This window comes from Bacillus mojavensis (genome assembly GCF_012648005.1).
GTDB classification, from domain to species: Bacteria; Bacillota; Bacilli; order Bacillales; family Bacillaceae; genus Bacillus; species Bacillus mojavensis.
Map to the genome: position 1 here is coordinate 2089899 of NZ_CP051464.1, position 55392 is coordinate 2145290.

Here is a 55392-nt window from a genome sequence, read left to right on the forward strand (position 1 = left end):
CTTTTGAAGATCTGTCATATGAGCTGTCATCGGGGGACATACGGTCTCACAATTGGTAAAAATAAAGTCTGCGAGCCAAACCTCTCCTTTTAAACTGTCTAAAGAAACATTTTTGCCATCTTGGTTTTTAAAAGTAAAAGGCTCCACCTGGTAATTAAGCGGATCCTTAATCTGATGTCCTCCGCAGGCACACAAAAGCAAAAAAATCAGTCCTGCCGCAAACCCTTTGATCATCTTCATGCCGTTCACCCTTTCCAGCTTAAAGCGCTTACTAAATGGCGTGCTCACCTTCCTACCCTTGTTTCATTCTATACCCGCAAAAAAATTCCTGCATGCCCCTTCGTACGCCTGCGCGCGGCATAGCAAAGGGGACACACAGGAATAAACGGCGTATCACGCGTTGTGTTTTAACACCTCTTGATGAAAAACAGCCTGATAATCAGTCCATTTCATCCGGCGCTTCATATATTGTCGGAAAGAATATACTTTTGCCCTGCTATTTGATGAAAACACCTCTTTTAAGTAAATCTGCAAATGCTGATTCAACATAAAAAAATAATGTTCATCTTCCTTTAACACAGGTATTTCTGTCACTTTCACCTGAATCCCGTCGCTTCGTTTGAACTCTAGGCTTTTGAGTAACAAGCTATCAATCCTCATTTTTTGATTGTTTTCTTCTATTATATACAATGCCGGCCGGGCTGTCTGTCATTTTGCGCGGTTGTGCCGAAAAAATCAAATCAGCAGATGGAATAAATCTTGATCCTTATTTACCTCTAAATAATGAAACGCTTTTTTATTCATCCGTTCAATCAGCGGTCCATAATCAGCTTTGTTTTGAAGCTCAATGCCGACAAGAGCCGGTCCGTTGCTCTTATTGTTTTTCTTCGTATACTCAAATCGTGTAATGTCATCATTCGGCCCAAGAACTTCGTCAAGAAATTCACGGAGTGCACCAGCTCTTTGCGGAAAATTGACGATAAAATAATGCTGAAGTCCTTCAAAAATCATAGACCGCTCCTTCATTTCCTGCATTCTTCCAATATCGTTATTGCCGCCGCTGACAACACATACTACGTTTTTCCCTTTAATTTCTTCCTTATATAAATCCAGTGCCGCAACAGAAAGAGCACCCGCCGGTTCAGCGACAATCGCACATTGATTATATAATTCAAGAATGGCTGTGCATACCTTCCCTTCAGGCACGAGAAGGATGTCATCAACTACGGTTTCTAGCGCTTGAAAGGTTTCATCGCCGATTTTTTTTACTGCCGCTCCGTCCACAAATTTATCAATTTTATCTAACGTAACGACATGTCCAGCTTTGTTAGATTCAAAATAAGACGCAGCGCCCGCCGGTTCAACCGCGATCACTTTTGTCTCAGGAGACACGTTTTTCATATACGTGCCGACCCCTGCAAGAAGCCCGCCTCCCCCGACACTTGCAAATAGAAAATGCGGTTCTGTATCAATGTCATTTAAAATTTCGACTGCCAGAGTTCCCTGGCCGGCCATTACATCCGGATCATCAAACGGATGAATAAAGGTTCGGTGTTCCTGCTCACAGCATTCAACTGCATTTTTATACGCATCATCAAAAGTATCACCTGTCAAAATAATATCGATAAATCCTTTTCCGAACAGTTCCACTTGTGACACTTTTTGTCTTGGTGTTGTGGAAGGCATGAAAATTTTCCCATGAATGCCCAGGTGTTTACACGAAAACGCTACACCTTGTGCGTGGTTTCCGGCACTTGCGCACACGACCCCGTTTTTAGTCTGCTCGTCAGAGAGCTGCTTCATTTTGTTATAAGCCCCTCTGAGTTTAAAAGATCTGACTACCTGCAAGTCTTCTCGCTTCAAATAAATATTGCATTCGTATCTCTCAGAAAGTCTGTCATTCCTTTGCAGCGGTGTGTGAGCCACAACGTCCTTCACGTTTTGATGAGCCTTTAAAATGTCTTTCACTTGGATGAGAGAGTTTTCTTTAAGCAACGGTTTCATGTACAGATTCCTTTCTTGTTTTAAATCCCTATTTAATATGCCATTATAACACGAATATTCAAATAATAAGACAATTATTTTTATTTAGTAAATAAAAAAATCAATCGCATTCTAAGTTCGCCGCATCCAGCAGGCATAAGAACAAAGTTCTAAAGGATAAAAGATGTTTTTAGATGAAAGGCATGTTATAATAGAACCAATTAGAACCAAAAGGAGCCAATAAATGATTACCGCACCTCAACCTTGCACTTTTCATAATCTAATTGGAGAGCATCAACTCTTTCTCGAAACAAAACGAGTCGCTATGCAGTTTGCCTTATCAGAGCTTCCTGTCCTGATCACAGGAAAAGTCGGAACAGGCAAGGATCATTTTGCACAAGCCATACACCAAGGCTCTTCAAGAAATGGCGAACCATTGATCAGTATCAATTGCAGCACCCATTCAGAAGAAAGCCTTGCATACGAGCTTTTTGGCTCTGACGGAATCTCCGGTGCGTTTCAAAAAGCCGCCCGAGGCACACTTCTTCTTAATGACATATGGAATATGCCGGTTTCTGTACAAGCTAAGCTTTTAGAAGCACTTGACTCTGATGGGGAAAAACCGAGAATCATCTGTGCTTCTGTCATCCCGATAACAGAGGTTGCCAAAAATACATTCAGGCAAGACTTATTTTACAGGCTGAATATTTTAACGCTCACATTGCCGGTGCTGACCGAGCGAAAAAGCGATATCCCCCTTTTGACCCAGTATTTCCTTTCAGAATCCGGGCAGCCTTTATTAATTGAGCCTTCAGTCTTTCCGCTGCTTAAACAGCATCCATTTGAAGGGAATGTAAGAGAATTAAAAAACGCAACAGATTATATGGCGGCAGTATCCAGCGGAGGAATCATTCATCCGTATGACGTTCCGCCCTATATAAGGGACGGACTAAATGAAAAAACGACGAAGAAAAAAGCGAAGCTTCTGACTTTAATGGAAAAAGCAGAATTTCTGTTTATTTTGGAAACCATAAAAGTGTTAAATGAAAAAGGCGAACCGGCAAGCAGACGGATCATTTCTGAACGCAGCAAAAACAGCCAAACCTCACTAACGCCGCAGCAGGTCAGAAGCCGTCTGGATTATTTGGAGAAAAAAGAGTATGTGACAAAAAGCCGCGGACGTGCGGGCACAAAAATTACGTTAGAAGGGCTGAATTTTTTAGAAACGCTGCAAAAACAAATGATGTAGCAGCGAAAGTGAGGAGAATGTACGTGTATACAATAAAAGAAGAGATTGCCAACGCCATCACCCACGGCATCGGTGTGTTCTTATCCATACCAGCCTTAGTGTTCCTGATCATATTTGCGGCTAATTACGGATCCGCATGGGATATCGTCAGCTTTACCATATTTGGTGTATCCATGCTGCTGCTTTATTTGAGCTCCACCCTGCTTCACAGCATTCAGCACAAAAAGACGAAAGATATTTTGGAGATTATTGACCATAGCGCTATTTACGTGTTGATTGCCGGAACCTACACCCCTTTTCTGCTTGGACCGTTAAAGGGCACACTCGGCTTCACCCTGCTGATCATCGTTTGGTCGCTTGCCCTTTGCGGAATCGTGTTTAAAATTTTCTTTGTAAAACGGTTTATCATTTTATCTACCTTGATGTATTTATTAATGGGATGGCTGATGATCATCGCGGTTAAACCTTTATATGCCTCACTGACAGGAGCTGGATTCAGCCTTCTTTTACTTGGCGGTCTGCTGTATTCTGCCGGAACGATCTTTTATATCTGGAGAAAGGTTCCCTTCCATCACGCCATTTGGCACAGCTTTGTTTTAGGCGGAAGCGCAGCGATGTTTTTCTGCGTGCTGTTCTATTGTGTGAAAGTGCCGTTTTTATCCTAATGAAAAAGCGCAGTCTCAGTGACTGCGCTTTTTTAGGCCCGTAATTGCTTCTCACTTGCCGGAATATAAGCTTTAGAAAATGACAATTCTATATCTGCTGGTTTTAAGCGTTTAAAAAGCGACCCCTTCAGCACTTCATCTGTTCCTGTCGTTTCCACTATTACAACCGGAAGGCTGCAGCGGGCGGCAAGTTCCAATGGATCGATGCACCCATCTAAAGAAAGAATCATGCTTTGGCCTTTTTCTAATTGGGTCAAAGTATCTTCATATACCTTTTCTGAACTGCTCTCTTGTATGACATTCATCCGTTCAAGCCATTGTCCGATAATCGGTAAGCGAAACACTTTGGGGTTTGCGATAAAACCGGCAGGCTTCTCAATATACCCAGCAATTAAAGCAAGTTCAGCTAATCGCAAACGAGAATGCACATACAAAACAGGACCGCTCGGTATCGGCTCTGGCTGATGGATGGTGATGACAGATCCTGAAATACCGATACAGCCTTCCAAAAACGCCTTTGGCTGCTCGTAAACGAGTTTCATCTGTTTTTTGTATGACAGACGCGGATCCAGCATTCTTTGATTAAACAATTGTTTTATATTTTTTAACAGCATATACACAATGTAAATCACTAGGCAGCTGTAGCGAATCAATTAAAATCCTCCCGCTTCAGATGATGCATTCTTTTTTTCATACACTAAAAATTCATAGTCATACGGATTTTTTTCGTCCTTCGTCCCTTGCTCAGAAGAAACAAGCTTCCATTTGCTCTCATCAAATTCAGGAAAGTAGCGGTCTCCATCAAACTGGTGATGAATTTTTGTCATATACAGCCTGTCCGCATAAGGAAACAGCGCCGTATAAAGCTGTGCGCCTCCGATCACGAAGCATTCCTCAGTATCTGAAGCAATCTGAAGTACGTCCTCTATTGAACTGACAACGGTACACCCTGGAAATTCTGCATCGTGTGCAGATGTCACAACAATATTTTTCCGATTTGGAAGCGGTCGTCCAATTGATTCATATGTTTTTCGCCCCATGATGATTGAATGTCCTGAGGTTACTTTTTTAAAGTATGCAAGGTCATTCGGCAAATGCCACGGCAAATCATTGTCCTTCCCTATAAGCCGATTGGCATCCATCGCGAAGATGAATGAAATCATACGCTGACCGCTCCTTTAATATGCGGATGCGGATTGTAATCTTCAATGATAAAGTCATCAAACGTAAAGCCGAAAATTGAATCAACCTCTCTGGCAAAACGAAGCTTCGGCAGCGGGCGGACATCTCTGGTCAGCTGCAAGTTAACCTGTTCAATGTGATTTTGATAAATATGAACATCTCCGAATGTATGAATAAACTCGCCCGGCTCAAGCCCTGTTACATGAGCGATCATCATTGTAAGCAGCGCATAAGAAGCTATATTAAACGGCACTCCGAGGAAAACATCGGCTGAGCGCTGATAAAGCTGGCAGGACAGCTTGCCGTCAGACACATAAAATTGGAACAGGCAGTGGCATGGTGGCAAGGCCATTTTATCGATTTCACCAACATTCCAGGCACTGACGATTAAACGTCTGGAGTTCGGATTTGTTTTAATATCTTCAACAAGACGTGAAATTTGATCAATGGTTTCTCCGTCAGCTCCCCGCCATGAGCGCCATTGTGAACCATATACAGGTCCGAGTTCGCCGTTTTCATCGGCCCACTCATTCCAAATACGCACTCCGTTTTCCTGCAGATAGCGTACATTGGTATCCCCCTTTAAAAACCAAAGCAGCTCATGCGCAATTGATTTAAAGTGAAGTTTTTTTGTGGTCAGCATCGGGAAGCCTTCCTGCAAATTAAATCTCATTTGATAGCCGAAGGTGCTGATTGTTCCGGTTCCTGTACGGTCTCCCTTTTTTTCACCATGATCTAAAACATGCCGGCATAATTCTTTATACTGTTTCATTTCATTCATCCTTTAAAAGTAGTCTTATAGTAGTGTAACACAATAAAAAATCATTTCTGAACCCAGAAATGATTTTTTTTATAGATTAGCTGACAACAGGCTTTTCGTCCTGTTCTTTTTCTTCATCTTGCAGATCCTGATGTGTGTGGGCAATTCTGCTCGCTGCTGCGGCTGCAAGTGCTGCGACAATATCATCCAAAAACGTATGGATGCCGTCAGGGCTTTCATCGAGCTCCTTAATAATTCCGATCTTCTCTTTATCCAAATAACCAAAGTTGGTCAAGCCGATCGAGCCGTACACATTAACGATTGAAAGAGGGATAATTTCATCTATACCGTAGAGCGGTTCATCTGTTTCAACAAGATGCTGCAGCGGTTCAGGAAGAAGCTTCTGCTCTGCAAGCTGATCAAGCGCCAGCCCTGTTAATACAGCATGGATAATTTCACGCTTGTTCAGTACTTTTTCTACATTCTCCATACATACACTAAGCGGGAGATTTGGATTGTATTTTTCCTGAAGTTTTTGAACGATACGCGCAATGTCTTCTATCATAACGCCCCGTTTGTTCAGCATATCCTTTGTTATATCGACCATTTCATTCATTGTGTACTTTTTCATATCTAATGGCATCTCCTTTAGGCACTCATCCAGTTGGGAGGTGTGTTGCGGTCCCAATAAATGCTCCCAAGCTCATGGTGTGATTGAAATCCATCTTCTGCTGTATGATAATGAAAATTAAACCAGTAGCCGTCATGCGGAGGGTGGTCTCTGCGCACATGGAACCTGAGAAGGTCTTCTCCGGTTGACCGATTGTAAACGTGAAAGATTTTCTCCGTTTTCCCCGCTGAAGGCTTGCTTGAAATCACAACATCTTGATACGCTTCATCGTCTTGCAATGTCGCTAAGAAATCACATATGACATTTTCGATTTTCGGCAGAATCTCTTTGCGATAGTCATCTTCAATGACCGGAGCAATTTTGCTGCCAAATTTCAAAAAAGACTGATTTTCAGCGCTGTCAAGGAGTTGTTCCTTGTACGATTGAAAAAGTAATTCGGGGTCTCCCCTGTCTTCCGTTTCATAATCATCGTACAAATCATGCTCATCATAAAAAGCGGTGTAATCATTCTGCTCAAGACTGCTCGGCTGTCCTGAAGGCTTGTCTGCCATGAGAGCAGCCGGAGGAGATACGAGCCCAAACGTTACGATGGTAAATAAAACCACAAGGGTCTTTCTCATCCACAAGTTCATGACTGCTTATTCCTCTCTCTTTTATTGTCATGTTTCTCTTATTTTATCATAGGTCGAACATCCAAGTCATGCACTATATGAAGCTCTAACTCAATTTAGGAGATTTGTTGCTTTGCTGCGTGTATAAAAACGCTTACAATATAATGTGAAAGGAGGCCTTCCGCATGATTGACGCTTTGTTTGCAACGGTTTCACTTTTAACACTATTATATTTTGTCGTCATGGAAGTCACCGATTAGAAACAAGCCCGTGAGGTTCTTCACGGGCTTGTTTCGCTTGCGATTTGAATAACACCGTAGTGAAAAAGCGCTGTTTTTCTTTTCAATACGTTAAAACCAAATTGGTCAAAGCGCGGGCTTTTCCAATGGTCTTTGAGCACCACGCTTTTTCTGGCTGCCCGCACCGCTTCTTTGATACAGCCATCCGCCAATGCAGAATCCTCAGCCAACTCTCGTAATGGCGCGATGCCATCAGATGACTCTACAGGCTCATGAAACATCGGATCAAAATAAATGACATCTACTGATTTGTCAGGCAGCTGCTTTAGATAGTCAAAGCAATCCGCATGAATCACTTGTATTCTTTTCATGGCAGATTGAAGCTGTTCTATACCGGTTTCCCACGAACGGAGCCCCGCATTCACCAGAACGGACACAAGCTTGTTTTTTTCCAGCCCGATCACCGAACCGGTTTCGCCAACCGCCATACTTGCGATAATGGCGTCGGAAGCCAACCCGAGCGTGCAATCCAAAAAAGAATCTCCGGCCGTTAAGCCAGCTGCCCGAAGCATTGGCTCTTGCTCGCCGCGAATCAACCGTTTAGCTCTGAACATCGCTGTATTCGGATGGAAAAAGAATTTACCGCCTTGTTTTGTATAAAGTTCGAACCGCTCTTTTCCAACCACGAGCAAATCACGCTCAGTTGCCTTCAGCATATTTTCAACCGTTTGTTTATTTCGGCTGCAATATTGTATATCCAGCTCTTCCGAAAGCATTTTTGCGATCTTTATCGTGTGGTCTGACGGTCTATAGCTTGTTGTAATCATGATTTATACTCCAAAAGAAAATGCCCGGTAAACGGGCATTTAGCAGTGTGCATCAAAGGCATCAGTCAAGTTTTTCATGATTTCTTCCATTTCGTGCCCTTCAATCTCATGACGCGGAATAAAATGCACGACTTCTTTGCCTTTCAAAAGAGCCATTGACGGTGAAGAAGGCTCCTGGCCTGTTAAATACTCACGCATTTTTGCAGTGGCTTCTTTATCCTGGCCCGCAAATACTGTCACCGTATTGTCAGGTGTTTTGTCGTTCTGCAGGACTGCCTGCGTTGCCGCAGGACGCGCAAGACCTGCCGCACAGCCGCAAACAGAGTTAATGACTACGAGAGTTGTGCCCTCTGCTTTCCCCATGAAATTTTCTACTTCTTCTGCTGTTGTTAATTCTTCAAAACCGGCCCCAGTCAGCTCGCGGCGCATCGGAACGACAAGCTGGCGCATATATTCTTCATAAGCCATTGACATAAAAAAGCCCCCTCTAAATATCCTTCATCTGAAGTAAAGGATACTATAGAGAGAGCCGGATTTCAAATGTTCACATCTTAAAACAAGAGAATGTGATCCCGATGTCTAGATTTTCATGATACCGCCCGTATTGGCACTTGTCACAAGTTTAGAATAACGGGCCAAATAGCCGGTTTTCACTTTTGGCTCAAAGCCTTTCCAATTCGCTTTCCGTTTTTCCCATTCTTCTTCCGGTACTTGAACGTCCAGAATGCGTTTTTCGATATCAACGATGATATGATCGCCGTTCTCAACAAAGGCAAGCGGTCCGCCTTCTGCTGCCTCTGGTGATACGTGTCCGATTGAAAGGCCTCGGGATGCCCCGGAAAAACGTCCGTCTGTAATCAACGCTACTTTCGGACCAAGCCCCATTCCGACAATCTGTGATGTAGGTGCAAGCATTTCAGGCATACCCGGCCCGCCCTTTGGCCCTTCGTAACGAATGATGACGACATCGCCTTCTTTTACTTTCCGGTTGATAATGCCGTCTAGCGCCTCATCCTGAGAGTCGAATACGACAGCTGGCCCTTCATGTCTCGTAATACCGTTCTGTACGCCGCCAGTTTTGATGATAGCGCCGTCCGGAGCCAAATTTCCGAATAATACGGCAAGGCCTCCCTTTTCAGTGAATGGCTGATCTAATGGATGAATGACGTTATAATCCTTCACTTCATGACCGGCAACGGTTTCTCCGAGTGTTTGACCTGTAACTGTCAGCGCGTCTAAATGAAGTGCTCCTTCTTTTTTGGAAAGCTCATTCAATGCTGCAGACACACCGCCCGCTTCATGAAGATCTTCAATAAATACATCAGATGCAGGTGCCAGCTTGGACAAATGCGGCACGCGCTCTGCAACTTCATTGATGCGTTCCAAAGAGTATTCAACGCCAGCTTCATTTGCCAGGGCAAGCGTATGAAGTACAGTATTTGTTGAACCGCCGAGCGCCATGTCAAGCGCAAACGCATTGTCAATCGCTTTTACCGTGACGATATCTCTCGGTTTGATGTCTTTGCGAATGGTTTCCATTAATTGCTTAGCTGATTTTCTGACAAACTCTTTTCGATCCGGGGATGTCGCGAGAATGGTTCCATTACCAGGCAAAGCCAATCCAAGTGCTTCTGACAGACAGTTCATTGAGTTTGCTGTAAACATTCCGGAGCAAGATCCACATGTCGGGCAGCCGAACTGTTCTAATTCTTGAAGTTCGCTTTCCCCGATTTTTCCGGCTTGATAAGCACCGACTCCCTCAAATACTGAAGATAGAGAAATTTTGCGCCCGTCGCTTGTTCTTCCTGCAGCCATTGGTCCCCCGCTGACAAAAATGGTCGGAATGTTGATGCGCACAGCCGCCATAAGCATTCCCGGCGTGATTTTATCACAGTTCGGAATACAGACCATTCCGTCAAACCAGTGCGCTGATACGACAGTTTCCACTGAGTCAGCGATGATCTCTCGGCTTGGGAGCGAATATCGCATTCCGATATGCCCCATCGCAATTCCGTCATCTACACCAATTGTATTAAATTCAAACGGTACGCCTCCGGCTTCTCTGATTGCTTCTTTTACGATTTTCCCAAACTCCTGCAAGTGAACATGACCGGGAACGATATCAATATATGAGTTACAAACCGCAATAAACGGTTTGCCAAAATCCTCTTCTTTTACACCTGCTGCACGAAGCAAACTGCGGTGCGGTGCTCTATCGATTCCTTGTGTGATCATGTTACTGCGTAATTCTGCCATGGTGATCCTCCTAAATAGTCTCAATTGTTAAATTGAATATTATTTTAACAATTTTCAGTTTATTTGTGGGCTGTTTTTGCTAAATTGCATGATGTCAGGCCGCCCTATCCTCGGTTGTTGATTCATGTTTTTATATTTATATAGCTTTCTGTCGATGTGAACCCTCCAACTATTTAATATTGTTACTTACTATATATAGTTTTCAACTATTTTTCAACAATATTCGAAATAATTTTTATAAAAAGTGAATTCAAATTAAAAAGGTGCATGATCTGCACCTTTCCTTCTTTTTTATTCGCCTTTTCTTCTGCTTTCTGTCATTTGCTTCCAGACTGAACCTTTTGCCTCTTCACCATGTTCAATTCGTTCCAGCGCCATTTTCACTTGAAGGCTCACTTCAAATTCTGGATCATCTTCAGCAGCCCGCAAAGCTTCAATTGCGCTTTCATCACCGACTTCGTAAAGGAACATAGCGGCGCGCCACCGGACTAGCTTGCTTGAGTCGCTTAACGATTTTATCATCGCAGGGATGGCTTGGGGGTCGCCGATATCAGACAGGCAGTCTCCAGCCGTCCTTCTCACCGATACAGACTTATCCTCAAGCGCCTTATACAATAGAGGAAGAACATCAGGTGATTCAATCATTCCTAAATACACAACAGCCTGCCTTCTAATGGATACCTTTGGATCATCCAATGCTTTTTGCAAAACGGGGATGTCCTCTTCTTTTGGATCCATCTGCTCCAAGTGTGCGTAACGCTGTTTCCAATCCTCATCATCCAGCATGTCGAGCGTGACTTTATAGGCTTTGCGTTGTACCGTTTGTTTCGTTTCGCCTTTCCCTTGAGCCGCTGCATCCGTCAGCCGTTTCAGCCTTTCATCACTGTATGCGGCCTGAAGCTCTTCTGTCACGTCATGGCCGATTTCAGTAAAATCGCCGAATCTGACGCCTTGTTCTTTCCAGGCTCGTTCAAATACAACATTTGACGCTTCAGCTCTGAGTTTTAAGATCGCCTGCTGAAAACGGTCAGGAAGCCCGAAGCGTTCTTCACGCTCGCCATCTGTTAATTTGACTTGCATAGGAATTCCGCTGAACATCTGTACAAAAACTTTCACCTCTCCAAATGACTCTTGTTCCGAGCGGTTTTCTGCACTCTCAGCGCTTTCCATTCCAAATGCCGTCCGGACTTGCGGTAAAATGTCTTTCCAGTCATATCTGGCGTTCCGTTCAACCGCAAGAAAGTCGGCAACATGATATACCCCTTTAACTCCTTCAATATTTAGGATTTCCACGACAACAGGCGGGGCGCCTTCTGCCTGATCCGGTTTATAATTATTGCTTTTGCCCGCCGGAAGCTCTTCCGTTAAGATGACCTTCATTGTGTTCGGGCTTGGCGTCGGTTCAATTGATTTTATCTTCATGATTGTCCTCCTATAGCCTATCTGTGACTTATTCTAACATAGTCGCCCCGCGCCTTCTATTACGATGTTTCAATATCAATTCCGGGAATTTCTTTTTCTAATTGACTGACGAAATGAAGCATAAATTTATGCCTCTCGTCAGCGATTACTCTTGCGGTATCTGTATTCATCATATCTTTGAGGAGCAGCAGCTTACCGAAAAAGTGGGCATAGGCACTCTTATCATTTCCATAAAGGCTATGTCCCTTTGCTCCAGCAAACATAAACGCTCTTGCTATCCCTACTGCCCCGACCGCATCCAGCCTGTCAGCATCCTGTACAATTTCCCCCTCAAGTGAAAGCGGTTCTTTTCCGAACTTTTCCCTGTCCCGAAAGGACATTCTTGTAATAATGTGAATAATTCTTTCAGCCTCTTCTTTTCCGGCTCCTAAAGAAACAAGCCGTTCATACACCTCGCTGACTGAAAGCCTGGCTGCGTCAGGCAGCTTCACATCAATCAAATCATGAACCAAGGCTGCCGCTTCAACGATGAACAAATCCGCATTTTCCTTTTTCCCAATATATAAAGCAAGCTTTGCAACTCTTGATACATGAAGCCAGTCATGACCCGAGCTTTCCCCGTTCAGAACAGATTTGACCCATGTCCTGATTTGCTCTGTCTGCATCCGTTTTCGATCCTGCACCAAAACACCCTCTTTAATGTCCTAATAACTTCGCAATAACGTCTTCCAGCTCTTTCGGATTTGTGTTTGGCGAATAGCGGCCGGCTATTTCTCCGTTTCTGTCCACTACAAATTTAGTGAAATTCCATTTGATTGCCTTTGTTCCGAGCATGCCTTTCGCATGTTCTGTCAAATACACAAAAAGCGGGTGGGCGTTTTTTCCGTTCACCTCCACTTTTGAAAACATGGGAAACGTAACACCGTAATTTGTTTTGCAAAATTCCTGTATGCCTTCCTCATCGTCAGGCTCCTGATTCATAAATTGATTGCAGGGGAACCCTAAAATCTCCAGGCCCTCCGGCTGGTATGTATCATACAGCTCCTGAAGCTGCTTAAATTGAGGTGTAAAGCCGCATTTACTGGCTGTATTTACAATGATCAACACCTTTCCGGCAAATGGCTGAAGTGTCATGTCTTTACCTGTAATGGTCCGTACCCTCATATTATATATAGACATTGAAATTCCCTCCTACTGAACCTGAGTGCTGTGATTATTTTACCTTTTTTCCTGTTTCAAAACAAAACGGAAGCTTATATACATATAGTTTTATGAATTGGCCAGCTGTTCATTTGTATAGACATCGTGCTCAACGGATGTCCTTCCCTCTTAGGATCATTTGTTTATGAATAGAAACATCTTCCAATAAGAGGAAACTATTATTGTATGTATCACATGACACCTGAAAAAACTCATTACAGTGAAACCAAAAGTCATATGTTTGCGTTTATTATATAGTGTTTTCTGCTGTTCCCCTCCAAACCCTTTTAGATAGATTGAAAATTGGCGAGAAAATTCCTATAATGAAGAAAATTAACGGGGAAATGATGGAGGTGGCACGTTGCCTATTAATATACCTACACACCTGCCGGCAAAACAGGTGCTTGAGAGTGAACATATCTTTGTAATGGATGAAAGCAGAGCATTCCATCAGGATATCCGGCCGCAGAAAATCATTATTTTAAATTTAATGCCGAAAAAAATTCAAACGGAAACTCAGCTGCTCAGACTACTTGGGAATTCGCCTTTACAGGTCCATTTTACATTTTTAATTCCAAGCACACATACACCGAAAAATACAGCAAGGGAACACCTTGATGAGTTTTACACGACATTCTCCAATATCCGTCATAAGAAATTTGACGGCATGATCATCACCGGTGCGCCGATTGAGCATTTGGCGTTTGAAGATGTTTCTTATTGGGAAGAGCTCAAGGAGATTATGGAATGGAGCAAAACGAATGTCACGTCAACCTTGCATATTTGCTGGGGTGCTCAGGCAGGTTTGTACTATCATTACGGCGTGGAAAAAATTGAAATGCCGAAAAAAATCTTTGGTGTGTTTGAACATACTGTTCTTTCCAAGCACGAAAGATTGGTAAGAGGTTTTGACGAGCTATACTACGTGCCGCATTCCCGGCATACAGATATAAATATGGAACAACTGCAAGCAGTGCCCGAGTTAAACATTCTTACTGCATCAAAGGAAGCAGGGGTTTGCTTAATTGTGTCAAAAGACGAAAAACAAGTCTTTTTAACAGGACACCCTGAATATGATACAAATACGCTTCTTCAAGAGTATGAAAGAGATCTGGAACGAAATCTTTCGACTGTCGAGGCGCCGAAACATTATTTCGCAGAAGACAGCAAAGAGCCTGTCAATCGCTGGAAAGCACATGCGACATTATTGTTTATGAACTGGCTTAATTATTATGTTTACCAAGAAACTCCTTATGAATGGGACTAATTTTTCTTTTTTAAGTGATACGCTGAGCAAAAAATATGATAAAATACATCTGATTCAGTATGCGTATAACAAAAATTTAAAATACTGGAATCCGAATCTTTTAAAATTAGCTTAATTTTTTCACTGCATTAATAATTCAATTATGTATTTGTGTTATGTTTATGTATAGACAATAACTCCTTACGATGCATGAAGCTTGCTTGTTGTTGATTACATTGAGGTGAATTTACTTGAATACCAATAAAAGAGTATTAATTTTGACTGCAAATTACGGAAATGGACATGTACAGGTAGCCAAAACGCTTTATGAACAATGTGTACGTCTCGGCTTTCAGCATGTAACAGTTTCTAATTTGTACCAAGAGTCAAATCCGATTGTTTCAGAGGTAACTCAGTACCTTTATTTAAAAAGCTTCTCAATCGGAAAACAGTTTTATCGTTTGTTTTATTACGGAGTTGACAAAATCTATAATAAACGCAAATTCAATATTTACTTTAAAATGGGAAATAAACGATTGGGCGAACTTGTGGAAGAACATCAGCCCGATATCATTATTAATACATTTCCGATGATCGTCGTACCCGAATACAGACGGAGAACAGGTAGGGTTATACCTACCTTCAACGTCATGACTGATTTTTGCCTTCATAAAATTTGGGTTCACGAAAATGTGGATAAATATTATGTAGCGACAGATTATGTGAAGGAAAAACTGATTGAGATCGGCACACATCCCAGCAACGTAAAGATTACGGGTATCCCGATCAGGCCTCAATTTGAAGAATCTCTGCCGGTTGAGCCGATTTATAAAAAATACGATCTTTCGCCTGACAAAAAAGTGCTGCTCATCATGGCTGGCGCACACGGTGTATTAAAGAACGTAAAAGAGCTATGCGAAAACCTTGTCATGGATGATCAGGTGCAAGTGGTTGTCGTATGCGGAAAAAATACGGATTTAAAAGAATCTCTGAGCGTACTTGAAGCAGAAAACGGCGATAAATTAAAGGTTCTCGGCTATGTTGAGCGAATTGACGAGCTCTTTCGGGTCACAGATTGCATGATTACAAAACCAGGCGGCATTACGTTGACAGAAGCAACTGCTATCGGTGTTCCTGTTATTCTGTACAAACCAGTTCCTGGACAAGAAAAAGAAAATGCAATTTTCTTTGAGGACCGCGGGGCTGCCATTGTCGTGAATCGGCATGAAGAAATTCTAGAGGCTGTCACCTCCCTTCTTTCAGATGAGGATACCTTACAGCGAATGAAGAAGAACATTAAGAGTCTTCATTTGGCACACTCCTCTGAAGTGATTTTGGAGGATATTTTGAAGGAATCAGAAATGATGACGACCAAACAAAAAGCCAAGGCGCTTTCTTAACTGATGTTCTTTCAGGAGCACACGATTTTTCGTGTGCTCTTTTTATTCACATCCACATTTTCGTAAAAGCGGTTACATTTTTTTGAGAAATGTGCCCTTTTTTTGAAAAATAAGCAGTTTCGCAACTTGACGCGTGCTGCCAGATGGTGTATAGTTGAACCATCATTTAACAACGCAACGAAGTTAAATGATGACAAAATTTTTTTTAGCACATGGGTGCTACAGTACTAGGAGGAATTAAGCAATATGCAAAACGGTAAAGTAAAATGGTTCAACAACGAAAAAGGATTCGGCTTCATTGAAGTAGAAGGCGGAGACGATGTATTTGTTCACTTCACAGCAATCGAAGGAGAAGGATACAAATCATTAGAAGAAGGACAAGAAGTTTCATTTGAAATTGTCGAAGGTAATCGTGGACCTCAAGCTTCTAATGTTGTAAAACTCTAAACTCAATACAAGTTGACAAATAGAGGAGAGGCAAATGCCTCTCCTATTTGATTTTCATTTGAATTTCGATCGCTAAAATATTTTGTTTGCACCTCTGCTCAATCTCTTCAATATGCTTTTCCATTGATGGCTTTCCTTTTTTCGCAATATCCGCAAGTTCTTCTAAATCATTGTATATTTCTATAAATGTTTTGTGAAGGATTGATTTTAAGTCTTTATCATCCATAGCTGTGTTCCCCTTCTCTACCAAGATACCTCAAATAGTAAAACAGACCTACTCATTCAGGTTCAATAGTTATATCGGCTTATTTTTTATTTTATTTTCTATTTTGGCACATAAATTATAAAAAAACTCTGCAAAATAGTTGCGGAGGTGTTTTTTTGTGAACTCAGAATTTCATGATGAGGATCAGACTGGATTTACCGATAAACGGCAGCTGGAGCTAGCGGTGGAAACAGCGCAGAAAACGACCGGCGCCGCTACAAGAGGCCGAAGCTCAACAGTACTCAATTCAGCATACCAAGCCATCGAGGACGCCAGAGAGCTATCACTGTCTCAAGAACTGGCAGCTCTTGATGATCCTGAATTTGTACAGCAGCAACAGCAGCTGTTAGATGCCTGTCAACATCAGCTGGATGAATTCCAAAAATAAAACCGCAGCTTCTGCGGTTTTATTTTTTAGTGCTTAGTTAAGACATCTCCATATGACTTAAGCTTTTCACCCACTGTACATTTATTGATACAAAATGAATGTGCATATGTTTTGCCAAATTCCTTGCGAAACTGCTTCTTAATAAAACAGTCCTTGCAATATTCATCTTGCAGTTCTGTCAGTTCCTTATATATAGCTTTCTTATCCAATATTGTCATCTCCGTTACAGTCTAATTTCATGTGGCTTTCTACGTATTGATGAGATAGGATTTTTTTTGCGAGGCCATCAGCTTCCTGATTTTCTTTTCGCTGTATCGTTTCGTATGTCGGACTCAGCTTTAGTGACTCAAGAAGCGCTTCTATTTTATCAAGCCATTCATTATGGGAGGGATCATAGCAAGGCCAGCTGCCGTCAAGCTGGTTCAGCACAACAAGAGAGTCCCCTCTGATCGTGATTGAATTTCTGCTAGCTCCGAGCTCTCTTACTTCTCTTATTGCTTCATAAAGAGCGGCATATTCAGCTTCGTTATTGGTTTTCAGACGGAAGCTTTTATTTTTTCTTAAACGGTGGCGCGTCCCTCCCAATGTATAATAAATGACGATTCCGAGCCCGGCCAGCTGGCTTTCCTTATCGAAACTGCCGTCAAAATAAACGGTAATGTCATCGGGTTCATGCGCAAGCTCCTCAGTCAGCTTTTCTAATTCCTTCAGCGTCCAGGTGCCGCCCTTCTCATCTTCGAATTCAAGTTCCTTCATATAAGGAAAACGGCCGAGTTCCCTCGCAAGCATACGCGCTTCCTGAACAGTCAGCCAGTTTTCGCCCAAAAACGAGACAGGCCCTGTCCCTTTTGCTTCTATTTTCATGTGCGGTCTGAGATTCAATATAATCACCTTACCATTCATTAGTTGCCGGGCTTGTGCTATAATCAAACCATTCTTAACCCGGAAAGGAAGCTTCTTCATTTTGTTTAATAACTCTTTTTGGATCTTTTTTGCGATCATTCATTTTATCATTGTTCTTTTATTTTATAAAGGATTTGGCAAAATGGGTTTATTTGTGTGGATCGGCTTTGCAACAGTCTGTGCCAACCTTCAAGTCGTCAAAACGGTTGAACTGTTTGGCTTAACAGCAACGCTTGGGAATGTGATGTACGGCACAATCTTTTTTGCTACAGATGTGCTGAATGAAAAATACGGGCCAGCTGAAGCGAGAAAAGCTGTATGGCTCGGGTTTTCGACTCTCCTGACACTGACATTTGTTATGCAGGGCGTTTTGCTTTTCGAACCCGCTTCGAGCGATATTTCACAAACAGCGCTGGAAACGATTTTCGGTTTTCTCCCGAGAGTTGCTTTGGGAAGTCTGCTTGCCTTTATCTTCAGCCAAACACTGGATGTTTATGTATATTCGGCAATTAGAAGGATATTTCCTTCCGATCGGCTTCTATGGCTGAGAAACGGCGGCAGTACAGCAGTCAGCCAGCTGTTTGATACATTCATTTTTACCGGAGTCGCTTTTTTTGGCACATATCCGGCGGATGTTTGGCTTCATATTTTTATTTCTACATATTTGATTAAGTTTGCGGTTTCTCTGATTTCGCTGCCATATGCTTATGCGGCGAAAAAAATGATTCCGAGTGACGAAAGGAGTACATGATGCCTACAGAAATATATGTTGACGGAGCGAGCGCCGGTAATCCAGGGCCTTCTGGCATCGGCATTTTTATCAAACATGAAGGAAAAGCAGAATCTTTCTCGATTCCAATCGGAATGCATACCAATCAGGAAGCAGAATTTCTGGCGTTAATTGAAGGCATGAAACTGTGTGCAACGCGCGGGTATCAATCGGTCTCCTTTCGAACTGATTCAGATATCGTGGAACGCGCAGCCGATATAGAAATCGTGAAAAACAAAGCGTTTCAGCCGTTTTTGGAAGAAATCATCCGATTAAAATCAGCCTTCCCTCTTTTTTTCATCAAATGGATTCCCGGAAAGCAAAACCAAAAAGCCGATCAGCTGGCAAAAGAAGCGATTCGGATGAATGACAGGAATTAAATTAAGCAGTATGGTTCATCCTATTGATGAGGTGAACAAATATGAAAAAGAAAGATAAGGGCCGGCTTACCGGCGGTGTTTCCCCGCAAGGCGATTTAGAAGGAAATACACATAATGACCCCAAAACAGAGCTTGAGGAAAGAGCTAAAAAAAGCAATACAAAACGCTAGAGGTGATCTTACACGATCTCTCTAGCGTTCAGTTTTTCAAGCATACGCTCAATTCCTTTAATTTGATGGCGGCGAAGCATGACAGCCGCCTGCTCCATTTGCAATGTAAAAACAGCTTCTGTCAGCGTACAGACTAACGGAACCGAGCAGTTAATTTCAGCAAGCTTTCTCGATATTTCCAGGTCGCTTATACCTTGCTGAATTTTCCCCTGCTGTCCCTTTGGAAGAAGCGACAGATTCTCCAGCAAGCGGTCGATTGTTTCGTATTCACGAATCAGTTTATACGCGGTTTTTTCTCCAATGCCTTTTACTCCGGGATAATTATCACTGGAATCGCCCATCAGCCCTTTGATGTCAATTAAAGCCTTGGGCAGGACACCTGTTTCTTCGTAAAATACATCTTTTGTATACACTTTATAATTGCCGATTCCTTTTTGTAGCAGCGCAACGCTTACTTTGTCCGTTAACAGCTGAAGTAAATCCCTGTCGCCTGTTACGATCGTAATATCGGCTTCTTCAGAAAACATAGCTGCAAGTGTTCCAATGCAATCATCCGCTTCATATCCGGCAAGGCCAACATTCATGATGCCAAGTTCAGCGGCCGCTTCCTTTGCCAGATCAAATTGGGGAATCAGTTCAACCGGCGGCTGGCTTCGGTTTGCCTTATAATTCTGGAACAGATCATTCCGGTACGTTTTGCTGCCCATATCCCAGCAGCATACAACATGTGTAGGCTGAAATGTTTCCACGGCTGTGATTAAATGCTTCAAAAATCCGTTGACGCCGTTTGTCGGAACCCCGCTGTCATTTATCATAAAGTTGCGATGCACGGCTGTGGCGAAAAATGCCCTGAATAAAAGAGCCATGCCGTCAACAAGCAATAATTTATTTTTCATATGATAACTCCTTTTTCTATCAGTCGATCTATTTTACCATAAGTGACGCGAAAATAAAAAAACAGCATCTCTTGTATAGAGATACTGTTTTGGATGGTTCAATCAATCGTTGTGTCTTTTATTGCTGGCAATCAGCTTTTCAGCTTCACGTCCTGCGTAAGAGTCGAAATGGGTTTGAAACCCGTTTTTCTTTTTGGCATTGTTATTGGCCTGTGCATTTCTGTTACCCAGCTTTGTTCTGCCCAACATAAATCCCCCCTTACGTCGGATACATATAGTATGCGCGTAACGGGGGATCTGCACTCGAGGCAGGATCATCCAGCTTATGTGCGGCTGACGTATTCTTTGACCATTTCTTTTGATACCAGACGTCTAGTCGGTACGATGCCTTTCTTGGCCAGCTGATTCATCTTTTCTGTCACTTCATTAATAGCATCTGTTGAAAATGGCTCATCGTTTTTGCATTTCGCAACAGCTTCTTCAATCGCCATTTCACGAAGGTGTTCAAGCTGCATAAATGTTTTAATATGCTCGTGCTGTTTTGCAGAATGTGCAGAAATTGCTTTATGTACCTCAGACATCAATCGTTCATCTCGCTTTTTCTATTTAGTCTATCATGACTTGAAATGCAAGCCAACTGAATTTTTACATTTTTATTGTATCACCTGATCTCTGCCAAGTTATACATGCTTGATATGCTTCTTCTATCTCTTTCATACGTTCCCCTTCTGCGTATCCTTCTACATACGTATCTCTTTGGCCCTCTATTTGCGCCAATGCTTTTTCCGCCATTCCATACTGCAGGCGTCTGACATATTCAGCATAATGAGATATAAGGCTTTCTTCTTCATTTTTGATCCAGAGCTCCGTTATTTTCATAAGCTTCGTCCGCACCGCTTCAATGAAGCCTGCTTTTCCTTTCTGTTCAAAAAACTGCTTCGGAGATTTGATTTGTTTTTGTTCCTGTTCAAATGCACGTTCATCGATTTCAGGTTCAACTTCTTTCAGCTGTATGCTGTTAGAAAGCTGATCATCCGCATAAATGGAGAAATAACCGTCTTCCTTCAATGTGTTTTGACAGCTTTCCAGCCACTCTTCAGTGATATGCCGTTCGATAAAACCGCTCATTCGAATATCGAGCGTTTTGATCTCCTGAATATACTCAAATTGATATTCATGTAATACGGTTTTCATCGCCGCACCGATATTCTTTTTCCAGTCTCCATTTTGAAGACCTGGATGAAATGATGATTTTAACAAATCATTCGCAAAAAAGGACAAACGCTGTGTAATGTGATATAGCTGCTCCCTTGTATCCTTTTTTACTTTCTCAATAATGATTTCTGAATTGCGGCGTTCCTTGATAGCAGCAGCTGCCCGCTCAAACGATAATAGAAGACGCTTTTTTTGCGCTTCCTTTTCTTCTTTGGACTGATGCTGAGATTGATGAAGCTGTACGACCGTTTCACATAGTTTGTCTGCTTCTGAGCTAAGCTGTGCCGCAGCTGCTTTCTTTACATCGACCTCAATAAACTGGTCTAACTGTTCTCTTACTTTTGAGAACTGATTATGATTCGTTTTCGATTTTCCTAAGAGCTCTTCTTTACTTGACACATAAAAGAGCTGCGGATCATGAATTCCTTCTTTTAAAAGCTCTGATCTGACATAATCCGTGACTGTTTCGAGTTCTGCTTTATCTTTCGCTAGATCAGCAGCATTAATGACAAAAAACATTTTATCCATGCTGAGCGATTCTTTCACGAGTCCCAGCTTACGTAAAAATGAGCGGTCTCCTTTCGAGAACGAATGCTGGTAATAGGTCATGTAAAAAAACGCATCGGCATCCTTGATATATTGAAATGCAAGTTCTGTATGCCGTTTATTCAGACTGCTAGCCCCAGGTGTATCAACGATCGTAATTCCTTTTTCAGTCAGCGGGCATTTAAAATAAACGGTCACTTCCTTAACAGCACAAGCCGTTGTCTCCTCGGCTACATACGGTTTTAACTCGGAGAGCGGAATCGTTAATATCTTTTGGGCTTGAATGTATTGCTGATATTTTTCATAGGCAAGCAGGAAATGACTGATCATATTGATTTGTTCTTCTTGCAGACGCTCTTTTTTGATTGCCTTTTTCCATTTTTCCGCAAATGACCGTCCTTGTGGTTCCTCTTGCATTCCTGTGAGCTGCATGATTTCAGCCGTAATGTCATCCTCCGTCTTAAAAATGACATCCGCTGTTTTGTGGGATTTGCCGTTTACCGGTTTCGTTATTTTGTTAATCGTTGCTGTTGTCGGTGTCGGTGATGACGGCAGCACCCTTTCACCAACCAGCGCATTGGCAAATGAGGATTTTCCGGAACTGAATCCTCCAAATAGAGCAAGTGTGAATTTTCGGCCTTCCAGCCTTTTAATCCTTTCACGAAAAGCTGAGATTTGTTTTGACAGCATACGATATTCGCCCAATAGATCCGACAGTGTGTAAAAGCGTTTTATCTGATCTTGAAGCGGCAGCTCTTTCCCGCTTTTTATTTCTATTTTTTGGGTCTGCTGCTGCATATACTGTGCTTGGCTTTGTTTCTGTTCTGGAGCTTTAACCTTTTTTTTCTTCTTTCTAAACCAGTCCAGATCTATGTTTATTGGGCTTGCAGACGCCTCTTCCCAGATCGCCCACATGCGGCCGGCTTTCTCACGGGCATATTGTTCGTGACTGGCCTGTTTTTGAAGACAAGCCAGCTTTTCCGATTCCTGTGTGAGACGGCTATTGATCGTTTCCTGTTCTATGGATGCGCTCTGTTTTACCGTATCGGTAAGTGTCTTGATGATGTCTGATGCTTCAACTTTCGCCTCTTTACGGATCAGCTCTGCCAAATCTTTTGTATATTGCAAGACATATTCAGAAGAATAGGCTGCGCCTGGTTTGACTGCGCGTTCAATGATATCAACATGAAGCGGCGTGCGATAAGCCTGAATCAGCTTTTCACATTCAGCTGATTGAATACCAAATCCCTTGGCGAGCTTATGTAAGATATCTATGATATGCCAATCCGCTTCCGCTTCCGTTCTTTTTTTTATATCAGAGAAAAACTCATTTCTCCTTTTTTCTCTTTCCTGTGCAGTCTTTGCTTTTGAAAAGAAAAACCCAGTCTTAAAAGAGTGTTCACGTGATTCTAAGTAAGCTGCTGCCAATTCACGCATTTCAAAAGGCGTCAAATTAGCGTTTTTTAAAATTCGATTGACTTCCTTCTGCATCGTGCTTTCTGCCTCAATCGGTTTATTTGCTGCTTCGGCTGATTGAAACTGAAGGGAATCGACCAGTCGTGCTTGCTTTTCAAGCTGTTCTCCAGAACTTGGATTTTCCGTATCCTCTTTCAAGAGCATCTCTGTGTGCTCTCTCAATAAATTCTGAACTTTTTGTTCGGTAATGGAATGCAAATTTCTTTTTGACTGCTGTTCTATTCTTTTTAACTTTTTTCGCAGGATACCGATTTGATTGAATGGGTGATTCGGTTCCGTCACCGACGTGAAAAAGAGTGCATCCTCTGGAATTCCTTCTTGACAAAGCATCGCCTCCACTTGCGCCTTGTAATCTTCAAAGCGTGTCTCGGTCTCATCATGTCTGTCAATTTGATTAACGATAAAATATATATTCGGAATGCTGTCTTTGATTGACCTCAGAAACAGTACATTTTCCTCTGAATGGACATGGTTATAGTGAACCACGTAGAACAGCGCATCTGCCTGGTGAAGAATAGATGCCGCCGATAAAAAATGAGCCTCATCTGTTGAGTCAATCCCGGGGGTATCAATATATGCAACTCCTGGTTCGACTTCAGTATACCGGTCAAAAATTTCTACAGTTTCAATCTGCTCCCCATCCTTGCAATATTGCTGCACCTTGTCTTTATGATAGGCACCCTCCAGCTCCGCACACGCTCCGTCTGTTGTATGAAGACGAACTCGCTTTTCTCCATTTCTGATCACAACAAGATTAGCGCTGGTCGGAATAGGACTTGTCGGCAGAATATTTTCCATTAACAAGAAATTTAACAGTGATGATTTCCCTGCTGAATAATGCCCTGTAAACGCGATATAAATTTCATCATCTGCGGCCTTCTCAACAACTGAAGCCAGTTTTGCCGCTCTTTTTTCATCCTGGTTCTCAACCATTTGTTCATAGAGTACCCCAGTTTTGTACAAAAGTTCTTGCCTGCTGCGTTCTGTCATAAGTCTGAACCCCTTTGTGCCGTTTCTATTATGAATCTTTTTTGAAAGATCTGAATACATCTCACTTCCATTTTACACAAGAATGACCCAAATTTCTTTAAGAGAACAGAAAAAAGCTGCCGAAGACGGCAGCTTCTATAAAAGAAAATCTGCAACTTTTTACAAGTTCCAGATTGTTCAAACAGATTTATTAGAGATTCCTTTCAATACAAAACCAATTAATACACTATATGTACAAACCGCCCCAAGCAAAAACAGCATTGTCATTTGCTTCACCATCCTGATTGAGAATCTTTTTCATCTTCATTCTAACATGGATGAGAATGATATTCAATCTCTATTTTGCTGTATATTCGCGTAATGCTTGCTCCTCTGCACGTATTCTGACAGACAGCATAACGGCATTTAAAAGTGAAAACAGACACATGGTAAAGTACGCTTGATACAAGAGCGGAATCAGGATGATTTCTAATACGACAACCGTATAGTTTGGGTGCTTCAGCCATTTGTAAGGCCCTTTTTTGACAAGTTCAGCACCCGGAACGACAAGAATTTTTGTGTTCCAGTATGCTCCCAATGAACAAAGCGCCCAATATCGAATCGCTTGTACTGCCAATATAGCCGCTGCTATGCCTGACCACCAGCTTGAAGGCTGTTTGTGCAGCAGCAATACTTCCGTAATTAAAGACAGAAAAAAAAGAATGTGCATGGTGATGATATACGGATAATGCCCCTCTCCGCATTCTATCGCTCCTTGTTTTTTCACCTTTTGTTCGTTTCGTCTCGCCACAGCCATTTCCGCTGCCCTTTGAGCAGTGAGCACAGTAATCAACATCCAAAACATGAGTTATGCCCCCTTTTCCCAGCTGAACAGCAGCAATTCTGACGAAAATCCCGGCCCCAATGCACCGATCAGCCCCCGTTCTGCTTCGTTTTTACTTCCGTTCTGCAGATGGTGGTCGATCACATACAGAATGGTGGCAGATGACATATTTCCGTGTTTTTTCAAGATGGTTTGCGAAGACGCAAGCTGCTCAGGTGACAGTTCAAGACAGTTAATGTATGCATCAATGACTTTTTTTCCGCCAGGATGAGCCAGAAAGACCGTAATATCGCTGAATGAAAGCTGATGTCCATTCAAAAAATCCTGGACATTTGTTTTCAGCCATTTTTCAACCAAAGTCGGAATATCTCTTGAAAAAATGACTTTGAAACCATGGTCGGTAAAGTCCCAGCCCATAACATCTCCAGATTGTTTCATCAATACAGATTGCGAATCCGATATATTCGGCAAAAGCTGCAGCTTTGTCAGCCGGCGGTCTGCCTTCTCCCCGCATAATAATGCCGCTGCAATTCCGTCGCCAAAAAGTGATGTGCCGATCAAATTGCTTTTCGTTTTATCTTCTGGCTGAAATGTCAGACTGCACAGCTCAGCGGCAATGACAAGAACAAAAGCCTCCGGATATGCTTTACAGTACTCAGCAGCGCGCGCAAGTCCGCTCGCCCCTCCTGCACAGCCGAGTCCCCAAAGCGGAATTCGCTTCGTATAAGGAGAAAACGGGAGTTCATTCATCAGCCGCGCCTCGATGCTTGGTGTGGAGAGGCCCGTGCTGGAGACGAAAAAAACAGCATCCACTTTTTCATAAGGAATGGGTTCTTGAAGATAGGCTGCATTTGCGAGACACGTTTGAACAGCCCTGACGCTATGCTTGAGTGTTTCCTCTATATAAATTTGATTTTTTTCTTCAAAGTTGTGCCCTTCTTTATACCATTCAATGGGTCTCACAAATTGTCTCGATTCAATTTGCCCGTTTTTAAAGGAGGTTAACAGCCGTTCTATATCTTTAAAGGAATGCTGAAACATATATCTGGCAAACTCCGCCGCCTTTTCTTGATCCACATCATTCTCAGGAAGACTTGTTCCGATCGACAAAACAAATGCCATATGATCACCTCTTAGCATACATTGTGCCGCAACTTTCTTTTTTATATGCAAAAAACTCCGCCGTAGCGGAGTTTACACTGCTGTTTTTTGCTGATTGACATCAGCTTTCTGTTCTGTTTTTTCAGCTTTCGAAAACATATTATATATCATATTCAAGACAACAGCCGTAAAGCTGCCGGCAACAATGCCGTTTGTTGTAAGAAGCGTTAAGGCACTTGGAAGCTGTTTAAAAATGTCCGGCACAACTGTCACACCGAGACCTAGCCCAACTGAGCAGGCAACGATCAGCAGGTTTTCCTGCTTTGCAAAATCAATTCGGCTGAGCATTTTGATGCCATAAGCAATGACCATTCCAAACATGGCCACCATCGCTCCGCCTAACACGGCAGATGGAATGATTGTCGTAAAAGCAGCGATTTTGGGAAACAGGCCAAAAGCCATTAGAAGCACGCCTGTCACCACAATCACTGCATTTTTCTTGATTCCTGTCAACTGGACAAGTCCGACATTTTGAGAAAATGCAGTGTAAGGAAATGCGTTAAATATGCCGCCCAGCAAAACAGCCAGTCCTTCTGCACGATACCCTCTGGATAAGTCCTTTTCTGACAGACGGCGGTTGGTCAGATCGCCTAAAGCAAAGTAAACGCCTGTTGACTCTACAAGGCTGACGATGGCGACGATGGACATTGTAATGATAGGGGCCGCATGAAAAGACGGTGCGCCGAAATAAAACGGCTGAATCAATTGAACAAAGGCTGCGTCTGAGACATTATCAAATTGAACTTTCCCCATAAAATACGCGATAAATGTCCCAATCAAAATCCCGATCAAAATGGAGATGGACTTGATAAATCCTGTAGTAAAACGGTATAGAAGCACGATGATGCTTAAAACGATCAAAGCGAGAGCAAGATTAGAAAGATCACCGAAGTCCGGACTGCCTTCCCCGCCGGCTATATTATTCATGGCCACCGGCATAAGTGTAATACCAATGATGGTAACGACAGAACCTGTAACAACAGGCGGGAAAAACGAGACGAGCTTTCCAAAGAAAAACGAAATGAGAATCACAAGAATACCTGAGGCGATAATACTTCCATAAACAGCGGAAACCCCGTATTCGGAGCCTATCGCAATCATTGGTGACACAGCGGTAAATGTGCAGCCAAGCACAACTGGAAGCCCGATGCCGAAAAACCGATTGCTCCAAACTTGTAGAAGTGTAGCTACACCGCACATAAAAATATCAATCGACACCAAGTAGGTCAGCTGCTCCGCCGTCAGCCCCATCGCCTTCCCCACAATCAGGGGAACGACAATGGCGCCTGCGTACATGGCGAGCACATGCTGGATCCCTAGTGACAGCGTTTTGCCGAATCCGTTTTTCATGAACGAACCTCCTGTACAAAAGATACTTTTCCTTCTGCTAAAGATTCAATTCTCGCCAAAGATTCCACCCGATAGCCAAGCTTCACAAGCTCTTCTCTTCCCGGCTGAAAGGATTTTTCAATGACAATGCCAAGTCCCGCGACAGAAGCTCCAGCTTGCTTTACGATCGATGCCAGTCCAAGTGCTGCTTGTCCATTTGCCAAAAAGTCATCGATAATCAACACGTGATCCTGATCTGACAGATGATTTCCCGATACTGCGATTTGGCTTTCTGTTTGCTTCGTAAAGGAATATACAGACGATGTCAGCAAATTGTCAGTGAGCGTTAAAGACTTATGTTTTCTCGCGAATACGACTGGCACACCCATTTGTAAACCAGCCATTACGGCTGGAGCAATTCCGGATGACTCAATTGTAACAATTTTTGTTACTCCGTCTTTCTCAAATCTGGCGGCAAACTCGTCACCGATTTTCTTCATGAGCAGCGGATCAATTTGATGATTTAAAAAAGCATCCACTTTCAATACCTGATCTGATAAAACGACGCCCTCTTCTTCTATTTTTCGTTTCAGTGCTTCCATCCTGTCATACCTCCGTTCAGATAATAAAAAAAAGCATTACCCGCTCAAAACAAAGAGCAAGCAATGCTGAAATAACAAAAAACCGTATACGTCCGGTCTCATTGCTCACTCATAGTCGGACATTTACGGTGCCCGGTAGAAACTTGCGTGCCATATCCACGCGATTATATGAGTGTTCCTATCATATTGTTACAAATTATATCAAGATTCCAACCTCTTGCATAGATGAAAAATAAAAATTCCCGAACTTTAATTCTTTTTTCGAAAAGATCATTCGTTTTTCATGAATATTTCGATAATAAATTAGCCTGACGTTTGAAACGCCAGGCTTTTTCATTAAGATAAATACAGATTTGAGTATTTATTTTGCAAATAATCAATCAGGTAACGTACATTCAGCTCTTCACCTGTTGCTTCTTTAATAATGTCTAATGGCTTTTTCCGTTTTCCGTGAATGTGCACTTTTTCCGTCAGCCATTGTTTAATCGGATGAAACTCCCCTCTTTCCAAGAGAGTATCAAATTCAGGCAGATCATCGAGCATTTTATGTTTCAGCTGCGCTGCATACATATAACCAAGTGCATACGATGGGAAGTAGCCAAAATCTCCACCCGCCCAGTGAACATCCTGCAGGATTCCCTCTGCATCCTCAGAAGGAGTAATACCTAAATAATCCTGATATTTTTGATTCCAAAGGGTAGGCAGTTCTTCCACAGATACTTCATTGCTGAAAATCGCTTTTTCTATTTCATAACGAATAATAATATGCAAAGGATACGTCAATTCATCCGCTTCAACTCTGATAAATGAAGGTTTTGATTCGTTGACAGCCCTAACAAAATCATCAAGCGATATGTTGCGGAACTGTTCAGGAGACGCTTCTTGTATTTTCTGATAGTATGGTGTCCAGAAATGCTTGTTGCGTCCAATAAAATTCTCGTAAAATAGTGACTGAGATTCATGGATTCCCATTGAAGCACCATCTGATAAATTCGTCCCGCTCAGCGCTTCGTCAATATTTTGCTCGTAGATCGCGTGACCGCATTCATGAATTGTTCCAAAAATAGCCGTCCGGAAATCTTTTTCATCGTATCTCGTCGTCACCCGAACATCCCCGCGGTTCATTGTCGTCGCAAATGGATGAACGGTTTCATCAAGCCTTCCGCCGTCAAAATCGTAGCCGAGCTCTTGCAGGAAATAAAGGCTGAGTTCTTTTTGTTTTTCCTTAGGGAACACTTCATTGATAAAGCTTGTATCCGGCTTATTCCCTGAGGCTGACACTTGTTTAATAAGAGGTATGATCGCTTCTTTCAGTTCAGAAAACAGCTGATCAAGCACCTTGACCGTCACACCCGGTTCAAACAAATCAAGCAATGCATTATAAGGATGCTCTTCATAACCCCAATATTCAATAAATCGTTTATTGTATTCGATCAGTTCCTCCAAATAAGGGGCAAACAAACTGAAATCAGATTTTCCTTTCGCTTCCTCCCACGCCGTCTCAGCCTTAGAACAAAGAATAACATATTCCCTATATTCTGCTTCAGGGATTTTTTTGTTTTCTTCATACTCTTTTTTCGCCAGCTCTACAGCCTTTTTCGTATCTTCAGACAAATCATCAAACCGTTCATAAAGCACATCAATAAGCTCCTTCATTCGATCTGATGTCTGAATATTGAATATATCTGTTGAAAGCTGACCGATGCTTTCAGCACGGTCCTCTGAGCCATTTTTCGGGGCGCCTGTTCTGGAGTCCCAATGCATTAAGGCAACCGCTTCACTATAATGTGAGATTCTCTTTAAAAGATCAAAAAATTCCTTTTCGTATGTATGTATCTCCATATCCATTCCCTCCCTATTCTAGCCGTTCCATTACAGGCTACTGGAAGGGTGTTTGAAAGTCAAATTGTTTGTATAAAAGGCTGCCGGTCTAGTTGACGGCAGCCTTCATCACTCAATTTATTGTCATTTGATTTTTGGGCGGCGGTGTTTTTCGTTTTTTCGCATTGATTTTTTTATCCACCCAAACTGTAGCCAGAGGTGTTAACAAAGAGGTGACAATGACGCTTGTCGCAATGATTGCAGTTGCAGATTCAGCTACAGGGGCAAATGTGGAATTCGCTTCCGCTAATGCGTATGGCACAGCGACAGCCGCTCCCGCTGTTGATGAAGCTGCCACTCCCGCGACACCGTCTCCCCGGGCAATGAAACGATCAAGCAAAAACAAGGAACCGCCGGATAAGATGACAACAGATACACCGATCAAAATGCCTAATAGCCCTGACTGAATCAGCATTCCAAAATTTAAAGTGTTGCCAAGTGAAAATGCAAAAAACGGAATGATTGCCGGCACAACCTTGCTGAATAAATCTCTGAGATCATGATCAAGATTTCCAAGAATGCAGCCGAGCAAAAACGGAATGACTGTTGCTGCCAGCGTTTCCCAAGGAAAAGCAGCCAGTCCGGTGACACCGAACGTAACCATGGTCATAAAAGGCCCAGATTCTGTACTGATAAATGCGAATGCGCCGGCATCTTCTTTTCTGCCCATATGATTCATGAGCGCCAAATAGAGGCCGCCGTTGGTTTCATTCATCACTGCAACAATGGCTAGAACAGAAAGACCTGCAAAAAACCCGGATTGTATGCCTTCATCGGGTATAAATTGAGCCGCAATCACACCAAGCAGTGCCGCAAACCCAATCTTTCCCAATAATAAGGTAATCCCTTTTCTTGCAATATAGCCTGAGGAACGGAAATCAATCGTCGCTCCAACGCAAAAGATAAAAACGCCTAGTATAGGAAGGGTTCCTGTAATAAGCGCGCCGGTAAACCCTCCAAAGAACTCTGCTGTTCCAGGCGCAAACGTATTGAGCGCTGCTCCCAGAAACAGCGGAATAATCATCATTCCGCCAGGTACCCGTTCAATTGTCGCTTTGATTTTCATTTATATTCTCCCATCCTCCGGTTATGGAAAAACAATACCCCTTATGTGGCTACACTTGGAAAACAGCCTGTAAATCCTCTTTTGAACAGCTTTCCAGCTGGCTTCCGACTCCGACGGCACCAGCTCCTGCCTTGAGCCATTCCGGAACCTCAGACGGATGGATTCCGCCAGTCGGTATAAAAGTAACCTGAGGAAAAGGGCCCGCTAAATTTTTCATGAAAGGGATGCCGAATACACCGCTTGGAAACAGCTTTAATGTAGTAAATCCGCATGTCAGCGCTTCCATAATTTCGCTCGGTGTCAGTACGCCAGGGATATAATGCGTCTTCACAAACGATAGGTGTTCAGCAAGATCTGTTGAAAAACCCGGACTGACAATAAATTGTGCTCCTGCTTCCGCAGCTTCTCCCGCCTGCTGCGCAGTGATGACCGTGCCCGCTCCGATTAAGACATCCTCCCGATTTCTGTAGGACTCAATAATAGCAGAAGCTCCAGGTGTCGTATAAGTGACTTCAATTGCTCGAATCCCTTTATTTATTAAACTCTCAATCTGCTGACAGGCCTGCTGTTTATCCTTTGAACGAATGACTGCAATCAGCCTGGCTTCTTTCAGACGGTTTTCTACTCCATTGGACTCCATATTTAACAATCCCCTTTCTTATGGTGAACCGTTCTTTGAGCAGATAAAAATGCGGCTAGTTTTTCCCTTGTCGGCAAACCGTCCATGTCCCCCGGTGCCTGAACTTGCAATGCGCCGATCGCATTCCCCCTTTGCACTGCATCCTTGTACGGCAAGCCATCAAGAATTCCACTGATGACGCCGACAGCAAAGCCGTCTCCGGCACCGACTGTGTCAACGACCTGATCAACCCGGCAGCCCTCTGTATATCCTTCACTTTCCTTTGATCTAAAGTAAGCGCCTTCTTTTCCAAGTTTAACAGCGACAAAGCTTACACCTTTTTCAAGATAAAAATCCGCAATGCCTTCAGGCGTTTTTTCGCCAGTCAATAGCTCTCCCTCTGCGATTCCAGGGAGGAACCAATCCGAAAGCCCCGCCAAATCATTAATCGTATGTGCCATTGTTGCTTGATCAGGCCAAAGAGCGGGTCTTAGGTTAGGATCTAATGAGATGGTTTTTCCAGCCTGTTTCATGTCTTTCATTACATAATAGGTGAAGTCTTTCATATCGGCAGACAAAGCCGGGGGTATACCCGTAACATGCAGATGGCCAGCGCTTTGAAAATAGTCTCTTGGGTATTCAGCAGCTGTTAAAGTGCTTGCAGCTGAGTTTTTCCTGTAATACGTTACCACAGGATCGCCTTCTTTCACTTTGGACTTCAGCAGCAGCCCCGTTGGATTTCCACCCTGAGACCGGATCACGCGAGACACATCCACTCCCTCTTTTTTCAGCTCCTGAAGAATAAATGTTCCGAGCTGATCATTGCCGACTTTGCTCATCCAGCCCATTTGGAAGCCAAGTCTGGCCAGACCGCAAGCCACATTGCTTTCTGCCCCGGCCAGCCCTTTTGAGAATGTGGAAGCTTCATGAAGGCCTCCATACTCATTTGCATAAAACATGGCCATCGATTCGCCGAAAGTAACTGCATCAAGCTTCATTTCCCATCCTCCCCTTCGTTGAGGGCACCTTGGATTAAAGTGACTTTCTCATGATGACTTTTGCCTCTAATTCGATGGTTTGAGGCGCTCCCTCGTCACCTTCAATCCTTTTTAATACGCGTTCCATCGCCGTCTTGCCCATATCATGTGACGGCTGGGCGATCGTTGTAATGCCCGGGCCGATGAGTTTATACCATTCCGTATCATCGAATCCGGCAATCCCTGTATCTTGGGGAATGCGCAGCCCTATTTCTTCCATACAGCTGATAATCTTTAGCATAATCAAGCCATTTAAAGCAAGAATCGCTTTTCTTTGCTCAGGCATCTCGTTGATAAAAGAGCGTAGCGCCTTCTCAAGCTGCTTCTTGTCTTTGACATCAATTTCATACATTCGCTTGATTCCATCCACATTTCGCACCGCGGCAATCTCCTGATAAACAGCTGCTCTCTCCGCCCGGGGGCTGATGGATGCAATCGGTTCGGTAAACAGCGCGACATCTGTGTACCCTTTGCTGTAAATCTGCTGGAGGATCTCTTCAGTTATCCTTCTGTTGTCAGTCGTTACGGTATCCAATTTTAGATCCGGCAATTTGCGGTCAATTAATACTGTCGGAACCTGATGTTCGGCAAAGGAATATAAAATATCCTTGTTTTCCCCCGTTGCATTTAAAATCAGCCCTTCTACAGAATGCGCTTCGAGCTTTAGCAGCATTTCCCGTTCTTTTTCAGGACTGTTATCAGTGTTGCACACCATGATGCTGTAGCCATATTGATCACAAACCTCTTCAACTCCCCTAAATGCTGCGACTGAAAAGGGATTTGTAATGTCGGCTACAACAAATCCGATTAATTTGCTTTTTTTTATTTTCAAACCTTGTGCCATCTTACTCGGCCGATAATTCAATTCAGCGATTGCTTTTTTTATGTTTTTTACCTTTTCAGGAGATATCGCGTCAATTTTCCCGTTGATATAACGAGAAACGGTTGATTTTGATACTCCTGCAAATTCAGCTACGTCTTTGATGGTGATATGGCCTGTTGTTTTCTTTTTCATTCAAGTGCTCCTGTATCGTCTTATAATTTGAAACCGATTTCAAAACCGTTACAACACAAGAATACCATATTTTAAAAAATTGAAAAGTATTTTTTTAATAATGTGCTTATTCACAAAATTTACGTTGACTCTTTTCTCTATTTATCCTAAAATTTTCTTTGAAACCGTTACCAAAATATTTTCATTCAAGTGATGCCGAAATCCTAACCAAGGGGGAAATCCAATGGAAAATCGTTATTCTGTACACCCTGAACAAGTAAAACGCTTTACAACCGAGGAGCTTCGCAGTCATTTTTTAATGGACACGTTATTTACGGAAAATAAGCTGACCATGTATTACTCTCATGAAGACCGCGTTGTGATCGGCGGTGCAGCACCCGGACAGAGCGAACTGAAGCTTGATGCCGGAGACTTTCTTAAAACTGACTTTTTTCTGGAACGGCGAGAAATCGGTATTATTAACGTCGGCCAGCCTGGTGCGGTGAAAGTCGGCGATGATGAATATGTGCTTCAAACAAAGGATTTTCTATATATCGGGATGGGCAATCGGGATGTAGCATTTAAAAGCCTGAACGGAGAAACAGCAAAGTTTTACTTCGTCTCCTCGGGCGCGCATCAAAGCTATCCGACGCAAAAAGCCGCTCTTTCTGAACTGACCCCGGACCGGCTCGGCGACGCAGCAGCATCAAATGTAAGAAGCCTGTACAAAGTCATCCATCAAGATGGCATTCAAAGCTGTCAGCTGATGATGGGAATCACAATGCTAGACGAAAACAATAACTGGAACACCATGCCGGCACACGTTCATGATCGCCGGATGGAGGCTTATCTCTATCTTGATCTTGAGAAGGATTCAAAGGTTTTTCACTTCATGGGTCAGCCGGATGAAACACGCCACCTTGTTGTCGGAAATGAACAGGCTGTCCTTTCTCCTGCCTGGTCCATTCATTCTGGCGCAGGAACATCTAACTACAGTTTTGTGTGGGCAATGGCTGGTGAAAACTACACATTTACGGACATGGATCTTGTGCCGATGGATGGGCTGAAATAAGATGAGTTATCTGCAAGAGGCATTTTCATTAGAAGGAAAAACGGCACTGGTAACAGGACCGGGTACGGGAATCGGCCAAGGAATCGCCAAAGCGCTGGCAGGCGCCGGTGCTGATATTATCGGCACATCACATAAAAGCAGCCTCTCAGAAACACAGCAGCTTGTAGAACAAGAAGGCCGCACATTCACTTCCTTTACATTGGATATGAGCAAGCCTGATGCAATAAAGGATACAGCGGCTGAACTGTTTGAAACACAGCAAATCGACATCCTTGTCAATAACGCCGGCATTATTCACCGGGAAAAAGCGGACACTTTCGCTGAAGAGAATTGGCATAACGTGCTGAATGTGAACCTAAACAGCTTGTTTATCCTGACACAGCTTGCCGGCAAACACATGCTGAAAAGAGGCCATGGGAAGGTTATCAATATTGCCTCTCTCCTCTCTTTTCAAGGCGGTATTCTTGTTCCGGCCTATACAGCAAGCAAGCATGCCGTTGCTGGTTTAACAAAATCGTTTGCAAATGAATGGGCCGCATCCGGCGTACAAGTTAACGCGATAGCGCCTGGCTATATATCCACTGCCAATACACAGCCTATCCGGGATGATGAAAAGCGAAATGAAGACATTTTAAAAAGGATTCCAGCCGGCCGCTGGGGCAAAGCTGATGATATCGGCGGGACGGCTGTTTTTCTGGCGTCTCGCGCATCTGATTATATCAATGGACATATTTTAGCAGTAGACGGCGGCTGGCTTGCCCGCTGACCAAAAGAAAAAGCTGATGATCATAGATCATCAGCTTTTTCGCGATTACATCATATTCGGTTCAACAGGTAAAACCTTTTTCACCTCATCAATGATGCGTTCATTTTCTCCGCCCGCATAAATATGAATCGAGCCGCTGTCTTGATTTGAGCGAATCAGACGGCCAATCCCCTGTCGCACGCGCAACAGCATATACGGAAGGTCAACCTCTTCAAATGGGTCTTTTCTCGCGCTATTGCGTTTTGCCGTAAATACAGGGTCATGAGGCGGAAACGGCAATGACCAGATCGTGACATTCTTCAGTGCGTCACCAGGAATATCAAGCCCTTCCCATAGGTGAACTGAACATAAAACCGTTTCCTCTTCTCCTTGGAATTTTTCTACTAAGCTGCTGATTTCCTCGTCGCCTTCAAAGTAAATCGGATACGGCAATTCCCAAGCAGCTGCGAGCTCTTTAAACTCGTTTAATTCCTCAAAAGACGGGAAGAGCACTAGCGTTCTGCCTTTATAGTGCTTAATTGTCTCTATTGTTTGAGCTGTTTTTTGTTCAGCGCTCATTTCTGTTTTCCCATAAAGGGTAACAGTCATTTGTTCGTCATAATCATAAGGAGAATCAACCGTTAACGATAAGTAATCGTGAATTCCCAGACTGTCCGCAATGTAGTCAAACGAACCGCCTTCTGACAGCGTTGCAGAAGAAAAGATATACGGAATTTTCTTTGAAAACACTTTCTCGCCAAGCACTTCTGCTACTGTTCTCGGCATCACGACAAAAGTGGATTCCGCTTCCTTTTGCTCCAGCCAGCTGATCGCATCCTTTTGATATAAAGATAGTGAATACGCCATTTGCTCTACATATTCCTCAACGACTGACAGCTCGTATTGATCAATGGTGTACATTTCTGACTCAAATACGAGTGCTTCACCAATTTTATCAAGCAAACGGCACAGCTCGTCCGCCGCTTTTTTGACACGCTGATCATTCTTTATTTCCAAACGGTGCGACCCGACCACTTCTCTTGATTCTTCAGAAAGAACATAGAAAAACTCGTCGTTTGCAGCAAGTGCATCTTCTATCAATTCAGCAAATTCTTCTCTAATGTCATTTTGAAGCAAACGTTCTAAAAATAATTCGAGAGTTGATTGCTTGACTCTGTAGGTTAACGCTTTTTGCGCGGCAAACTCTAACAGATGCCCTTCATCAAATACAACCGCACAATGATCAGGCAGCAGCGGCAGCTGTCCCTCCCGCTTGCGCGATTCTTCCGTCCATACATGTTCCATATAGAAATCATGTGAACAAATGATCAAGTCTGTTGACTTGCGATAATAATCTCTTGATAGCGTCAAGCCGCATCTATGTCTCATATCACATGTCAGGCAATCTTGAAACGAGTCGTAGCTTACTTGCGACCATTCTTCATTTGAAAGGTTCGCGTATTGCTTTCGGTCGCCATACGGATAGAACCGCTGCATGGCCTGTGACTCATGGACAAATGACGGTAAAGCTTCATAAAGATCAAGCCACTTTTCATCATCAGATCGCTGCATTGTTTTTTCAAGCTTTTTCAAGCATAGATACTGCTCATGTGATTTCGATAGCCTTGTATCAATCTTTAGATCCAAATGTTCAGCCAGTTTCGAAATGTCTCCCTCTTTTTTCACGAGCTGTTCGATTAACGTTTCATCAGCACAAGCAATAATGGCCGGTTTTCCGACATATCTTGCATAGCTGATCGCAAAAAGAAGGTAAACAAGTGTTTTCCCCGTTCCAACTCCGGCTTCGGCAAACATGACTTTTTTCTCTTTAAACGCCCGTTCCAGCTGAAAAGCCATGAACACCTGCTCATCTCGAAGATCAAACCCTTTTTCGGGAAGAATATCGTAAAACACGTCACCAATCCAATTGTTCAATTCTTCATAAAAATTCTTTGTTTTCGTTAAAGAAAAAGGCAAACGTGATGTTGTCACCCAGTTCCAACCCCCAACTATTCGGCATTCAGACCATCAATATTATCATTTCCCGCTGCTGAATACAATAAAAAAACTTGGCAGTGCCAAGCTTTTTGTGAATTACTTTCGGTTGATCACATGCGAGGATAAAAAAGGATGGTCTGTTGAATGAATATGTTCTACCGCTTTTTCTAAATTATTTTGCGCATGTGAAATCACAGACGGAGACGCATCATCAGCTCTGCTGAGCTCCTTCAGCTCGTTTGCGGTTGCGTCAAGCGCCCTTTGAATGAGATTAAAATGTTCGCTGTTCAGCATGAGATCACCTCTAATTGAAATAATCATCATTGTATGCGAACTTTTCGTTTTATATACATGCTTTCCGCATGTTATCACTGAAATGTGCACAAACTACAACTGATACTCCGTCATGGACTATCCGTCTTATCAACAATATTCTATCAGGGAGTGATGTTGACATGAGTTATAAAGACCGATTAGATCAGCATTCTGAACTGTTTCATCACAATTGGACGCGGCCTAAACGTTCTAAGTCTCAAGTAAACGGTCACACCGAAATGTCCCAAACCAACATTATATTAAGAAGTAACGCGAAAGCGCACCGTTGGTAACGATAGAATATGGCTGAAAGATGAAAGAAGACGCTTCAGAGCGTCTTCTTTTTATGCGTGTTCCGTTTTTTTACGCTGAGGTCTCACTTTAGACCAATACTGATAGTAATCCGTTTTAATAAATCCATTAAAGAGCTTTCGTTTCTTCGTCGCTTTTCTTCCATATGCTTCCTCAAAATTTTCATTTGAAGTCAGCATATACACAGACCACGTATCAAGCGGTTCGAACGCCTGTCCCATTTCTTTGTACATCTGCTCCACAGCTTTTTTCTCTCCGAGACGCTCTCCGTACGGCGGGTTTCCGACAATCACGCCAAACTCAAGTTTTGTAGTGAAGTCCTTTACCTGCAATTGTTTAAATTCGATTAATTCGCTCAGTCCCGCTTCCTCCGCATTTTCTTTTGCAATTTGCACCATGCGATGATCTACGTCACTGGCGAAAATCGTAAGCGGCTGATCATAGTTTGCCTTTTCTTCGACTTCAAGCCGTGCTTTGTCCCACAGATCTTTACCGATCCACTCCCAATCCTCTGAGACAAAATCGCGGTTAAATCCTGGGGCAATATTTTGGCCGATTAATGCCGCTTCAATCGCGATCGTTCCGGAACCGCAAAAAGGATCGACAAATGGACGGTCCGGAGTCCAATTTGTTAATTGCACCAAAGCGGCAGCAAGCGTTTCTTTAATGGGCGCGCCTCCCTGATCCACGCGGTATCCTCGTTTGTGGAGGCCTGTCCCTGACGTATCAAGTGTAATAACCGCCTGATCCTTCAATAAAGAAATTTCCACTTTATATTCGGCGCCTGTTTCTTCGATCCAGTCATTGGCTTTGCCGGACTGCAGCTTGAGCTTTTCAACAATCGCTTTTTTGACAATCCGCTGACAGTCGGGAACGCTTGCAAGTGTTGATTTAACGGATTTACCGATGACAGGGAATTTCCCGTTCTCCGGTATAAATGAGCGCCAATTAACCGCTTTCGTTTTTTCAAACAGCTCATCAAATGTTTTCGCTTTAAATGTAGCAACTTGAACCTTTACGCGGTCTGCCGTTCTCAGCCAAAGATTCGCACGGCAAATCGCAAGCGCATCACCTTCAAAGATAATTTTTCCGTTATCAACCTTGCATTCATATCCTAAGTCACGAACTTCTTTTGCAACTACAGCTTCAATTCCCATCGGCGCTGTTGCAATTAGTGTATACTTCTTCATCGTATCACCCTGTCTTTTAAAACTTTTCTCATCAAGATAAAAGCTCTCCTTAGACGGGAGAGCTTGATTTCATCATTTAATTTAAGTGATCTAACGTTCTGTAAGCCATGTTTTGTTCCGTCGTACTGCAATCGGCTCATCACCTCGTACTCAGGCGGCAATCATCTATCTACAGAAAGCATTCTGTCCTTCTCTCCGTTGAATTCCGTCAAGAAGGTTCCCCTACCAAAATTTGGGTTTCTCGCTCGAGGGGTTTACCGCGTTCCACTCTCACCATTTCTAGTGAGACTTCGTCACTGTGGCACTTTCAAGGATACTCAGCCATATCCAAAGGACGTAGGCTTTTTTCCTGCCGTCAGCCTATCAAGGCTGCCCTAGCTTATGACTTCGCTAGGCACGAACACTACGGGCATCTCAGCACCGTGCGAGCATGGACTTTCCTCTACAGATTCAAGATCTGCAGCGATTACCCGAACGTTAAGAACATGAATTATTATATAACAACTGATTGGGATTTACAAGCGCCATTTATTACTAGCGCAGATCAATCATAAAGCTTGCTGCCAAAAACATGCTTTTCTAAGTTAGACAGCCGTTTTAAGATATCAAAGTTCGTTGTGTTTGATTGCACTGGCTGTTTTTTGCTGGCTTCTTCAAGCTGTTTTTTCAGCTGCAGATTTTCCTGTTGCAGTTCTTCAATTTCTTGATGGAAGGTTTCATAATCCTTAATGATCATATCTAAAAATTTGTCAACGTCTTCTTGTTTGTAACCTCTAACGCCTGTTTTAAATTCTTTTTCTAAAATGTCTTTCGCAGAAAGCTTTACTTTATCAGCAAGCATCTTTTTCACCTCGTATCGTGAATCATCATCTTATATTTTTTCAGAAATCTGTACGATTGTCAAATTTCTCTTTCTTTGTTATGAATAGCTGTCTTCCTCTACTGTCACTCTCAGATCATCCATGGTGATAAAGTAGATCGGATAGCCATCCTGTTCGCGTCTTTTTTCAGCTGTCTCAAGCATATACTTTGGGGAACCGTCCATTTCCGGGTCATATAAAAGCATAAGCGCGTCAGACTTATCAATGAAGAACTGATTTTTTTGTTTAAATTGGAGCGGGCTTTCATAAGGACGGTGAGTCAGGCTTGCCTCGTAGTCCGCCTGGGCCAGAACAGCTTCATACAGTTCCTTATTCGGCTCTTTCCAGTTCTTTTCCTGCTCGTAAAATGGTGTGATAACAGCAACCTTTATGTCAGGATATTCTTCCTGCAAATCATATGCAGCTTCGGCCGACCAGAGTTCCGTTCCAAGCTGCCCTGAAATTAAAATCCATTCTAATCCTTCATCCAAAAAGGCAATCAGCCGGTTCTTAATGGCTTTTTTTATGTAATACAGCGCCTTGTCATCCTGTTTAAATATCCCCAGTTCAAACGGTTTATATCCTGTTATTGCTAATACCTTCATCATTTCACCTGCTTTAAAAAATGGGGCTCCCATTGGGCCCCATTTGATGTGCTGCGTTGTTACACCATCAAGCTGCACGTTTTCATACTAGTAGTCGCAGCAAGGTTTTCCTGCTTGAAAATGCTGATGCGTAGCCGGATCAACATTTGAGAAAGTGTGTGGAAAGTAGTGAACATGCTGGAAATGCTGGTGATTTACGTTTGTTGTGTGCTGTGGGTGAATGTGCGGCACGATTGTATTTGAAAACGTATGGTGTTCACAGCAATGAGTAGGATGGACAATCGGCGCCATCATGTGCGGTCTGCAGTGATGCATAATTTTAATCCCCTTTCCATAAACTTTATTACAATACTAAGCTATGAAAAATAGGGGGTACATGTTCTGATGCAAAGACCTATTTTAAAAGTGTGCGATTAAGCTGTCTTTAAAGTTTGAAAATACGAAAGCAATCAAAAAAACAACGACGAAGAACAAATAAAAAACTCCCTTATACATACCAACTCTCCCTTTAAAAATAACTAACGTCATTTTACAGGATTCGCCGGTATTCTACAACAAAATCGTTGTGAATCCAGCAAAAAAATTTCATGGCGAAAGAAGTCGTCTTTTGCGCTTTCCCGGGGAATATTTAAGAGGAATATTTCCTCTTCAGACGGGCAATTCTCACACGCAGATTTTCCGTTTCTTTTTCTGATAAGAACGCCTCATCGGCAAGTAATTGTTCAGCTGTATGTAAAGCTTTCCCGAATTCCTTTTTCTTATGCTCAAAATATTTCGCAAGCTCTATCGCTGAAGTGTACCTGCATTTTTGGTGCTGAGAATGGGATAGTTTCTCCCAAAGCAGTACTGCGTCTTCTAGGCGGTTTTGTTTTTTGTACAGCAATGATAAGTCCAAAAGGGCTCTGTCTTTATTTTCAAATGACTTTTCTTTAAGTCTCTCAAGCTGATTGACTGCTTGGTCTGTTTCCTTATGGGCCATAAACCATTTGGCCATTGCGTAAGCTTCATCATGCTCTTTTGGCGCATCAGAAGCGGAAAGAATTTTCTTTGACATATGAATGTACAGTGAAATTAATGACAGCACATCCATTTCATTATGGTGCAGCACACCCTTTAAAAGATCCGGTTCCTGTGCCTTAATAAAATGAAAGTACAGCATCGGCGCCAAATAGCCCGGGGTGTCTTCTTTTCTGCTTACGCCGAGTTCTTCTTTTTCAACTGAGCCAAGCGACACGCGTTCCATTTTGTGCTTCCACAAACGCCTTGCCCCATGCAAGAGGTCAAAATGCCCGAATTCCGGAAGCTTCGGGAGCCTGTCACGAATCAACGTATGCCTTGTTTTTACCTGCGGCCAATCAAAAGCTTTTCCGTTGTAGGTTACAAGTGACGTAATATCAACCTCGCTTAAAAAGCTCTGATACAAGGCGACTTCATTCCCCGGTTTCGGCAGAAGATGCTGTTTGACCGCCACTCGATCTTTATATACCCTTGCATGGCCGAGCAAAAAAATCGTATTGCCGGCTCCCCCGCCAAGACCTGTTGTTTCTGTATCAAAGAAAAAGAGGCTATTGTTTTCATATCCTTTTGCAGATAATGTATGCGAGAGGCTGCTTTTGTTCCATAGCGCGATGACTTCATCCAGCTCGGAAAAACAGTAATGTCCGTGCCGATGGGAGAGCGGATATTCCACTTCCCTGATCAGACAGTATTCATCCTCAAAGAAGAAAGGCTTCACACCATAAGCCTCCCACTCTTTAAGAAACGGTATATCAGAGCGAATGTCTGAAGTCCCATTCTCTTCTATCTTGTGTTCTGCTTCCTCCAGCACCATATGCTTTTTCATACGCTGGAGTTTTCCTTTTAACGACATGCCTAACCTCCTTTCCTTATGATATTTGATCCAACAGCTGCAAAATTCGTTCCTTGGCTTTTATTCCTTCTATTTCAGTACCTATACAAGACGGACAGCCATCATGACAAGGACATTGTTTTATCAGCCGCTTAGCCGCTTCATTAATGTCAGCAAACCGTTTAAAGACTTCCTCTGCCAAGCCGATTCCGCCCGGATAATGGTCATACAAAAATACCGTTGGCAAACCGGTATGGGCAGCTTTGATTTGCGAAACGACATGGACATCATTTCGGTCACACATAATATACACAGGGACAATATGCTGCAAAACATTTGATATGCCGAGAAGCAGCTGTTCGAGTGTCTTTTCTCCAATGTCTTCATCAATGGTTTTGATTTCAAGCCAAGCCGCACTCGTGTGCAGTTCTTCTTCCGGTAAATGAATAGGGCCTGAACCGATATTTTCAAAAGTAGTCATCTTAATCTTTTTAAAAATAGTCGGTAAAGCATTTACCGTAACATCGCCGTAATGTAAAGATGTACGGCCCCTCTCTTTTGTTTTGTCAATTTCCAGCACCTTCAGCTGGACTGCCAGATTGGCATCTGTGTAATACTCCACATCAACTCTTCTGACATAAGCTTTTTTATGATCCCAATCAAGCTTTTCCACTTGGAATTGCACGCCTTCATGCAAATAGATCGCTTCATCATGAAGAAGTGTCATCGCACTAAACCGGTCCATTTCACCGATGATTCTCACATTCGCAATATCCGTCTGATCGACAATGACCACATTTTCTTGTGAAGCCGAACGCAGACTGATATTTGAAGCAGGAAACGATTCGTTTGCCCAGTGATAACGTTCCCCATTGCGGTGCAGAACACCTTCTTCCTGAAGGTACTCGAGAATATCACTGACATCCAGCGGCCCGAACTCTTCATCAGCTTTGAAAGGAAGCTCATAAGAAGCGCATTTTAAATGATCAACTAAAATAATTAGATTCTCCGGGTTGATTCTTGCCGATTCCGGCGAACGGTCAAAAAAGTATTCAGGATGGCGCACAATATACTGGTCAATCGGCGTTGAATTAGCCACCATAACAATCAAGGACTCACCGTGTCTTCTGCCGGCTCTACCCGCCTGCTGCCACGCACTTGCCACACTTCCGGGATAACCGGTCATGATACAGACCTGCAACTGACCGATATCAACCCCGAGCTCCAGCGCATTTGTGCTGACTACCCCAAGAATTTCACCTTCTCGCAGCCCTCTTTCGATTTCTCTTCGTTCTTTTGGAAGATATCCTCCCCGATAGCCTCTGATTGACTTTGCCCCGATCTTTTTTTTCACCAGTTCCTGAATATGGCTTAAAATAATCTCCACCCGCACTCTGCTTCTGGCAAATACAATGGTCTGCACTTTGTTCTTCAGGAACTCTTTCGCCAGCTCGTTTACTTCTACAGTTGCGCTTTTTCTGATGTTAAGCGGCTGATTAACAATTGGCGGATTATAAAATACAAAGTGCTTCCGTCCGCTTGGCGCTCCGTTGTCATCGACCAGCCTCATTGAGTTTCCGGTCAGCTGCTCTCCCAATTCCTTCGGATTCGCGATCGTCGCCGAGGTACAAATAAAGATCGGATCACTACCATAAAACCGGCAGATCCGTTTCAGCCGACGGATTACATTTGCGACATGGCTTCCGAATACACCGCGATACGTGTGTAGCTCGTCTATCACAATATATTTAAGGTTTTCAAACAGACTCACCCATTTTGTATGATGCGGAAGAATGGCCGAGTGGAGCATATCAGGGTTTGTAATCACAATGTGCCCTGCTTTTCTGACTTTTTGTCTGATCGCTGGAGATGTGTCTCCGTCATATGTAAAACTTTTAATATCAATGCCCATCTCATCAATGATTTCATTGAGCTCACTTTTTTGATCCTGGGCCAGCGCTTTAGTAGGAAATAAATATAATGCCCGATTTGTATCGTCCTCGGCGATAGATTGCAGGACAGGCAGGTTGTAGCATAATGTTTTTCCGGATGCCGTAGGCGTTACAGTTACAATACTTTCACCTTTTTGTACAAATTGAAAAGCGGAATATTGGTGGGTATATAAGGCATCAATTCCCCTTTTAGCAAGGGCTGTCTTGATTCTCTCATCTATACGTTCAGGCATCGGTGTTGTCCTTGCTTCACGAGGCTCAATTTCATGCCAGTTCACAACGTTTTCATTTCCTTTCAATTCAGAAATGAGTTCAGTCAGTGATTTCTTTTTCATTCTTTACACCTCTTTGTCAAGTACAGTTTACCGAATATTTGTTTGCATGGCTAGGTGCAAATTTTATACAATCGGACAACAAAAAAGCAAGGCATCCGCCCTGCTTATTTCGCTTTTATTGTGAGCAGCTTTGTTTCGCCTTTATGTGCAGCCTTTTCACCTGCAGGCTCTATTGTTTCCACAGCTTCCCCATTCATAATAACGATAGGGATGACTGCGCTGCTCGCTTTCTCTTTTATTAACTCCAAATCACACGTGATGAGCGGGTCGCCGACCTTTACTTTGTCACCTTCTTTAATATGAGCGGTAAATCCTTCTCCGTTCATATTTACGGTTTCTAAACCGACGTGAATTAACAGCTCGATTCCCGAACGTGCCCGGATGCCCACAGCGTGTTTTGTATGAAACAGCTGAATCACTTCACCTTCAACAGGTGAAACAATTTCACCATTAGAGGGTTCAACTGCAATTCCTTCGCCCATCATTTTTTGTGAAAAAACAGGGTCCGGCACATCTGTGAGATCCATTACCGTCCCATCTGCCGGAGAATAGATGACCTCTTCCGTACTTTTTTCCTCTGATTTTCCCATTCCGAATAATTTTTTCAGCAATGTGTTATCTCCCTTCCAATTCATCAACCGTTATCCCTTCATTCACCACCTATTTAACCACACTTTCAATTTGGCTTCAATTTATAACAACATCTGGCACAAACGCATAGTCTGATTAAAAAAGGCGGTGGCTCATTTGGATTTTAAAGATGACGAAAAGAATGAATTGTCTAAGAAAGAAGAAATCATCAATCAAGCAATGGACCATCTGTTTCAATCTTCTGCATCAGGAAATCTTTTACATGGTTTTCAAAACCTGATCGACTCTAGTTTCAAAGATGTACAGACAACGATAGACGTCAGAGAAAGTGATGAGGGTCTGTATGTCGATATCACAATTCCAGCAACGTTTCGAGACGGCGAGATTCTCATCGACATTAAGTCCCGGTACTTCCATGTAACGCTTCAGGAAAAACAGAAGGAGCAAAACGCCTCCACATTAACAAGCATGACAAGAACCGTACAGCTGCCTTACGAAGTGCATCAGGAACAAATGGAAACGTCATGGAGTGAGCAGACAATGACGCTTTTCTTCCCAAAAAATAAGCATGAATGATTTGATTCATTCATGCTTCTCTTATTTAAAAAAGCTGGTAAACCCCTTTATTAATGAGCCAACTTGATTCATGGCACTCATAACTTGGCCTGTTGTATCCATCATTTTATTAAAGTCAAACTGCCCGTTCGCTTTTTTGAATTGTGACATAATACTTTGAACCTGTGAAGGCTGCTGCTGATTCGGTCTTGCGATAGGATAAGGATTAAGAAATACAGGCGGCTGCATAGGCATAGACTGAGGCGGAATATACGGCTGATAAAACTCCTGTTGTCCGTAATGCTGCGGAACGTATGGTTCAGAATGAACAGGCGCATTCTGGTGATAATATCCCTGCATTTGCTGAGGATAATAATAACCCAATTGCCGAGGATTGTTTTGAGGTCTTCTTTTCATTGCGAATTCCCCCTAGACTCAACATATTTCTCTCTTCTATATGTATGAATCATTTCTTTTGTTTGTGTCTGATGCCATTAAGCGTGTTTGTCAAATTGTGTCGAAAGTTTAAATTTTTTAAAAACAGAAAAAAGTCGAATCATTATGATACCATATTTTCAATACAGATGAGAGGGGATGCACCATAATGAACGTATCATACTTAAGCAAACGTTTTGCAGAAATGAAGAAATATGAAACAGACTGTGTGAATAAACTGATGGACTTTGCCAAGTTCCTCTATATTCAAGGACACCTCAATGCAACTGATTTTCGTAACAGTATGAAGGTTCTGGAAGCAAATGGAGCAGAAAGCCCGGCATATGAGCTGAATTAACGTCCGGCCCCCTATAATAAAAATGAAGACAGCCTTTATTGGCTGTCTTCACTTGCAATTTCATCCTTCACTGTCTGCAATGTGTAAACGACTGATTCAGTGATGTCTTTGAATCGCTTTTTATGAATATGATGAACATATGACTGAAGAATCAATTCCAGGAAATTATCCTTTGCAGTCTCTATTTGCTCAGCATGCACGTATTTCGGACGGCGTGCTTTTATAAATTCAAGCGCCCCTTCCGCCCAGTGAGCTGCCAGAGAATCATTTTCCTCGACAGCAGGCTTAATCGTTTCATAAAAATCGTACGAATGGTTATTTTCTTTCCCTTCCTGATAACGTGCAGCACCTTTCTCAGCGGCTTCAATCATCTGTTCGGTAAGTTTCAGCAGTGTTTGTGGTTGCAACATCCTTCACCTCAAAGCTTATCGTACCAAATTTTTCTCATAAATTCAGCCGATGCGATATACCTTGTCCACAGCATACCTCTCTTGAGGAGATCGGTACAGCTCGTTTATGCATATATGAAGATCCATGATTTCTTCTTCCAGAACACTCAAACGTTCGTCCTCCGTTTCACGCATTTCAGCCTCGAATATATCTATAGAACGGCTAAGGCTCTGTTCAGCACAGTTTAATTCAGTTTCTATATCAGAAAGCATTCGGAGAATATCTGTCTTGCTTACGTAACCGGACATTTGTGTTCCTCCCTTTACTCTTCTCTCCCGGTTAAATTCTTTGCTCGTACGGCGCAATCCTTCCGGCATGACAAAACTAGAAGCAAATCGCCAAACAAACAGGTATTCCACGAAAAGCTGAAGTTTTCGACAAAAAGACACGCAAAAATTGTATGATCCTCATGCTTAATGCACACGATACTTGTGAGGAGGTGCCGTATGAAATCCAGACCGAAAAAAGCCGGCCAGCAAAAAAAGACTGAATCAAAAGCAGTTGATTCTTTAGATAAAAAACTAGGCGGCCCGAACCGTCCTTCTACGTAAGAAGCAAGGAAATTCCTTGCTTCTTTTATTTCTTCAGCCAATGCTCCACTGCAAAAAGCGCATGCAGCTGACGTTTTTTGTTTACATACCAGTCAGTCAATTCTATCTGCTGCGGCAATGCCTCACGCGCAAAGAAGCCTTTCTTTATCTTTCCATGAAACCAATCTGTTTTCTTTCCGTCTAATGAGTGAGTTAATTCAGGGTAGCATGTCCTTAGCATAGGAGATGTTCTTTTTGTGATTCCGATCATTTTTTCCATATCAAAACGGGAGCCCGTATGCGGCACTGTGTGCAAAAAGTCATAAAAAGAAGAAAACAGTTCCGGGCTGAAAAGCAATTGTGACAGCTGTTTACCGAGCTTAATCCTCTCTTCGGTGTTAGAAAAACGTTTGGCCGAAACACCGTAAAGAATGCCGTCTGAAGATGGAAAAATAACGGTGTTAAAATGAAACCAGTCACTTAAATAAAAAGGAATCGTGCCAAAAACGTTCTTTTTGAACGAAGGATTTTGTATAATAGGTGTTTGGATAGTGTTTTGTTCATTTATAATGAGAGCATACATGAGCCGCTCCGTGTTTCGTTCATGCCAAAAACGGGTCCACTCTTCTGTCATAAATTGTGATACGCCAAGCAATTGCAGATAGCTGAACAGGGGCTTCCTGATTTTTACAGACCAGTGGTACAAAAGAAGCTGCGGATAGGCATCTGAAAAGATGAGCCAATTCGCTCTCTCATAGGCCAAAAAGAACCACCTTTGCTGTGACTCACGCAGACCAAGCTGAAACAGACTGCCCTTTAAATCAGTCATTGACCAGCCGGCATTGCGTGAAACGAAGGAAGCTAAGAGCGACCATTTAATTTCCGGATGACGGTCATAGAATGTCTTATAAGCATTTGTTCTTGAAATATTATCGGCGTTTTTGACTGCCGTCTGCCGCTCAATCCGGCGAAGAAGTTTTCTGATGGCCTGTTGTTCTTGCACGTTCATTCACTTCCGTCACTAATAGTTTAATAAGGAGGATGAGAAAGTGATTCGGTATCCTAACGGAAAAACGTTTCAGCCGAAACATCCGGTTTCATCCCAAAGCAGTCATAAAAGAGCGCCATCTTACAGTAATCGCGGAATGACCCTCGAAGATGACTTAAACGAAACGAATAAGTATTATCTGACAAACCAAATTGCCGTGATACACAAAAAGCCAACACCTGTTCAAATTGTAAATGTCCATTATCCAAAAAGAAGCGCTGCAGTCATAAAAGAAGCCTATTTTAAGCAATCATCGACAACAGATTATAACGGAATTTATAAAGGACGGTACATTGACTTTGAGGCGAAAGAGACAAAAAACACAACCTCTTTCCCCCTGCAGAATTTTCATGACCATCAAATTGAGCATATGAAGCAGGTAACGGCTCAAGACGGTATTTGTTTTGTTATTATATCCGCTTTCGGCCAGGTTTATTTTTTAGAAGCTGATAGGCTGTTTTATTTCTGGGAAAGAAAAGAAAAAAATGGCAGAAAATCCATTCGAAAAGATGAGTTAGAGGAAGCAGCTTATCCGATTTCTCTTGGATACGCGCCAAGAATTGATTATATTAGTATTATTGAGCAGCTTTATTTTTCGCCATCATCAAGTGCGAAAGGTTGATTAACGAAAGGTTGAGATGTTATGTCAGATCAATTTACGAGCCGTGAAGCTCGGCGTAAAGCGAACAGCAAGTCGAGCCCTTCACCGAAAAAAGGCAAGAAACGAAAAAAAGGCGGATTATTTAAAAAGACGCTATTCACTTTACTCATTCTGTTTGTTTTAGGCGTAGTCGGCGGTGCTGTAACATTTGCCGTCATGGTTTCTGATGCGCCATCACTGGACGAAAACAAATTGAAGACGCCTTATTCATCGACAATTTATGATAAAAACGGAAAAGAAGTCGCAGAAGTCGGTGCCGAAAAGCGTACCTATGTCTCGATAGATGAAATACCTGATGTCGTAAAAGAAGCCTTTATCGCGACAGAGGACGCACGTTTTTACGAACACCACGGGATTGACCCTGTCCGTATCGGAGGCGCCTTAGTCGCCAACTTTAAAGACGGCTTCGGAGCTGAAGGCGGAAGTACCATCACCCAGCAGGTCGTCAAGAACTCCCTTCTGTCACATCAGAAAACGCTAAAACGGAAGGTGCAGGAAGTCTGGCTTTCTATACAGCTGGAACGTAATTATTCTAAAGATGAAATTTTAGAAATGTATTTAAACCGAATTTATTTTTCTCCTAGAGCCTACGGAATCGGAAAAGCGGCGGAAGAATTTTTCGGCGTCACTGATTTAAGCAAATTGACAGTGGAACAGGCTGCGACACTTGCGGGTATGCCGCAGAGTCCGACAGCGTACAATCCGGTTAAAAACCCTGATAAAGCGGAAAAAAGACGGAACATTGTACTCAGCCTGATGAAAAAGCAAGGATTTATTTCTGATTCTGAATATACTAAAGCCAAAAAAGTGGCGATGAAAGACGAAGGCGTTGTTTCACAGAAGGAATATGAAAAAACAAATTCAAACAAATACAGTGCGTTTGTCGATGAAGTCATGAAAGAAATAGATGAAAAATCTGATGTCGATCCATCTGCTGACGGATTAAAGATCTATACAACACTAGATACAAAAGCACAAGACACTTTAGATGAATTAATGGATGGGGACACTGTCGGATTTACTGAAGGCATGCAAGGCGGCGTGTCGCTTCTTGACACAAAAACCGGTGAAGTCCGGGCAATCGGTTCCGGAAGAAATTCAACGGTTGGGGGCTTCAACTATGCCACACAAGGAAAAACTCAGCCTGGTTCTACGATAAAACCAATTCTCGACTACGGACCAGTTATTGAAAATAAAAAATGGTCAACTTACGAGCAAATTGATGACTCAGCTTACACGTATTCAGATGGAACACCTATCCGTGACTTTGACCGACGATATAAAGGGCCTATGTCCATGCGGGAAGCACTGGCACAATCCCGTAATATCCCAGCTTTAAAAGCATTCCAAGCAGTCGGAAAAGACACTGCAGTGGATTTTGCTAATGGATTGGGACTCGGTTTAAATAAGGAAAAAGTGTATGAATCCTATTCTATTGGAGGATTCGGAGATGACAACCCGGGTGTCTCTTCACTGACGATGGCAGGAGCATACAGCGCATTTGGAAATAACGGAACGTATAATGAACCGCATTTTGTGAAGTCTATTGAATTTAACGATGGAACAAAGCTTGACTTAACACCGAAATCAAAGTCAGCAATGAGCGATTATACAGCCTTTATGATTACAGATATGCTGAAAACAGCTGTTAAGACAGGTACGGGACAGCTTGCACAAGTACCTGGAGTCGAGGTAGCCGGTAAAACTGGAACAACAAACTTTGATGAAGATACTATACAAAAGTACAATATCGCCTCTGGCGGTGTGCCTGATTCCTGGTTTGTCGGGTATACACCTCAGTACACTGCTGCTGTATGGACAGGTGTAGATTCAAAAAACAAGTTAGGGAAAAAATCTTTAAATCATACAGAACAACAAGTTGCAAAACGTCTATTTGCACAGCTCATCGCCCAAGTCGATGACGGAAGCGGATCATTTGAGAAGCCTGACAGCGTAGTGGAAGCCACTGTAGAAAAAGGCTCTAACCCGGCAAAACTGGCAGGGCCAAATACGCCAAGCGATAAAAAGCTCACAGAGTACTTTGTAAAAGGCACAGCTCCTTCTACTGTTTCTAAAACCTATGAGAAAGAAGAAAAAGAAGAAACAGCAAAACTGTCTGGTTTAAGTGTGAAATATGATAAAGACAATCAATCATTGACATTAAGCTGGAATTACGATGGAGATGCGTCCTTTGCTGTTAAGCAATCTGTTGATGGCGGCAGCTACTCTGAAATTCAAAACAGCTCTGCAAAAGAGGCAGTCATTTCGGGCGTGCAGCCAGGCTCTGTATACAAATTCGAAGTGACAGCCGTCAGTGATGATGGCAAAAGTTCAGCGTCGACATCCTATGAAGTGCCAAAAGCCGAAGAGGATGAAGATAAAAAAGACCAGCAGCAAACGGATGATGAAAATCAAGATGATGAAAAGACTCAGGATGACACACAAACTGATGATTCTCAAACAGATGACAGTCAGAAAGATCAAGATCAGACAGATGATTCAACAAACGATCAAGACAAAAAACAAGACAACACGAACACCAACCCATCTGACAACAGCAACCAAGACCCATCTAAAGATAACAGCAGCAATAACAATGGCCGCAAAGAAGAAGATGCGTCAGATGGTGACTCAACAGACGATTCAACAGGAACGGATACAGATAAAAACAAAACAAATACATCTGGCAATACACAAACGAATTCATCATCAACTGAAAAAACGAATTAAATTCAAAGCCATCACTAAAGGTGATGGCTTTTTTCTGCACAAAAAACCTCCCTTTTTAGGGGAGGCTTTATCGTTTCATCGCGTGATGCTTATAAAAATGCTTTTTCATTTCTGTAAAAAGTTCATCTAGCTGGATAAAGCAATGATATTGGGTCGGCTTCAGCAGAATAAACTCCACTCGTTCAGCCCAATTAATCGGCTTAGCCGGAAATGACTTTTTTGTCAGTTCTGACCAATTCAGCGACATTACCCGCTCACCCGCTGTCCAATGAAACGAAACAAGTAAACATACAATCCCTTTAAGCATGTCGTTTTGATCGCATCTGGACTTTCTTGTTTGAAATACGGGGAGAAGTGATTCTTTTGTTTCTTCCCACACTTGAAATAGATACGGAACGTACTTGGCGCTGTTTTCCCACGGAATGATGTCTTGCGTGGTCTCAGAGAAGTCAAAACACAAAGGGTTGACCCTTAATGCTTTCTTGATATCGGTGAAGTCAATGTGGCCTAGACTGCGCAAATATTGCTCATAAGAAGCTAACAATTCATTCGCTGCCGTCATCGTTTCACCAGCCCTTTTTTATCTCTCTTCTGCCCTTCTCTGCACAGAGAAAGCAATGGACATTCCGCACAGCGCGGCGATTGTGCCTTACAATGATATCTTCCGAAGAATATGAGCCGGTGATGAGTAACGGACCAGTCTTCTTTCGGAACCTTGCGCATCAGCGTCTTTTCGACTTCCAGCACAGAATCCTTCCACCGGCAGATGCCCAGACGCTTGCTGACCCTCTCGACGTGGGTATCCACTGCAATGGCTGGTACGCCAAAGGCAACAGATACGACAACATTGGCAGTCTTCCGGCCAACTCCTGGGAGTTTCACTAGCTCATCACGGTCCTTCGGTACTTCTCCGCCATAATCTTCAATAATCATTTTGCTCAGCTTTTGAATATTTTTTGCTTTATTACGGTACAAACCGATTGATTTGATATCCTGCTGGAGCTCTTCCAGAGAAACAGATAAATAGTCTTCCGGCCGTTTATATTTTTGAAATAATGTTTTGGTCACCCTGTTTACAAGTGCGTCTGTACATTGCGCAGATAATGCGACTGCCACCACTAATTCAAAAGGATTGGAATGAACAAGTTCACACTCCGCGTGGGGAAACATGTCGCCTATCTTCTCTAAACAGAATTCAATTTGTTTTAGATTTAACACGATTGTCACCTTTTCACTTTATTGTTCAAGCCAATTGTAAAAAGGAACCTGCCTCTTATACTCTTTTTGCGGCTCATTCTGTTTTGTTTGAACACGCCGGAATTTTTGGCTGTGGATTTTGGCCTGCTCCACTGTTTTCAGCCCGTTTTTCTTCCATTCAAATAAAATCCGGTCAATGTAGCGAAAGCTGAGTTTTCCTGATAATACAGCCTCTTTTAAAGCGTGCTTAATCAGCTGTGCATCATGCTGATCCTGATCCTGCCAAATGGCCAGTGTTTCACACTCTAAAGGAGATAATGGTCTAGCAAACTCTTCTTCAAAAATCGTATAAAGGCTTTTTTGTTCCCCTTCTGCTCTTCTTTCTTGTGTTTGATTCTGGGCAAGCTCTATATATTCATAGAGCTTGCCCCATAAAGGCTGGAGTGAATATTTCTCAAACTTGATTCCGTTTTGGTCTTCGCCTTCCTCAATAAACAGAAATCCCTTTTGAATAAACATACGCAATCTGTTTGTGCATTCTTCAACAGAAATCGTCATGCCTTCCTGCAGTTCATGCGGTGTAGGAAAATAAGATCCCTTTTCTAAATGCATTTTGATTTTCAACAGCAGAATCAGTTCTGTTTCATTAAGTCCAAGCTGTTTATAATGGGTCAGCAGAAGATTGGGAATCGTCGACATCCCCATCTCCTGCATATCAATAAATTGCTGTTTTTTCATCGTTACACCTCTTACTGTAAAGGTTAGTGTTTTCCCCTTTACTGTAAAAAGTCTCCCTTGCAGGAGACTCTTTTTTCTTGTTTCATTTACATGTATTACGGATACAGACGGTTCAACAGTCTTGGGAACGGAATTGTTTCACGCACGTGAGGCGCTCCGCTGATCCAAGCGACTGTACGCTCTAATCCAAGGCCGAATCCGGAATGTGGAACTGATCCATATTTTCTAAGTTCAGCATACCATTTATATGCGTCAGAATCCAGTCCATGTTCTTTAAGACGCGCTTCCAAAAGTTCCATATCGTGAATCCGTTCAGAACCGCCGATGATTTCTCCGTAGCCTTCAGGCGCGATCAGATCTGCGCAAAGCACTACATCTTCACGGTCAGACGCCGGCTGCATATAGAACGGTTTTAAGGACGTCGGATAGCGAGTGATGAAAACAGGCTTGTCATAGTGCTCTGCAATCGCTGTTTCATGAGGCGCTCCAAAATCGTCTCCCCACTCGATATCGTCAAAGCCTTTTTCTTTCAGAAAGTCAATCGCTTCGTCATACGTGATTCTTGGGAACGGCACTTTGATTTGCTCAAGTTTTGACGTGTCTCTTCCTAGCGTGTTTAATTCAATTTTGCAATTCTTAAGAACTGATTGCACGATGAATGAAACGTAATTTTCCTGTACTTGAAGGTTTTCTTCAAATTCTACAAACGCCATTTCCGGTTCGATCATCCAGAATTCGATTAAGTGACGTTTTGTTTTCGATTTTTCTGCTCTGAACGTCGGTCCGAAGGAGAATACTTTTCCTAATGCCATCGCCGCAGCTTCCATGTACAGCTGTCCGCTTTGAGACAGGTAAGCATCTTCATCGAAGTATTTTGTCGCAAAGAGCTCAGTTGTTCCTTCAGGCGCGCTTCCAGTCAAAATCGGCGGATCTACTTTTACGAAGCCTTCGTTATTAAAGAATTCATAAGTCGCACGAATGATTTCATTGCGGATTTTCATGATCGCATGCTGGCGCTTTGAACGAAGCCATAAATGTCTGTGATCCATCAAAAATTCCGTACCGTGTTCCTTAGGCGTAATTGGATAATCAGTCGCTTCGTGAATGACTTCAATATCTGTCACAGCTAATTCATAACCAAGCGGAGAACGCTCGTCCTCTTTGACAATTCCTTTTATATACAGTGACGTTTCCTGCGTCACAGATTTAGCCGTTTGGAAAATGCTTTCTTCAACCTC

67 protein-coding genes, 1 other RNA gene and 1 riboswitch (2 of these 69 running past the window's edge) are annotated in these 55392 nt (G+C 42.8%); of the genes, 18 read left to right on the top strand and 50 right to left on the bottom strand.

Going from position 1 to position 55392, the window contains the following annotated elements; translation table 11 throughout:
- The 3 genes from HC660_RS10755 to ilvA form a co-directional block, all read right to left on the bottom strand.
- Nucleotides 1-240 carry the 5' end (the start) of a cytochrome c oxidase assembly accessory protein ScuA gene (locus HC660_RS10755; RefSeq protein WP_168748083.1) on the bottom strand. It extends 342 nt beyond the left edge of the window, so only the first 240 of its 582 coding nucleotides appear in the window; the start codon lies at nt 238-240; the stop codon falls past the left edge of the window.
- A gap of 153 nt (nt 241-393) precedes the next feature.
- On the bottom strand, nt 394-645 hold the full coding sequence (locus HC660_RS10760) for a DUF2535 family protein (protein WP_010334643.1): 252 nt from the start codon (nt 643-645) through the stop codon (nt 394-396).
- A gap of 90 nt (nt 646-735) precedes the next feature.
- The gene (ilvA, locus tag HC660_RS10765) at nt 736-2004 is read right to left on the bottom strand and encodes a threonine ammonia-lyase IlvA (protein ID WP_168748084.1); all 1269 of its coding nucleotides are present in this window, start codon (nt 2002-2004) and stop codon (nt 736-738) included.
- A gap of 223 nt (nt 2005-2227) precedes the next feature.
- On the opposite strand from ilvA, the gene HC660_RS10770 reads away from it, so the two are divergent.
- Together HC660_RS10770 and trhA are read left to right on the top strand one after the other, a co-directional pair.
- Entirely contained in the window at nt 2228-3232 is a 1005-nt protein-coding gene (locus tag HC660_RS10770; RefSeq protein WP_168748085.1) for a sigma 54-interacting transcriptional regulator, read from the top strand.
- A gap of 23 nt (nt 3233-3255) precedes the next feature.
- Nucleotides 3256-3897: a PAQR family membrane homeostasis protein TrhA gene (gene trhA, locus HC660_RS10775; RefSeq protein ID WP_168748086.1), complete on the top strand. Its 642-nt coding sequence runs from the start codon at nt 3256-3258 to the stop codon at nt 3895-3897.
- Nucleotides 3898-3929: 32 nt separating this feature from the next.
- Here the strand turns inward: trhA and HC660_RS10780 are convergent, their stop codons facing one another.
- The 11 genes from HC660_RS10780 to HC660_RS10830 all read right to left on the bottom strand — a co-directional run bounded on the left by HC660_RS10780 (nt 3930) and on the right by HC660_RS10830 (nt 13004).
- A complete protein-coding gene (locus tag HC660_RS10780) occupies nt 3930-4550 on the bottom strand; it encodes a lysophospholipid acyltransferase family protein (RefSeq protein WP_010334647.1) in 621 nt (206 codons plus the stop codon).
- Nucleotides 4551-5060 carry a dihydrofolate reductase DfrA gene (gene dfrA / locus HC660_RS10785; RefSeq protein WP_010334649.1) on the bottom strand — a complete coding sequence of 170 codons (510 nt, stop codon included), beginning with the start codon at nt 5058-5060 and terminating at the stop codon, nt 4551-4553.
- Nucleotides 5057-5851, bottom strand: a complete 795-nt coding sequence (locus tag HC660_RS10790) for a thymidylate synthase (protein ID WP_010334650.1) — start codon at nt 5849-5851, stop codon at nt 5057-5059. The genes dfrA and HC660_RS10790 overlap by 4 nt, the downstream gene beginning before the upstream one ends.
- Before the next feature lie 85 nt (nt 5852-5936).
- Nucleotides 5937-6470 (bottom strand): phosphatidylglycerophosphatase A family protein, encoded by a 534-nt coding sequence (locus tag HC660_RS10795; RefSeq protein ID WP_003230797.1) that lies wholly within the window; start codon nt 6468-6470, stop codon nt 5937-5939.
- A 17-nt stretch (nt 6471-6487) separates the two neighbouring features.
- Nucleotides 6488-7102 (bottom strand): YpjP family protein, encoded by a 615-nt coding sequence (locus HC660_RS10800; RefSeq protein WP_168748087.1) that lies wholly within the window; start codon nt 7100-7102, stop codon nt 6488-6490.
- Between the two features lie 259 nt (nt 7103-7361).
- Nucleotides 7362-8147 (bottom strand): class I SAM-dependent methyltransferase, encoded by a 786-nt coding sequence (locus HC660_RS10805; RefSeq protein ID WP_168748088.1) that lies wholly within the window; start codon nt 8145-8147, stop codon nt 7362-7364.
- A 39-nt stretch (nt 8148-8186) separates the two neighbouring features.
- A complete protein-coding gene (brxA, locus tag HC660_RS10810) occupies nt 8187-8621 on the bottom strand; it encodes a bacilliredoxin BrxA (RefSeq protein ID WP_168748089.1) in 435 nt (144 codons plus the stop codon).
- 105 nt (nt 8622-8726) lie between these two features.
- Nucleotides 8727-10403 (bottom strand): dihydroxy-acid dehydratase, encoded by a 1677-nt coding sequence (gene ilvD / locus HC660_RS10815; RefSeq protein WP_168748090.1) that lies wholly within the window; start codon nt 10401-10403, stop codon nt 8727-8729.
- 291 nt (nt 10404-10694) lie between these two features.
- A complete protein-coding gene (locus tag HC660_RS10820) occupies nt 10695-11825 on the bottom strand; it encodes a conserved virulence factor C family protein (RefSeq protein WP_010334657.1) in 1131 nt (376 codons plus the stop codon).
- A gap of 59 nt (nt 11826-11884) precedes the next feature.
- Complete coding sequence (locus HC660_RS10825; protein ID WP_168749451.1) at nt 11885-12490, bottom strand: Mn(2+)-dependent (deoxy)ribonucleoside pyrophosphohydrolase; 606 nt, start codon at nt 12488-12490, stop codon at nt 11885-11887.
- Nucleotides 12491-12521: 31 nt separating this feature from the next.
- On the bottom strand, nt 12522-13004 hold the full coding sequence (locus tag HC660_RS10830) for a glutathione peroxidase (protein ID WP_010334659.1): 483 nt from the start codon (nt 13002-13004) through the stop codon (nt 12522-12524).
- Nucleotides 13005-13386: 382 nt separating this feature from the next.
- On the opposite strand from HC660_RS10830, the gene metA reads away from it, so the two are divergent.
- From metA to cspD, 4 genes are all read left to right on the top strand, one after another.
- Nucleotides 13387-14292: a homoserine O-acetyltransferase MetA gene (gene metA, locus HC660_RS10835; protein WP_010334661.1), complete on the top strand. Its 906-nt coding sequence runs from the start codon at nt 13387-13389 to the stop codon at nt 14290-14292.
- 230 nt (nt 14293-14522) lie between these two features.
- Nucleotides 14523-15671, top strand: coding sequence for a diglucosyl diacylglycerol synthase (locus tag HC660_RS10840; RefSeq protein WP_101864408.1), 1149 nt, complete (start codon nt 14523-14525; stop codon nt 15669-15671).
- Between the two features lie 102 nt (nt 15672-15773).
- Nucleotides 15774-15902, top strand: coding sequence for a hypothetical protein (locus tag HC660_RS10845; RefSeq protein WP_128568482.1), 129 nt, complete (start codon nt 15774-15776; stop codon nt 15900-15902).
- Between the two features lie 15 nt (nt 15903-15917).
- The gene (cspD, locus tag HC660_RS10850) at nt 15918-16118 is read left to right on the top strand and encodes a cold-shock protein CspD (protein WP_003153604.1); all 201 of its coding nucleotides are present in this window, start codon (nt 15918-15920) and stop codon (nt 16116-16118) included.
- Nucleotides 16119-16161: 43 nt separating this feature from the next.
- On the opposite strand, the gene degR is transcribed toward cspD, so the two are convergent.
- Nucleotides 16162-16344, bottom strand: a complete 183-nt coding sequence (gene degR / locus HC660_RS10855; RefSeq protein ID WP_010334663.1) for a transcriptional regulator DegR — start codon at nt 16342-16344, stop codon at nt 16162-16164.
- A gap of 157 nt (nt 16345-16501) precedes the next feature.
- Here degR and HC660_RS10860 point away from each other — a divergent pair, with 157 nt between their 5' ends.
- Entirely contained in the window at nt 16502-16771 is a 270-nt protein-coding gene (locus HC660_RS10860) for a DUF2564 family protein (protein WP_010334664.1), read from the top strand.
- A gap of 26 nt (nt 16772-16797) precedes the next feature.
- On the opposite strand, the gene HC660_RS10865 is transcribed toward HC660_RS10860, so the two are convergent.
- Nucleotides 16798-16980, bottom strand: a complete 183-nt coding sequence (locus tag HC660_RS10865; protein WP_024121802.1) for a zinc-finger domain-containing protein — start codon at nt 16978-16980, stop codon at nt 16798-16800.
- Complete coding sequence (locus tag HC660_RS10870; protein ID WP_168748091.1) at nt 16973-17653, bottom strand: ribonuclease H family protein; 681 nt, start codon at nt 17651-17653, stop codon at nt 16973-16975. The genes HC660_RS10865 and HC660_RS10870 overlap by 8 nt, the downstream gene beginning before the upstream one ends.
- Before the next feature lie 82 nt (nt 17654-17735).
- Here HC660_RS10870 and HC660_RS10875 point away from each other — a divergent pair, with 82 nt between their 5' ends.
- The 3 genes from HC660_RS10875 to sspL are packed head-to-tail and all read left to right on the top strand — an operon-like array spanning nt 17736 to nt 18993.
- Nucleotides 17736-18425, top strand: a complete 690-nt coding sequence (locus HC660_RS10875; RefSeq protein WP_024121804.1) for a queuosine precursor transporter — start codon at nt 17736-17738, stop codon at nt 18423-18425.
- On the top strand, nt 18425-18823 hold the full coding sequence (locus HC660_RS10880; protein ID WP_010334669.1) for a reverse transcriptase-like protein: 399 nt from the start codon (nt 18425-18427) through the stop codon (nt 18821-18823). The genes HC660_RS10875 and HC660_RS10880 overlap by 1 nt, the downstream gene beginning before the upstream one ends.
- Nucleotides 18824-18864: 41 nt before the next feature.
- A complete protein-coding gene (gene sspL, locus HC660_RS10885; RefSeq protein ID WP_010334670.1) occupies nt 18865-18993 on the top strand; it encodes a small, acid-soluble spore protein L in 129 nt (42 codons plus the stop codon).
- A gap of 8 nt (nt 18994-19001) precedes the next feature.
- On the opposite strand, the gene HC660_RS10890 is transcribed toward sspL, so the two are convergent.
- From HC660_RS10890 to HC660_RS10955, 14 genes are all read right to left on the bottom strand, one after another.
- Nucleotides 19002-19889, bottom strand: coding sequence for a 5'-3' exonuclease (locus HC660_RS10890; protein ID WP_168748092.1), 888 nt, complete (start codon nt 19887-19889; stop codon nt 19002-19004).
- 102 nt (nt 19890-19991) lie between these two features.
- Nucleotides 19992-20138 carry a protein YpzF gene (locus tag HC660_RS10895; RefSeq protein WP_003230761.1) on the bottom strand — a complete coding sequence of 49 codons (147 nt, stop codon included), beginning with the start codon at nt 20136-20138 and terminating at the stop codon, nt 19992-19994.
- A 74-nt stretch (nt 20139-20212) separates the two neighbouring features.
- Nucleotides 20213-20470 carry a YpbS family protein gene (locus HC660_RS10900; protein WP_010334673.1) on the bottom strand — a complete coding sequence of 86 codons (258 nt, stop codon included), beginning with the start codon at nt 20468-20470 and terminating at the stop codon, nt 20213-20215.
- A gap of 64 nt (nt 20471-20534) precedes the next feature.
- Entirely contained in the window at nt 20535-24116 is a 3582-nt protein-coding gene (dynA, locus tag HC660_RS10905; RefSeq protein WP_168748093.1) for a dynamin GTPase, read from the bottom strand.
- A 177-nt stretch (nt 24117-24293) separates the two neighbouring features.
- Entirely contained in the window at nt 24294-24383 is a 90-nt protein-coding gene (gene fbpC, locus HC660_RS10910; RefSeq protein WP_100069434.1) for a Fur-regulated basic protein FbpC, read from the bottom strand.
- Nucleotides 24384-24453: 70 nt separating this feature from the next.
- Nucleotides 24454-24960 carry an alkylpyrone methyltransferase gene (locus tag HC660_RS10915; RefSeq protein WP_010334675.1) on the bottom strand — a complete coding sequence of 169 codons (507 nt, stop codon included), beginning with the start codon at nt 24958-24960 and terminating at the stop codon, nt 24454-24456.
- 3 nt (nt 24961-24963) lie between these two features.
- Nucleotides 24964-26061: a type III polyketide synthase gene (locus HC660_RS10920; protein WP_010334676.1), complete on the bottom strand. Its 1098-nt coding sequence runs from the start codon at nt 26059-26061 to the stop codon at nt 24964-24966.
- Nucleotides 26062-26133: 72 nt separating this feature from the next.
- Entirely contained in the window at nt 26134-27450 is a 1317-nt protein-coding gene (gene pbuX / locus HC660_RS10925; RefSeq protein ID WP_168748094.1) for a xanthine permease PbuX, read from the bottom strand.
- Nucleotides 27447-28031, bottom strand: coding sequence for a xanthine phosphoribosyltransferase (gene xpt / locus HC660_RS10930; protein WP_010334678.1), 585 nt, complete (start codon nt 28029-28031; stop codon nt 27447-27449). Before xpt ends, pbuX begins: the two co-directional genes overlap by 4 nt.
- Before the next feature lie 92 nt (nt 28032-28123).
- Nucleotides 28124-28223: riboswitch (purine riboswitch) on the bottom strand.
- 144 nt (nt 28224-28367) lie between these two features.
- On the bottom strand, nt 28368-29873 hold the full coding sequence (gene ypwA, locus HC660_RS10935; RefSeq protein WP_010334679.1) for a carboxypeptidase: 1506 nt from the start codon (nt 29871-29873) through the stop codon (nt 28368-28370).
- A gap of 112 nt (nt 29874-29985) precedes the next feature.
- Nucleotides 29986-30978, bottom strand: coding sequence for a 2-keto-3-deoxygluconate transporter (gene kdgT / locus HC660_RS10940; RefSeq protein WP_168748095.1), 993 nt, complete (start codon nt 30976-30978; stop codon nt 29986-29988).
- A gap of 49 nt (nt 30979-31027) precedes the next feature.
- Nucleotides 31028-31618, bottom strand: a complete 591-nt coding sequence (gene eda, locus HC660_RS10945) for a bifunctional 4-hydroxy-2-oxoglutarate aldolase/2-dehydro-3-deoxy-phosphogluconate aldolase (RefSeq protein WP_010334681.1) — start codon at nt 31616-31618, stop codon at nt 31028-31030.
- Nucleotides 31619-31620: 2 nt separating this feature from the next.
- Nucleotides 31621-32595 carry a 2-dehydro-3-deoxygluconokinase gene (gene kdgK, locus HC660_RS10950; protein ID WP_168748096.1) on the bottom strand — a complete coding sequence of 325 codons (975 nt, stop codon included), beginning with the start codon at nt 32593-32595 and terminating at the stop codon, nt 31621-31623.
- Nucleotides 32596-32629: 34 nt separating this feature from the next.
- Complete coding sequence (locus HC660_RS10955; protein ID WP_168748097.1) at nt 32630-33649, bottom strand: pectin utilization transcriptional regulator KdgR; 1020 nt, start codon at nt 33647-33649, stop codon at nt 32630-32632.
- Between the two features lie 223 nt (nt 33650-33872).
- On the opposite strand from HC660_RS10955, the gene kduI reads away from it, so the two are divergent.
- Together kduI and kduD are read left to right on the top strand one after the other, a co-directional pair.
- Nucleotides 33873-34700 carry a 5-dehydro-4-deoxy-D-glucuronate isomerase gene (gene kduI / locus HC660_RS10960; protein ID WP_024121818.1) on the top strand — a complete coding sequence of 276 codons (828 nt, stop codon included), beginning with the start codon at nt 33873-33875 and terminating at the stop codon, nt 34698-34700.
- Between the two features lies 1 nt (nt 34701).
- Entirely contained in the window at nt 34702-35466 is a 765-nt protein-coding gene (gene kduD / locus HC660_RS10965) for a 2-dehydro-3-deoxy-D-gluconate 5-dehydrogenase KduD (RefSeq protein WP_168748098.1), read from the top strand.
- 45 nt (nt 35467-35511) lie between these two features.
- Here the strand turns inward: kduD and HC660_RS10970 are convergent, their stop codons facing one another.
- Both HC660_RS10970 and HC660_RS10975 read right to left on the bottom strand, forming a co-directional pair.
- Nucleotides 35512-37437 (bottom strand): ATP-dependent DNA helicase, encoded by a 1926-nt coding sequence (locus HC660_RS10970; protein WP_168748099.1) that lies wholly within the window; start codon nt 37435-37437, stop codon nt 35512-35514.
- A 102-nt stretch (nt 37438-37539) separates the two neighbouring features.
- The gene (locus tag HC660_RS10975) at nt 37540-37737 is read right to left on the bottom strand and encodes a hypothetical protein (RefSeq protein WP_026014731.1); all 198 of its coding nucleotides are present in this window, start codon (nt 37735-37737) and stop codon (nt 37540-37542) included.
- Nucleotides 37738-37898: 161 nt separating this feature from the next.
- Between HC660_RS10975 and HC660_RS10980 the strand changes: the two genes are divergently transcribed.
- Nucleotides 37899-38051, top strand: coding sequence for a YpzG family protein (locus HC660_RS10980; RefSeq protein WP_003153548.1), 153 nt, complete (start codon nt 37899-37901; stop codon nt 38049-38051).
- Nucleotides 38052-38102: 51 nt separating this feature from the next.
- Here the strand turns inward: HC660_RS10980 and HC660_RS10985 are convergent, their stop codons facing one another.
- From HC660_RS10985 to HC660_RS11025, 9 genes are all read right to left on the bottom strand, one after another.
- Nucleotides 38103-39260, bottom strand: a complete 1158-nt coding sequence (locus HC660_RS10985) for a THUMP domain-containing class I SAM-dependent RNA methyltransferase (protein ID WP_168748100.1) — start codon at nt 39258-39260, stop codon at nt 38103-38105.
- 96 nt (nt 39261-39356) lie between these two features.
- Nucleotides 39357-39738, bottom strand: an RNA gene (gene rnpB / locus HC660_RS10990) — RNase P RNA component class B.
- 66 nt (nt 39739-39804) lie between these two features.
- Nucleotides 39805-40101 (bottom strand): cell division regulator GpsB, encoded by a 297-nt coding sequence (gpsB, locus tag HC660_RS10995; RefSeq protein WP_010334692.1) that lies wholly within the window; start codon nt 40099-40101, stop codon nt 39805-39807.
- 78 nt (nt 40102-40179) lie between these two features.
- Nucleotides 40180-40725 carry an SLOG family protein gene (locus HC660_RS11000; protein WP_168748101.1) on the bottom strand — a complete coding sequence of 182 codons (546 nt, stop codon included), beginning with the start codon at nt 40723-40725 and terminating at the stop codon, nt 40180-40182.
- A gap of 87 nt (nt 40726-40812) precedes the next feature.
- Nucleotides 40813-41040, bottom strand: a complete 228-nt coding sequence (gene cotD, locus HC660_RS11005) for a spore coat protein CotD (RefSeq protein WP_010334694.1) — start codon at nt 41038-41040, stop codon at nt 40813-40815.
- A gap of 84 nt (nt 41041-41124) precedes the next feature.
- Complete coding sequence (locus tag HC660_RS11010; RefSeq protein ID WP_003230707.1) at nt 41125-41253, bottom strand: hypothetical protein; 129 nt, start codon at nt 41251-41253, stop codon at nt 41125-41127.
- Between the two features lie 100 nt (nt 41254-41353).
- On the bottom strand, nt 41354-42595 hold the full coding sequence (locus HC660_RS11015; RefSeq protein WP_168748102.1) for a ribonuclease H-like domain-containing protein: 1242 nt from the start codon (nt 42593-42595) through the stop codon (nt 41354-41356).
- A 16-nt stretch (nt 42596-42611) separates the two neighbouring features.
- Nucleotides 42612-44861 carry an ATP-dependent helicase MrfA gene (gene mrfA / locus HC660_RS11020; protein WP_168748103.1) on the bottom strand — a complete coding sequence of 750 codons (2250 nt, stop codon included), beginning with the start codon at nt 44859-44861 and terminating at the stop codon, nt 42612-42614.
- 104 nt (nt 44862-44965) lie between these two features.
- Nucleotides 44966-45472: a PTS sugar transporter subunit IIA gene (locus HC660_RS11025; protein WP_029441333.1), complete on the bottom strand. Its 507-nt coding sequence runs from the start codon at nt 45470-45472 to the stop codon at nt 44966-44968.
- A 136-nt stretch (nt 45473-45608) separates the two neighbouring features.
- Between HC660_RS11025 and HC660_RS11030 the strand changes: the two genes are divergently transcribed.
- Nucleotides 45609-46028: an Hsp20/alpha crystallin family protein gene (locus HC660_RS11030; protein ID WP_168748104.1), complete on the top strand. Its 420-nt coding sequence runs from the start codon at nt 45609-45611 to the stop codon at nt 46026-46028.
- Nucleotides 46029-46049: 21 nt separating this feature from the next.
- On the opposite strand, the gene HC660_RS11035 is transcribed toward HC660_RS11030, so the two are convergent.
- Nucleotides 46050-46424 carry a YppG family protein gene (locus HC660_RS11035; RefSeq protein WP_168748105.1) on the bottom strand — a complete coding sequence of 125 codons (375 nt, stop codon included), beginning with the start codon at nt 46422-46424 and terminating at the stop codon, nt 46050-46052.
- Between the two features lie 187 nt (nt 46425-46611).
- Between HC660_RS11035 and HC660_RS11040 the strand changes: the two genes are divergently transcribed.
- The gene (locus HC660_RS11040; RefSeq protein WP_010334700.1) at nt 46612-46800 is read left to right on the top strand and encodes a YppF family protein; all 189 of its coding nucleotides are present in this window, start codon (nt 46612-46614) and stop codon (nt 46798-46800) included.
- A gap of 35 nt (nt 46801-46835) precedes the next feature.
- Here the strand turns inward: HC660_RS11040 and HC660_RS11045 are convergent, their stop codons facing one another.
- A complete protein-coding gene (locus HC660_RS11045; RefSeq protein ID WP_026014732.1) occupies nt 46836-47207 on the bottom strand; it encodes a YppE family protein in 372 nt (123 codons plus the stop codon).
- Between the two features lie 45 nt (nt 47208-47252).
- Nucleotides 47253-47498: a DUF5446 family protein gene (locus HC660_RS11050; protein ID WP_168748106.1), complete on the bottom strand. Its 246-nt coding sequence runs from the start codon at nt 47496-47498 to the stop codon at nt 47253-47255.
- Nucleotides 47499-47696: 198 nt separating this feature from the next.
- On the opposite strand from HC660_RS11050, the gene sspM reads away from it, so the two are divergent.
- Nucleotides 47697-47801: an acid-soluble spore protein SspM gene (sspM, locus tag HC660_RS11055; RefSeq protein WP_010334703.1), complete on the top strand. Its 105-nt coding sequence runs from the start codon at nt 47697-47699 to the stop codon at nt 47799-47801.
- 25 nt (nt 47802-47826) lie between these two features.
- Here the strand turns inward: sspM and HC660_RS11060 are convergent, their stop codons facing one another.
- Nucleotides 47827-48789, bottom strand: coding sequence for a DUF2515 domain-containing protein (locus tag HC660_RS11060; protein WP_168748107.1), 963 nt, complete (start codon nt 48787-48789; stop codon nt 47827-47829).
- Nucleotides 48790-48829: 40 nt separating this feature from the next.
- Between HC660_RS11060 and recU the strand changes: the two genes are divergently transcribed.
- Both recU and HC660_RS11070 read left to right on the top strand, forming a co-directional pair.
- The gene (gene recU, locus HC660_RS11065) at nt 48830-49450 is read left to right on the top strand and encodes a Holliday junction resolvase RecU (RefSeq protein ID WP_010334705.1); all 621 of its coding nucleotides are present in this window, start codon (nt 48830-48832) and stop codon (nt 49448-49450) included.
- A 21-nt stretch (nt 49451-49471) separates the two neighbouring features.
- Entirely contained in the window at nt 49472-52219 is a 2748-nt protein-coding gene (locus HC660_RS11070) for a PBP1A family penicillin-binding protein (RefSeq protein WP_168748108.1), read from the top strand.
- A 67-nt stretch (nt 52220-52286) separates the two neighbouring features.
- Here the strand turns inward: HC660_RS11070 and HC660_RS11075 are convergent, their stop codons facing one another.
- The 4 genes from HC660_RS11075 to asnS all read right to left on the bottom strand — a co-directional run.
- On the bottom strand, nt 52287-52781 hold the full coding sequence (locus HC660_RS11075; RefSeq protein WP_168748109.1) for a YpoC family protein: 495 nt from the start codon (nt 52779-52781) through the stop codon (nt 52287-52289).
- The gene (nth, locus tag HC660_RS11080) at nt 52778-53437 is read right to left on the bottom strand and encodes an endonuclease III (RefSeq protein ID WP_010334708.1); all 660 of its coding nucleotides are present in this window, start codon (nt 53435-53437) and stop codon (nt 52778-52780) included. Before nth ends, HC660_RS11075 begins: the two co-directional genes overlap by 4 nt.
- A gap of 18 nt (nt 53438-53455) precedes the next feature.
- A complete protein-coding gene (gene dnaD / locus HC660_RS11085) occupies nt 53456-54154 on the bottom strand; it encodes a DNA replication protein DnaD (RefSeq protein ID WP_168748110.1) in 699 nt (232 codons plus the stop codon).
- 95 nt (nt 54155-54249) lie between these two features.
- Nucleotides 54250-55392, bottom strand: partial view of an asparagine--tRNA ligase gene (gene asnS / locus HC660_RS11090; RefSeq protein ID WP_168748111.1) — the 3' portion only. The gene runs 150 nt beyond the window's last position; the window shows 1143 of its 1293 coding nt (coding positions 151-1293); its start codon lies beyond the right edge, outside the window; it ends in the stop codon at nt 54250-54252.

Excerpts from the sequence above, each read along its gene's own strand:
- HC660_RS10985 (WP_168748100.1), bottom strand. The coding sequence starts at position 39,260 with ATGAAGAAGTATACACTAATTGCAACAGCGCCGATGGGAATTGAAGCT.
- pbuX (WP_168748094.1), bottom strand. The coding sequence starts at position 27,450 with ATGAAAAACGGATTCGGCAAAACGCTGTCACTAGGGATCCAGCATGTG.
- HC660_RS10890 (WP_168748092.1), bottom strand. The coding sequence starts at position 19,889 with ATGAAAAATAAATTATTGCTTGTTGACGGCATGGCTCTTTTATTCAGG.
- xpt (WP_010334678.1), bottom strand. The coding sequence starts at position 28,031 with ATGGAAGCACTGAAACGAAAAATAGAAGAAGAGGGCGTCGTTTTATCA.
- degR (WP_010334663.1), bottom strand. The coding sequence starts at position 16,344 with ATGGATGATAAAGACTTAAAATCAATCCTTCACAAAACATTTATAGAA.
- ilvD (WP_168748090.1), bottom strand. The coding sequence starts at position 10,403 with ATGGCAGAATTACGCAGTAACATGATCACACAAGGAATCGATAGAGCA.
- HC660_RS10880 (WP_010334669.1), top strand. The coding sequence starts at position 18,425 with ATGCCTACAGAAATATATGTTGACGGAGCGAGCGCCGGTAATCCAGGG.
- HC660_RS10795 (WP_003230797.1), bottom strand. The coding sequence starts at position 6,470 with ATGAAAAAGTACACAATGAATGAAATGGTCGATATAACAAAGGATATG.
- HC660_RS10825 (WP_168749451.1), bottom strand. The coding sequence starts at position 12,490 with ATGCAGACAGAGCAAATCAGGACATGGGTCAAATCTGTTCTGAACGGG.
- HC660_RS11075 (WP_168748109.1), bottom strand. The coding sequence starts at position 52,781 with ATGACGGCAGCGAATGAATTGTTAGCTTCTTATGAGCAATATTTGCGC.
- kdgK (WP_168748096.1), bottom strand. The coding sequence starts at position 32,595 with ATGAAGCTTGATGCAGTTACTTTCGGCGAATCGATGGCCATGTTTTAT.
- HC660_RS10900 (WP_010334673.1), bottom strand. The coding sequence starts at position 20,470 with ATGTCTGAGGTACATAAAGCAATTTCTGCACATTCTGCAAAACAGCAC.
- gpsB (WP_010334692.1), bottom strand. The coding sequence starts at position 40,101 with ATGCTTGCTGATAAAGTAAAGCTTTCTGCGAAAGACATTTTAGAAAAA.
- HC660_RS10955 (WP_168748097.1), bottom strand. The coding sequence starts at position 33,649 with ATGAAAAAGAAAACAACAGGCCATATCACCATCAAAGACGTAGCTGAA.
- HC660_RS10790 (WP_010334650.1), bottom strand. The coding sequence starts at position 5,851 with ATGAAACAGTATAAAGAATTATGCCGGCATGTTTTAGATCATGGTGAA.
- cotD (WP_010334694.1), bottom strand. The coding sequence starts at position 41,040 with ATGCATCACTGCAGACCGCACATGATGGCGCCGATTGTCCATCCTACT.
- fbpC (WP_100069434.1), bottom strand. The coding sequence starts at position 24,383 with ATGACAATGCTGTTTTTGCTTGGGGCGGTTTGTACATATAGTGTATTA.
- HC660_RS10805 (WP_168748088.1), bottom strand. The coding sequence starts at position 8,147 with ATGATTACAACAAGCTATAGACCGTCAGACCACACGATAAAGATCGCA.
- kduD (WP_168748098.1), top strand. The coding sequence starts at position 34,702 with ATGAGTTATCTGCAAGAGGCATTTTCATTAGAAGGAAAAACGGCACTG.
- sspL (WP_010334670.1), top strand. The coding sequence starts at position 18,865 with ATGAAAAAGAAAGATAAGGGCCGGCTTACCGGCGGTGTTTCCCCGCAA.
- dnaD (WP_168748110.1), bottom strand. The coding sequence starts at position 54,154 with ATGAAAAAACAGCAATTTATTGATATGCAGGAGATGGGGATGTCGACG.
- HC660_RS10975 (WP_026014731.1), bottom strand. The coding sequence starts at position 37,737 with ATGCTGAACAGCGAACATTTTAATCTCATTCAAAGGGCGCTTGACGCA.
- HC660_RS10820 (WP_010334657.1), bottom strand. The coding sequence starts at position 11,825 with ATGAAGATAAAATCAATTGAACCGACGCCAAGCCCGAACACAATGAAG.
- HC660_RS10830 (WP_010334659.1), bottom strand. The coding sequence starts at position 13,004 with ATGTCTATATATAATATGAGGGTACGGACCATTACAGGTAAAGACATG.
- HC660_RS11000 (WP_168748101.1), bottom strand. The coding sequence starts at position 40,725 with ATGAAGGTATTAGCAATAACAGGATATAAACCGTTTGAACTGGGGATA.
- HC660_RS11035 (WP_168748105.1), bottom strand. The coding sequence starts at position 46,424 with ATGAAAAGAAGACCTCAAAACAATCCTCGGCAATTGGGTTATTATTAT.
- cspD (WP_003153604.1), top strand. The coding sequence starts at position 15,918 with ATGCAAAACGGTAAAGTAAAATGGTTCAACAACGAAAAAGGATTCGGC.
- HC660_RS10895 (WP_003230761.1), bottom strand. The coding sequence starts at position 20,138 with ATGTTGGGCAGAACAAAGCTGGGTAACAGAAATGCACAGGCCAATAAC.
- HC660_RS11070 (WP_168748108.1), top strand. The coding sequence starts at position 49,472 with ATGTCAGATCAATTTACGAGCCGTGAAGCTCGGCGTAAAGCGAACAGC.
- dynA (WP_168748093.1), bottom strand. The coding sequence starts at position 24,116 with ATGACAGAACGCAGCAGGCAAGAACTTTTGTACAAAACTGGGGTACTC.
- HC660_RS11040 (WP_010334700.1), top strand. The coding sequence starts at position 46,612 with ATGAACGTATCATACTTAAGCAAACGTTTTGCAGAAATGAAGAAATAT.
- HC660_RS10915 (WP_010334675.1), bottom strand. The coding sequence starts at position 24,960 with ATGTTTTGGATGTTGATTACTGTGCTCACTGCTCAAAGGGCAGCGGAA.
- HC660_RS11015 (WP_168748102.1), bottom strand. The coding sequence starts at position 42,595 with ATGTCGTTAAAAGGAAAACTCCAGCGTATGAAAAAGCATATGGTGCTG.
- HC660_RS11050 (WP_168748106.1), bottom strand. The coding sequence starts at position 47,498 with ATGTCCGGTTACGTAAGCAAGACAGATATTCTCCGAATGCTTTCTGAT.
- ypwA (WP_010334679.1), bottom strand. The coding sequence starts at position 29,873 with ATGGAGATACATACATACGAAAAGGAATTTTTTGATCTTTTAAAGAGA.
- HC660_RS10770 (WP_168748085.1), top strand. The coding sequence starts at position 2,228 with ATGATTACCGCACCTCAACCTTGCACTTTTCATAATCTAATTGGAGAG.
- HC660_RS10920 (WP_010334676.1), bottom strand. The coding sequence starts at position 26,061 with ATGGCATTTGTTTTGTCGATCGGAACAAGTCTTCCTGAGAATGATGTG.
- dfrA (WP_010334649.1), bottom strand. The coding sequence starts at position 5,060 with ATGATTTCATTCATCTTCGCGATGGATGCCAATCGGCTTATAGGGAAG.
- HC660_RS11010 (WP_003230707.1), bottom strand. The coding sequence starts at position 41,253 with ATGACGTTAGTTATTTTTAAAGGGAGAGTTGGTATGTATAAGGGAGTT.
- HC660_RS10800 (WP_168748087.1), bottom strand. The coding sequence starts at position 7,102 with ATGAACTTGTGGATGAGAAAGACCCTTGTGGTTTTATTTACCATCGTA.
- ilvA (WP_168748084.1), bottom strand. The coding sequence starts at position 2,004 with ATGAAACCGTTGCTTAAAGAAAACTCTCTCATCCAAGTGAAAGACATT.
- mrfA (WP_168748103.1), bottom strand. The coding sequence starts at position 44,861 with ATGAAAAAGAAATCACTGACTGAACTCATTTCTGAATTGAAAGGAAAT.
- kdgT (WP_168748095.1), bottom strand. The coding sequence starts at position 30,978 with ATGAAAATCAAAGCGACAATTGAACGGGTACCTGGCGGAATGATGATT.
- sspM (WP_010334703.1), top strand. The coding sequence starts at position 47,697 with ATGAAATCCAGACCGAAAAAAGCCGGCCAGCAAAAAAAGACTGAATCA.
- eda (WP_010334681.1), bottom strand. The coding sequence starts at position 31,618 with ATGGAGTCCAATGGAGTAGAAAACCGTCTGAAAGAAGCCAGGCTGATT.
- brxA (WP_168748089.1), bottom strand. The coding sequence starts at position 8,621 with ATGTCAATGGCTTATGAAGAATATATGCGCCAGCTTGTCGTTCCGATG.
- HC660_RS10980 (WP_003153548.1), top strand. The coding sequence starts at position 37,899 with ATGAGTTATAAAGACCGATTAGATCAGCATTCTGAACTGTTTCATCAC.
- HC660_RS11060 (WP_168748107.1), bottom strand. The coding sequence starts at position 48,789 with ATGAACGTGCAAGAACAACAGGCCATCAGAAAACTTCTTCGCCGGATT.
- kduI (WP_024121818.1), top strand. The coding sequence starts at position 33,873 with ATGGAAAATCGTTATTCTGTACACCCTGAACAAGTAAAACGCTTTACA.